General features: G+C 56.8%; 50 protein-coding genes, 1 tRNA gene and 2 rRNA genes. 37 read left to right on the forward strand and 16 right to left on the reverse strand.

The genetic code is table 11. The features are described from left to right. The 3 genes from SK58_RS00005 to SK58_RS00015 all read right to left on the reverse strand — a co-directional run. Nucleotides 1-2,796: ribosomal RNA gene (locus SK58_RS00005) — 23S ribosomal RNA — on the reverse strand; the annotation flags it as partial. Nucleotides 2,797-2,978: 182 nt separating this feature from the next. Beyond that, nucleotides 2,979-3,054: transfer RNA gene (locus tag SK58_RS00010), tRNA-Glu, on the reverse strand. 84 nt (nucleotides 3,055-3,138) lie between these two features. Then, nucleotides 3,139-4,680, reverse strand: a 16S ribosomal RNA gene (locus SK58_RS00015). A gap of 485 nt (nucleotides 4,681-5,165) precedes the next feature. On the opposite strand from SK58_RS00015, the gene SK58_RS00025 reads away from it, so the two are divergent. Next, nucleotides 5,166-6,119, forward strand: coding sequence for a nickel/cobalt transporter (locus SK58_RS00025; protein WP_032105089.1), 954 nt, complete (start codon nucleotides 5,166-5,168; stop codon nucleotides 6,117-6,119). A gap of 33 nt (nucleotides 6,120-6,152) precedes the next feature. Here SK58_RS00025 and proP read toward each other — a convergent pair whose 3' ends face one another. Then, nucleotides 6,153-7,655: a glycine betaine/L-proline transporter ProP gene (proP, locus tag SK58_RS00030; RefSeq protein WP_015570231.1), complete on the reverse strand. Its 1,503-nt coding sequence runs from the start codon at nucleotides 7,653-7,655 to the stop codon at nucleotides 6,153-6,155. Nucleotides 7,656-8,301: 646 nt separating this feature from the next. On the opposite strand from proP, the gene kdgT reads away from it, so the two are divergent. After that, on the forward strand, nucleotides 8,302-9,294 hold the full coding sequence (gene kdgT / locus SK58_RS00035; RefSeq protein ID WP_017382657.1) for a 2-keto-3-deoxygluconate transporter: 993 nt from the start codon (nucleotides 8,302-8,304) through the stop codon (nucleotides 9,292-9,294). Nucleotides 9,295-9,327: 33 nt separating this feature from the next. Here the strand turns inward: kdgT and SK58_RS00040 are convergent, their stop codons facing one another. Together SK58_RS00040 and crfC are read right to left on the reverse strand one after the other, a co-directional pair. Beyond that, nucleotides 9,328-10,206 carry a diguanylate cyclase regulator RdcB family protein gene (locus SK58_RS00040; RefSeq protein WP_023295782.1) on the reverse strand — a complete coding sequence of 293 codons (879 nt, stop codon included), beginning with the start codon at nucleotides 10,204-10,206 and terminating at the stop codon, nucleotides 9,328-9,330. Next, entirely contained in the window at nucleotides 10,203-12,557 is a 2,355-nt protein-coding gene (crfC, locus tag SK58_RS00045) for a clamp-binding protein CrfC (RefSeq protein ID WP_023302944.1), read from the reverse strand. The genes SK58_RS00040 and crfC overlap by 4 nt, the downstream gene beginning before the upstream one ends. A gap of 591 nt (nucleotides 12,558-13,148) precedes the next feature. Between crfC and SK58_RS00050 the strand changes: the two genes are divergently transcribed. The 16 genes from SK58_RS00050 to phnP all read left to right on the forward strand — a co-directional run bounded on the left by SK58_RS00050 (nucleotide 13,149) and on the right by phnP (nucleotide 25,103). Next, nucleotides 13,149-13,484 (forward strand): zinc ribbon domain-containing protein YjdM, encoded by a 336-nt coding sequence (locus tag SK58_RS00050; protein WP_003860206.1) that lies wholly within the window; start codon nucleotides 13,149-13,151, stop codon nucleotides 13,482-13,484. 80 nt (nucleotides 13,485-13,564) lie between these two features. Continuing rightward, on the forward strand, nucleotides 13,565-14,002 hold the full coding sequence (gene yjdN, locus SK58_RS00055) for a VOC family metalloprotein YjdN (protein WP_032104775.1): 438 nt from the start codon (nucleotides 13,565-13,567) through the stop codon (nucleotides 14,000-14,002). Nucleotides 14,003-14,138: 136 nt separating this feature from the next. Continuing rightward, nucleotides 14,139-14,927, forward strand: a complete 789-nt coding sequence (phnC, locus tag SK58_RS00060; RefSeq protein ID WP_048219178.1) for a phosphonate ABC transporter ATP-binding protein — start codon at nucleotides 14,139-14,141, stop codon at nucleotides 14,925-14,927. A gap of 23 nt (nucleotides 14,928-14,950) precedes the next feature. Beyond that, complete coding sequence (phnD, locus tag SK58_RS00065) at nucleotides 14,951-15,967, forward strand: phosphonate ABC transporter substrate-binding protein (RefSeq protein ID WP_032104778.1); 1,017 nt, start codon at nucleotides 14,951-14,953, stop codon at nucleotides 15,965-15,967. Between the two features lie 158 nt (nucleotides 15,968-16,125). After that, nucleotides 16,126-16,905, forward strand: a complete 780-nt coding sequence (gene phnE / locus SK58_RS00070; RefSeq protein WP_023302942.1) for a phosphonate ABC transporter, permease protein PhnE — start codon at nucleotides 16,126-16,128, stop codon at nucleotides 16,903-16,905. Between the two features lie 20 nt (nucleotides 16,906-16,925). After that, on the forward strand, nucleotides 16,926-17,651 hold the full coding sequence (phnF, locus tag SK58_RS00075; RefSeq protein WP_017694699.1) for a phosphonate metabolism transcriptional regulator PhnF: 726 nt from the start codon (nucleotides 16,926-16,928) through the stop codon (nucleotides 17,649-17,651). Next, nucleotides 17,652-18,104 (forward strand): phosphonate C-P lyase system protein PhnG, encoded by a 453-nt coding sequence (gene phnG / locus SK58_RS00080; RefSeq protein WP_017694700.1) that lies wholly within the window; start codon nucleotides 17,652-17,654, stop codon nucleotides 18,102-18,104. It abuts the gene before it with no gap. Further along, nucleotides 18,101-18,685, forward strand: coding sequence for a phosphonate C-P lyase system protein PhnH (phnH, locus tag SK58_RS00085; RefSeq protein ID WP_003860219.1), 585 nt, complete (start codon nucleotides 18,101-18,103; stop codon nucleotides 18,683-18,685). The genes phnG and phnH overlap by 4 nt, the downstream gene beginning before the upstream one ends. Then, a complete protein-coding gene (locus SK58_RS00090) occupies nucleotides 18,685-19,749 on the forward strand; it encodes a carbon-phosphorus lyase complex subunit (RefSeq protein WP_032104783.1) in 1,065 nt (354 codons plus the stop codon). The genes phnH and SK58_RS00090 overlap by 1 nt, the downstream gene beginning before the upstream one ends. Then, nucleotides 19,742-20,587: an alpha-D-ribose 1-methylphosphonate 5-phosphate C-P-lyase PhnJ gene (phnJ, locus tag SK58_RS00095; protein ID WP_006810438.1), complete on the forward strand. Its 846-nt coding sequence runs from the start codon at nucleotides 19,742-19,744 to the stop codon at nucleotides 20,585-20,587. The genes SK58_RS00090 and phnJ overlap by 8 nt, the downstream gene beginning before the upstream one ends. Next, a complete protein-coding gene (phnK, locus tag SK58_RS00100; protein ID WP_039271996.1) occupies nucleotides 20,584-21,339 on the forward strand; it encodes a phosphonate C-P lyase system protein PhnK in 756 nt (251 codons plus the stop codon). The genes phnJ and phnK overlap by 4 nt, the downstream gene beginning before the upstream one ends. Before the next feature lie 207 nt (nucleotides 21,340-21,546). Next, a complete protein-coding gene (gene phnL / locus SK58_RS00105) occupies nucleotides 21,547-22,227 on the forward strand; it encodes a phosphonate C-P lyase system protein PhnL (protein ID WP_045340458.1) in 681 nt (226 codons plus the stop codon). Next, a complete protein-coding gene (gene phnM / locus SK58_RS00110) occupies nucleotides 22,224-23,360 on the forward strand; it encodes an alpha-D-ribose 1-methylphosphonate 5-triphosphate diphosphatase (RefSeq protein WP_048219181.1) in 1,137 nt (378 codons plus the stop codon). The genes phnL and phnM overlap by 4 nt, the downstream gene beginning before the upstream one ends. Further along, nucleotides 23,357-23,908: a ribose 1,5-bisphosphokinase gene (gene phnN, locus SK58_RS00115; RefSeq protein ID WP_026080559.1), complete on the forward strand. Its 552-nt coding sequence runs from the start codon at nucleotides 23,357-23,359 to the stop codon at nucleotides 23,906-23,908. The genes phnM and phnN overlap by 4 nt, the downstream gene beginning before the upstream one ends. Then, complete coding sequence (gene phnO, locus SK58_RS00120; RefSeq protein ID WP_045141422.1) at nucleotides 23,901-24,335, forward strand: aminoalkylphosphonate N-acetyltransferase; 435 nt, start codon at nucleotides 23,901-23,903, stop codon at nucleotides 24,333-24,335. The genes phnN and phnO overlap by 8 nt, the downstream gene beginning before the upstream one ends. Nucleotides 24,336-24,344: 9 nt before the next feature. After that, nucleotides 24,345-25,103, forward strand: a complete 759-nt coding sequence (gene phnP, locus SK58_RS00125; RefSeq protein ID WP_015570216.1) for a phosphonate metabolism protein PhnP — start codon at nucleotides 24,345-24,347, stop codon at nucleotides 25,101-25,103. Between the two features lie 54 nt (nucleotides 25,104-25,157). On the opposite strand, the gene yjdP is transcribed toward phnP, so the two are convergent. Both yjdP and rpiB read right to left on the reverse strand, forming a co-directional pair. Beyond that, on the reverse strand, nucleotides 25,158-25,481 hold the full coding sequence (gene yjdP, locus SK58_RS00130) for a DDRRRQL repeat protein YjdP (RefSeq protein WP_017382647.1): 324 nt from the start codon (nucleotides 25,479-25,481) through the stop codon (nucleotides 25,158-25,160). 69 nt (nucleotides 25,482-25,550) lie between these two features. Continuing rightward, complete coding sequence (rpiB, locus tag SK58_RS00135; RefSeq protein WP_023295775.1) at nucleotides 25,551-26,000, reverse strand: bifunctional allose-6-phosphate isomerase/ribose-5-phosphate isomerase RpiB; 450 nt, start codon at nucleotides 25,998-26,000, stop codon at nucleotides 25,551-25,553. A gap of 351 nt (nucleotides 26,001-26,351) precedes the next feature. On the opposite strand from rpiB, the gene alsR reads away from it, so the two are divergent. From alsR to alsK, 6 genes are all read left to right on the forward strand, one after another. After that, the gene (gene alsR, locus SK58_RS00140) at nucleotides 26,352-27,242 is read left to right on the forward strand and encodes a MurR/RpiR family transcriptional regulator (protein WP_015570213.1); all 891 of its coding nucleotides are present in this window, start codon (nucleotides 26,352-26,354) and stop codon (nucleotides 27,240-27,242) included. A 64-nt stretch (nucleotides 27,243-27,306) separates the two neighbouring features. Next, nucleotides 27,307-28,242 carry a D-allose transporter substrate-binding protein gene (gene alsB, locus SK58_RS00145; protein WP_015570212.1) on the forward strand — a complete coding sequence of 312 codons (936 nt, stop codon included), beginning with the start codon at nucleotides 27,307-27,309 and terminating at the stop codon, nucleotides 28,240-28,242. A 76-nt stretch (nucleotides 28,243-28,318) separates the two neighbouring features. Further along, the gene (gene alsA / locus SK58_RS00150) at nucleotides 28,319-29,851 is read left to right on the forward strand and encodes a D-allose ABC transporter ATP-binding protein AlsA (RefSeq protein ID WP_017694707.1); all 1,533 of its coding nucleotides are present in this window, start codon (nucleotides 28,319-28,321) and stop codon (nucleotides 29,849-29,851) included. Beyond that, nucleotides 29,830-30,810, forward strand: a complete 981-nt coding sequence (gene alsC, locus SK58_RS00155; protein ID WP_017382644.1) for a D-allose ABC transporter permease — start codon at nucleotides 29,830-29,832, stop codon at nucleotides 30,808-30,810. The genes alsA and alsC overlap by 22 nt, the downstream gene beginning before the upstream one ends. A 10-nt stretch (nucleotides 30,811-30,820) precedes the next feature. Beyond that, a complete protein-coding gene (gene alsE, locus SK58_RS00160; protein WP_015570210.1) occupies nucleotides 30,821-31,516 on the forward strand; it encodes a D-allulose 6-phosphate 3-epimerase in 696 nt (231 codons plus the stop codon). Further along, nucleotides 31,500-32,444 (forward strand): allose kinase, encoded by a 945-nt coding sequence (gene alsK / locus SK58_RS00165; protein ID WP_048219182.1) that lies wholly within the window; start codon nucleotides 31,500-31,502, stop codon nucleotides 32,442-32,444. The genes alsE and alsK overlap by 17 nt, the downstream gene beginning before the upstream one ends. Here the strand turns inward: alsK and SK58_RS00170 are convergent. After that, nucleotides 32,377-34,674: a hybrid sensor histidine kinase/response regulator gene (locus tag SK58_RS00170; protein WP_048219183.1), complete on the reverse strand. Its 2,298-nt coding sequence runs from the start codon at nucleotides 34,672-34,674 to the stop codon at nucleotides 32,377-32,379. The genes alsK and SK58_RS00170 overlap by 68 nt on opposite strands. 181 nt (nucleotides 34,675-34,855) lie before the next feature. Between SK58_RS00170 and SK58_RS00175 the strand changes: the two genes are divergently transcribed. From SK58_RS00175 to SK58_RS00200, 6 genes are all read left to right on the forward strand, one after another. Next, on the forward strand, nucleotides 34,856-36,370 hold the full coding sequence (locus SK58_RS00175) for a sugar ABC transporter ATP-binding protein (RefSeq protein ID WP_048219184.1): 1,515 nt from the start codon (nucleotides 34,856-34,858) through the stop codon (nucleotides 36,368-36,370). Nucleotides 36,371-36,372: 2 nt separating this feature from the next. Then, complete coding sequence (locus SK58_RS00180; protein WP_003860239.1) at nucleotides 36,373-37,368, forward strand: ABC transporter permease subunit; 996 nt, start codon at nucleotides 36,373-36,375, stop codon at nucleotides 37,366-37,368. Nucleotides 37,369-37,396: 28 nt separating this feature from the next. Then, nucleotides 37,397-38,338 (forward strand): ABC transporter substrate-binding protein, encoded by a 942-nt coding sequence (locus tag SK58_RS00185; protein WP_003860240.1) that lies wholly within the window; start codon nucleotides 37,397-37,399, stop codon nucleotides 38,336-38,338. Nucleotides 38,339-38,436: 98 nt separating this feature from the next. Next, nucleotides 38,437-39,123, forward strand: coding sequence for a D-lyxose/D-mannose isomerase (locus SK58_RS00190; RefSeq protein ID WP_017382640.1), 687 nt, complete (start codon nucleotides 38,437-38,439; stop codon nucleotides 39,121-39,123). Between the two features lie 10 nt (nucleotides 39,124-39,133). Next, nucleotides 39,134-39,994: a ketose 1,6-bisphosphate aldolase gene (locus SK58_RS00195; protein ID WP_023295772.1), complete on the forward strand. Its 861-nt coding sequence runs from the start codon at nucleotides 39,134-39,136 to the stop codon at nucleotides 39,992-39,994. Next, nucleotides 39,994-41,013 (forward strand): carbohydrate kinase family protein, encoded by a 1,020-nt coding sequence (locus SK58_RS00200; RefSeq protein WP_023295771.1) that lies wholly within the window; start codon nucleotides 39,994-39,996, stop codon nucleotides 41,011-41,013. Before SK58_RS00195 ends, SK58_RS00200 begins: the two co-directional genes overlap by 1 nt. On the opposite strand, the gene SK58_RS00205 is transcribed toward SK58_RS00200, so the two are convergent. Beyond that, nucleotides 40,995-41,726, reverse strand: coding sequence for a response regulator (locus SK58_RS00205; RefSeq protein WP_032104458.1), 732 nt, complete (start codon nucleotides 41,724-41,726; stop codon nucleotides 40,995-40,997). The genes SK58_RS00200 and SK58_RS00205 overlap by 19 nt on opposite strands. Before the next feature lie 256 nt (nucleotides 41,727-41,982). Here SK58_RS00205 and fdhF point away from each other — a divergent pair, with 256 nt between their 5' ends. The 3 genes from fdhF to SK58_RS00225 all read left to right on the forward strand — a co-directional run bounded on the left by fdhF (nucleotide 41,983) and on the right by SK58_RS00225 (nucleotide 45,400). Then, nucleotides 41,983-44,130, forward strand: coding sequence for a formate dehydrogenase subunit alpha (fdhF, locus tag SK58_RS00215; protein WP_080024796.1), 2,148 nt, complete (start codon nucleotides 41,983-41,985; stop codon nucleotides 44,128-44,130). A 321-nt stretch (nucleotides 44,131-44,451) separates the two neighbouring features. Continuing rightward, a complete protein-coding gene (locus tag SK58_RS00220) occupies nucleotides 44,452-44,604 on the forward strand; it encodes a Hok/Gef family protein (RefSeq protein ID WP_023295770.1) in 153 nt (50 codons plus the stop codon). Nucleotides 44,605-44,725: 121 nt separating this feature from the next. Beyond that, nucleotides 44,726-45,400: a tetratricopeptide repeat protein gene (locus tag SK58_RS00225; protein ID WP_015570200.1), complete on the forward strand. Its 675-nt coding sequence runs from the start codon at nucleotides 44,726-44,728 to the stop codon at nucleotides 45,398-45,400. Nucleotides 45,401-45,480: 80 nt separating this feature from the next. Here SK58_RS00225 and gltP read toward each other — a convergent pair whose 3' ends face one another. Further along, nucleotides 45,481-46,794: a glutamate/aspartate:proton symporter GltP gene (gltP, locus tag SK58_RS00230; RefSeq protein WP_015570199.1), complete on the reverse strand. Its 1,314-nt coding sequence runs from the start codon at nucleotides 46,792-46,794 to the stop codon at nucleotides 45,481-45,483. A gap of 423 nt (nucleotides 46,795-47,217) precedes the next feature. On the opposite strand from gltP, the gene acs reads away from it, so the two are divergent. The 3 genes from acs to actP all read left to right on the forward strand — a co-directional run bounded on the left by acs (nucleotide 47,218) and on the right by actP (nucleotide 51,265). Beyond that, nucleotides 47,218-49,176 (forward strand): acetate--CoA ligase, encoded by a 1,959-nt coding sequence (gene acs, locus SK58_RS00235; RefSeq protein WP_040117094.1) that lies wholly within the window; start codon nucleotides 47,218-47,220, stop codon nucleotides 49,174-49,176. Nucleotides 49,177-49,304: 128 nt separating this feature from the next. After that, a complete protein-coding gene (locus tag SK58_RS00240; RefSeq protein WP_017382635.1) occupies nucleotides 49,305-49,619 on the forward strand; it encodes a DUF485 domain-containing protein in 315 nt (104 codons plus the stop codon). Then, on the forward strand, nucleotides 49,616-51,265 hold the full coding sequence (gene actP, locus SK58_RS00245; RefSeq protein WP_017382634.1) for a cation/acetate symporter ActP: 1,650 nt from the start codon (nucleotides 49,616-49,618) through the stop codon (nucleotides 51,263-51,265). The genes SK58_RS00240 and actP overlap by 4 nt, the downstream gene beginning before the upstream one ends. Before the next feature lie 33 nt (nucleotides 51,266-51,298). Here actP and SK58_RS00250 read toward each other — a convergent pair whose 3' ends face one another. Both SK58_RS00250 and SK58_RS00255 read right to left on the reverse strand, forming a co-directional pair. Then, nucleotides 51,299-51,988: an LrgB family protein gene (locus SK58_RS00250; protein WP_048219185.1), complete on the reverse strand. Its 690-nt coding sequence runs from the start codon at nucleotides 51,986-51,988 to the stop codon at nucleotides 51,299-51,301. Further along, complete coding sequence (locus tag SK58_RS00255) at nucleotides 51,981-52,391, reverse strand: CidA/LrgA family protein (RefSeq protein WP_032668810.1); 411 nt, start codon at nucleotides 52,389-52,391, stop codon at nucleotides 51,981-51,983. The genes SK58_RS00250 and SK58_RS00255 overlap by 8 nt, the downstream gene beginning before the upstream one ends. Before the next feature lie 102 nt (nucleotides 52,392-52,493). On the opposite strand from SK58_RS00255, the gene SK58_RS00260 reads away from it, so the two are divergent. Beyond that, nucleotides 52,494-53,408: a LysR family transcriptional regulator gene (locus tag SK58_RS00260; RefSeq protein WP_048219187.1), complete on the forward strand. Its 915-nt coding sequence runs from the start codon at nucleotides 52,494-52,496 to the stop codon at nucleotides 53,406-53,408. Nucleotides 53,409-53,444: 36 nt separating this feature from the next. Here SK58_RS00260 and SK58_RS00265 read toward each other — a convergent pair whose 3' ends face one another. The 3 genes from SK58_RS00265 to SK58_RS00275 all read right to left on the reverse strand — a co-directional run bounded on the left by SK58_RS00265 (nucleotide 53,445) and on the right by SK58_RS00275 (nucleotide 57,562). Further along, nucleotides 53,445-55,091, reverse strand: a complete 1,647-nt coding sequence (locus SK58_RS00265) for a Na+/H+ antiporter (protein WP_003860270.1) — start codon at nucleotides 55,089-55,091, stop codon at nucleotides 53,445-53,447. Between the two features lie 152 nt (nucleotides 55,092-55,243). Then, entirely contained in the window at nucleotides 55,244-56,593 is a 1,350-nt protein-coding gene (gene ghxP / locus SK58_RS00270) for a guanine/hypoxanthine transporter GhxP (RefSeq protein ID WP_023295766.1), read from the reverse strand. Nucleotides 56,594-56,890: 297 nt separating this feature from the next. Next, complete coding sequence (locus tag SK58_RS00275; RefSeq protein ID WP_017694715.1) at nucleotides 56,891-57,562, reverse strand: glutathione S-transferase family protein; 672 nt, start codon at nucleotides 57,560-57,562, stop codon at nucleotides 56,891-56,893. Between the last annotated feature and the right edge of the window lie 109 nt (nucleotides 57,563-57,671).

Raw genomic sequence — 57,671 nt, forward strand, 5'->3', positions numbered from 1 at the left:
GTCTCAGGGAGAACTCATCTCGGGGCAAGTTTCGTGCTTAGATGCTTTCAGCACTTATCTCTTCCGCATTTAGCTACCGGGCAGTGCCATTGGCATGACAACCCGAACACCAGTGATGCGTCCACTCCGGTCCTCTCGTACTAGGAGCAGCCCCCCTCAATTCTCCAGCGCCCACGGCAGATAGGGACCGAACTGTCTCACGACGTTCTAAACCCAGCTCGCGTACCACTTTAAATGGCGAACAGCCATACCCTTGGGACCTACTTCAGCCCCAGGATGTGATGAGCCGACATCGAGGTGCCAAACACCGCCGTCGATATGAACTCTTGGGCGGTATCAGCCTGTTATCCCCGGAGTACCTTTTATCCGTTGAGCGATGGCCCTTCCATTCAGAACCACCGGATCACTATGACCTGCTTTCGCACCTGCTCGCGCCGTCACGCTCGCAGTCAAGCTGGCTTATGCCATTGCACTAACCTCCTGATGTCCGACCAGGATTAGCCAACCTTCGTGCTCCTCCGTTACTCTTTGGGAGGAGACCGCCCCAGTCAAACTACCCACCAGACACTGTCCGCAACCCGGATAACGGGTCCACGTTAGAACACCAGCCATTAAAGGGTGGTATTTCAAGGTTGGCTCCACGCAGACTGGCGTCCACGCTTCAAAGCCTCCCACCTATCCTACACATCAAGGACCAGTGTTCAGTGTCAAGCTATAGTAAAGGTTCACGGGGTCTTTCCGTCTTGCCGCGGGTACACTGCATCTTCACAGCGAGTTCAATTTCACTGAGTCTCGGGTGGAGACAGCCTGGCCATCATTACGCCATTCGTGCAGGTCGGAACTTACCCGACAAGGAATTTCGCTACCTTAGGACCGTTATAGTTACGGCCGCCGTTTACCGGGGCTTCGATCAAGAGCTTCGCCTTACAGCTAACCCCATCAATTAACCTTCCGGCACCGGGCAGGCGTCACACCGTATACGTCCACTTTCGTGTTTGCACAGTGCTGTGTTTTTAATAAACAGTTGCAGCCAGCTGGTATCTTCGACTGATTTCAGCTCCGCCCGCAGGGGCTTCACCTACACATCAGCGTGCCTTCTCCCGAAGTTACGGCACCATTTTGCCTAGTTCCTTCACCCGAGTTCTCTCAAGCGCCTTGGTATTCTCTACCTGACCACCTGTGTCGGTTTGGGGTACGATTTCGTGTTACCTGATGCTTAGAGGCTTTTCCTGGAAGCAGGGCATTTATCACTTCAGCACCGTAGTGCCTCGTCATCACACCTCAGCGTTAATAAGGTACCGGATTTACCTGGAACCTCCGCCTACATGCTTAAACCGGGACAACCGTCGCCCGGCTGACATAGCCTTCTCCGTCCCCCCTTCGCAGTAACACCAAGTACAGGAATATTAACCTGTTTCCCATCGACTACGCCTTTCGGCCTCGCCTTAGGGGTCGACTCACCCTGCCCCGATTAACGTTGGACAGGAACCCTTGGTCTTCCGGCGAGCGGGCTTTTCACCCGCTTTATCGTTACTTATGTCAGCATTCGCACTTCTGATACCTCCAGCATGCCTCACAGCACACCTTCAACGGCTTACAGAACGCTCCCCTACCCAACAACACATAGTGTCGCTGCCGCAGCTTCGGTGCATGGTTTAGCCCCGTTACATCTTCCGCGCAGGCCGACTCGACCAGTGAGCTATTACGCTTTCTTTAAATGATGGCTGCTTCTAAGCCAACATCCTGGCTGTCTGTGCCTTCCCACATCGTTTCCCACTTAACCATGACTTTGGGACCTTAGCTGGCGGTCTGGGTTGTTTCCCTCTTCACGACGGACGTTAGCACCCGCCGTGTGTCTCCCGTGATAACATTCTTCGGTATTCGTAGTTTGCATCGGGTTGGTAAGCCGGGATGGCCCCCTAGCCGAAACAGTGCTCTACCCCCGAAGATGAGTTCACGAGGCGCTACCTAAATAGCTTTCGGGGAGAACCAGCTATCTCCCGGTTTGATTGGCCTTTCACCCCCAGCCACAGGTCATCCGCTAATTTTTCAACATTAGTCGGTTCGGTCCTCCAGTTAGTGTTACCCAACCTTCAACCTGCCCATGGCTAGATCACCGGGTTTCGGGTCTATACCCTGCAACTTAACGCCCAGTTAAGACTCGGTTTCCCTTCGGCTCCCCTATACGGTTAACCTTGCTACAGAATATAAGTCGCTGACCCATTATACAAAAGGTACGCAGTCACCCCATAAAGAGGCTCCCACTGCTTGTACGTACACGGTTTCAGGTTCTTTTTCACTCCCCTCGCCGGGGTTCTTTTCGCCTTTCCCTCACGGTACTGGTTCACTATCGGTCAGTCAGGAGTATTTAGCCTTGGAGGATGGTCCCCCCATATTCAGACAGGATACCACGTGTCCCGCCCTACTCTTCGAGTTCACAGCATGTGTGCTTTCGTGTACGGGACTATCACCCTGTACCGTCGGACTTTCCAGACCGTTCCACTAACACACAAGCTGATTCAGACTCCGGGCTGCTCCCCGTTCGCTCGCCGCTACTGGGGGAATCTCGGTTGATTTCTTTTCCTCGGGGTACTTAGATGTTTCAGTTCCCCCGGTTCGCCTCGTTAACCTATGTATTCAGTTAACGATAGTGTGACGAATCACACTGGGTTTCCCCATTCGGACATCGCCGGGTCAAGGGTTCATATCACCTCGCCGGCGCTTTTCGCAGATTAGCACGTCCTTCATCGCCTCTGACTGCCAGGGCATCCACCGTGTACGCTTAGTCGCTTAACCTCACAACCCGAAGATGTTTCACTTCTGATTGCGAAAATTTGAGAGACTCGAACACACATGAGCTGTGTGTCGTTTCAATTTTCAGCTTGATCCAGATTTTTAAAGAGCAAATATCTCAAACATGACTCGCAAGTCAGTTTTGAGATATGACGGCAGGTGACTTTCACTCACGAACCAGCAAGTGGCGTCCCCTAGGGGATTCGAACCCCTGTTACCGCCGTGAAAGGGCGGTGTCCTGGGCCTCTAGACGAAGGGGACGTACAGTCTCAATCGCAAGACGCCTTGCTATTTACTTTTCATCAGACAATCTGTGTGAGCACTGCAAAGGCAGGTTCTTTAAGGTAAGGAGGTGATCCAACCGCAGGTTCCCCTACGGTTACCTTGTTACGACTTCACCCCAGTCATGAATCACAAAGTGGTAAGCGCCCTCCCGAAGGTTAAGCTACCTACTTCTTTTGCAACCCACTCCCATGGTGTGACGGGCGGTGTGTACAAGGCCCGGGAACGTATTCACCGTGGCATTCTGATCCACGATTACTAGCGATTCCGACTTCATGGAGTCGAGTTGCAGACTCCAATCCGGACTACGACGCACTTTATGAGGTCCGCTTGCTCTCGCGAGGTCGCTTCTCTTTGTATGCGCCATTGTAGCACGTGTGTAGCCCTACTCGTAAGGGCCATGATGACTTGACGTCATCCCCACCTTCCTCCAGTTTATCACTGGCAGTCTCCTTTGAGTTCCCGGCCGGACCGCTGGCAACAAAGGATAAGGGTTGCGCTCGTTGCGGGACTTAACCCAACATTTCACAACACGAGCTGACGACAGCCATGCAGCACCTGTCTCAGAGTTCCCGAAGGCACCAATCCATCTCTGGAAAGTTCTCTGGATGTCAAGAGTAGGTAAGGTTCTTCGCGTTGCATCGAATTAAACCACATGCTCCACCGCTTGTGCGGGCCCCCGTCAATTCATTTGAGTTTTAACCTTGCGGCCGTACTCCCCAGGCGGTCGACTTAACGCGTTAGCTCCGGAAGCCACGCCTCAAGGGCACAACCTCCAAGTCGACATCGTTTACGGCGTGGACTACCAGGGTATCTAATCCTGTTTGCTCCCCACGCTTTCGCACCTGAGCGTCAGTCTTTGTCCAGGGGGCCGCCTTCGCCACCGGTATTCCTCCAGATCTCTACGCATTTCACCGCTACACCTGGAATTCTACCCCCCTCTACAAGACTCTAGCCTGCCAGTTTCGAATGCAGTTCCCAGGTTGAGCCCGGGGATTTCACATCCGACTTGACAGACCGCCTGCGTGCGCTTTACGCCCAGTAATTCCGATTAACGCTTGCACCCTCCGTATTACCGCGGCTGCTGGCACGGAGTTAGCCGGTGCTTCTTCTGCGGGTAACGTCAATCGACAAGGTTATTAACCTTATCGCCTTCCTCCCCGCTGAAAGTACTTTACAACCCGAAGGCCTTCTTCATACACGCGGCATGGCTGCATCAGGCTTGCGCCCATTGTGCAATATTCCCCACTGCTGCCTCCCGTAGGAGTCTGGACCGTGTCTCAGTTCCAGTGTGGCTGGTCATCCTCTCAGACCAGCTAGGGATCGTCGCCTAGGTGAGCCGTTACCCCACCTACTAGCTAATCCCATCTGGGCACATCCGATGGCAAGAGGCCCGAAGGTCCCCCTCTTTGGTCTTGCGACGTTATGCGGTATTAGCTACCGTTTCCAGTAGTTATCCCCCTCCATCAGGCAGTTTCCCAGACATTACTCACCCGTCCGCCACTCGTCAGCGAAGCAGCAAGCTGCTTCCTGTTACCGTTCGACTTGCATGTGTTAGGCCTGCCGCCAGCGTTCAATCTGAGCCATGATCAAACTCTTCAATTTAAAAGTTTGATGCTCAATGAATTAAACTTCGTAATGAATTACGTGTTCACTCGTTGAGACTTGGTATTCATTTAGTGTCCGAGGACATTAAGAATCCATGTCACTTTGAGTGCCCACACAGATTGTCTGATAAATTGTTAAAGAGCAGTTGCGACGCGCTTCAGCGCTCTGTCGCGAGGTGGCGTATATTACGCTTTCCTCTTTCAGAGTCAACCCTGATTTTCAGGATTTTTTCTCTTCAACCGACCGGGTTATCTGTGAAGTGATTCACATCCGCCGTGTCGATGGAGGCGCATTATAGGGAGTTCTCCGCAGGCCGCAACCGCTAAATGACAGAAAAATGACTGACTGCTGCATTCCACAGCAAAACCCCGCCTTATACCTTTTTACACACAGACTTATCCACAATCTATTGACGATCCCGGTGTGATCCAGCGATTTGAACACTATACTAGCGGCAAATATTTCTCTCGCGGGCCAACCTCATGACGACACAACGACTTCAACGTGACTGGCGTATCCCAACCGCCGGGCTCGCCGTGCTGGTGTTACTTATGGCAGGTTTTGCACTGCATACGCACTGGAATGCTTTTATTCAGTGGTGCCTCGCCACCCAGATCACCCTGCACCGATATCTGGTGATGTATCTGCTGCAACTTAATAATCATCAGTACAGCGGTGGGCTATGGTTGTTAACCGGTGCGTTTCTTTATGGTGTACTCCATGCCGTTGGACCTGGGCACGGCAAATTTATCGTCACCACGTATCTCACCACCAATAAAGAGAGCCAGCTCGCGGCGCGCGTCGTACCGTTTATCGGTAGCATGATGCAGGGCGTCAGCGCGATCGTCTTTGTCTTTATCCTGGCGGTTGGATTGAACCTCGCGTCAGGAGATATCAGCACCAGCCGTTGGTACGTCGAGAAAATCAGCGCCGTGCTGATTGCCGTCTTCGGTGCGTTTATCATTTATCAGGCGCTCAGCAGCCTGCGTCCGCGCAAAATGGCGATTAGCGCCATCAAGCCGCTTCACCAGCATAATGAACGCTGTGGCTGCGGCCGTCACGGCGTAGGGGTGGATCTGACTAAAAGCGACTGGAAAACCCGTCTGGGCGTGGTGCTGGCCATTGGCGCACGCCCGTGCAGCGGGGCAATTATGATCCTGATGTTCTCGAATGCGCTCGGTATTATTAGCTGGGGGATTGCTGCTGTGATGACAATGTCGCTGGGCACGGCGCTGTCGATTATGGGGCTGTCGCTGGCAGTACGTTACGCGCGTGAACGCACAGTAACCTGGTTTGGCGGCGGCACGTCCCTGAACTGGGTAATGCCGATGGTCAAAATTGCCGGAGGGGTTGTTCTGATACTGTTCGCGATGATCCTGTTCCTGACGGTGATCCCCGTCAGCGCCGGCGGCGACTATATTGCCGCAGGATGCTAATAAAAGAAAACCCGCCAGCGGCGGGTTTTTTTATCACTCGTTAATTCGCGGATGCTGATCGACAAGGCGAGAGCGTTTTGTCTGGAGCGCCTCAATCTCTGCGTCAATATCTTCAATCTTCTGCTCTACATTATCGTAGTGCTCACGCAGGATCTCTTTCGCTTCCTGAATATCAGACGCCGCAGGCGTTGCCCCTTTCAACGGACGATTCGCCGTCTCCTTCATGGTAATACCGGTAATCAGGCCGATCACCGCAATGACCATCAGATAGTAAGCAGGCATCATCAGGTTCTGCGTGCTCTCCACCAGTGAAGCAGCAAGCGTCGGCGTCAGGCCCGCAATCAGAACGGAGATATTAAAGGCTGCCGCCAGCGCACTGTAGCGAATATGCGTCGGGAACATTGCCGGCAGCGTAGAAGCCATCACCCCGATGAAGCAGTTGAGGATCACCGCCAGCATCAGCAGACCGGCGAAAATCAGCCCCAGCACATTGCTATTAATCAGAATAAAGGCCGGGATTGCCAGTGCGAACAGGGCGACGCTGCCGAGAATAATGAATGGCTTACGGCCAAAGCGGTCGCTCAGCAGACCCATAATCGGCTGCACAAACAGCATACCCACCATGATGGCGATAATAATCAGCACACCGTGGTCTTCCGAGTAGTGCAGATTATGCGACAGGTAGCTCGGCATGTAGGTCAACAGCATGTAATAGGTCACGTTGGTGGAAATCACCAGACCAATACAGGTCAGCAGGCTGCGCCAGTGTTTGGTCGCAATCTCCTTGAACGACACTTTCGGGCCATCCTGTAATCCTTCACGGTCACCCTGCTCCAGCTTTTCAACGTGCTGCTGGAACGCAGGCGTCTCTTCCAGGGCGTGACGCAGATAAAGCCCAATGATGCCCAGCGGCAGCGCCAGGAAGAACGGAATACGCCAGCCCCAGTCAAGGAAGTTCTCTTCACCCACTACGGTTGAGATCAGAACCACAACCCCCGCGCCCATGACAAAACCGGCAATCGAACCAAAGTCCAGCCAGCTGCCCATAAAGCCACGTTTACGGTCCGGAGAATATTCAGCGACAAAAATCGATGCGCCGGTATATTCGCCACCAACGGAGAAGCCCTGCGCCATCTTACAGATCAACAGCAGAATCGGCGCCCATATACCAATAGTTGCATACGACGGAATAAGGCCGATACAGAATGTACTTATCGACATGATGACAATGGTAATAGCCAGGATCTTCTGGCGACCATATTTATCACCCAGCATGCCGAAGAAAAGGCCACCGAGAGGACGAATCAGGAAGGGAACGGAGAACGTACCCAGCGCAGCAATCATCTGCAAGCTGGGATCGGCACCAGGGAAGAACACTTTACCAAGTGCATAGGCCACAAAGCCGTAAACACCAAAATCGAACCACTCCATCGCATTACCGAGCGAGGCCGCTGTAATCGCTTTGCGCAGTTTCGCGTCATCAATAATGGTGACATCGCGCAGCGTGATGGGTTTTACTTTTTTCCTTCTAAGCATAGCTTTCCTCGTAGACTCAGCCCCGTCCGTTTCACAGCGCATTTTGCAAGCTGTGAACCAGAGATCCGCTCCATGCGAATCTCCTTATTCAAGCGTAGCAGGTTTACTTACATTGACGTTTTACCTCAATACAACCGAACCTGTTGACGCCTGTCTGGGCAGTTAAAGACCTTTTTACCCTACCAGCGTTTATATATGTGATCAACTTCACACTTATTTTTCCTGTTCGTAAGTTGCCTTCAGCTTTTGTCAATTCACGATAAATAAGGTCATTCTAAACCCCCTTATCAAACAGATCTTAACGCCCGTTATTATTCCTCCCCAAACAAAATGCAAGCACATTTTTTCACAGCGAATTTACACAAAATTCAATTATTAACAGTGGGCAATCCTGTTTACATTCAATATGTGACGAAGATAACTAAAACAGCGTTTTATTTTCGTTGAATCACAATTCCAAAGATCGCATGATAAATCCGAACACGATATCCCAGCAGCTTTCAAATGAAGGAATGCTGAACACCTGAATTTCGCTCTACAGCATAAATAACGAATCGATTGGTCCCAAAAAAGGCAATCGTTTGAATTTGTTGATCTATTTTTTGAGCTTTCCGCCAGCCATGCGGACGAGATGTGAGGGTTAATGATGAAGATTAAAGCAACAATAGAACGCATCCCGGGCGGGATGATGCTGGTCCCGCTGGTACTTGGCGCGATATTAAATACGCTAGCCCCGAATACCGGTGCTTATTTTGGCGGTTTTACAAAAGGTATGATTACCGGAACGGTACCGATTCTGGCAGTCTGGTTCTTTTGCATCGGCGCATCTATTAACTTGCGTGCAACAGGTACGGTATTACGTAAATCAGGGACGCTGGTCATTACTAAAATTGCGGTCGCCTGGGTTGTTGCCATGATCTGTGCGATGTTCATTCCGGAGAATGGAATTCAGACCGGCTTCTTCGCCGGATTATCTGTTCTGGCCATAGTCTCAGCAATGGATATGACCAACGGCGGTCTCTATGCCAGCCTGATGAATCAATATGGCACCAAAGAAGAATCGGGCGCGTTCGTGCTGATGTCCCTGGAGTCGGGTCCGCTGATGACGATGTTGATTCTGGGTTCTGCCGGCCTTGCCTCTTTTGAACCACACCATTTTGTCGGGGCGATCCTGCCGTTCCTGATTGGTTTTGCGCTGGGCAACCTCGATCACGATCTGCGTGATTTCTTCAGCAAAGCCACCCCGGTACTGATCCCGTTCTTCGGCTTCGCGTTGGGCAATACCATCAACCTGAACGTGATTCTGGAAACCGGCCTGCTGGGCATTGTGCTGGGTGTTGCCGTCATCGTCATCACGGGTATTCCACTGATTATTGCAGACCGCGTCATCGGGGGCGGCAACGGAACCGCGGGCGTGGCCGCCTCTTCGGCCGCAGGCGCTGCGGTAGCCAACCCGGTAATTATTGCCCAGATTAACCCGGCCTTTGAACCCGTGGCCGCTTCCGCCACGGCTCTGGTTGCCGCCAGCGTGATTGTGACGGCAATTCTGGTCCCTGTCATCACGGCACTGTACGCCAGACGCTTTGGGCATGTGCCTGAGTCCCGGACAGAACCTGAAGCGGTAGAAATGCACCACTAACCCTTTCGCCCCCTCCTTAAAAAGAGGGGGCAATCACGTACCAAATATCTCTTCCACCATGCCATCCACCAGCCGTTTTGCCGAACAGAGTCTCGGCATCCCCAGCGCGACCGTTTGCCAGCTCTGCGTCACTGACCAGCTCACCGGATGTTTATCCGCCTGACACCAGTCCCCCAGCCAGCCCAGCATATCTTTATAATCAATCAGACCGGGAGAAGCGGGCGTCGTCAGCCACTGATGGTAAAAATGCCGGGTGGTGGGAGAAGCATTAATTCCCTGTGCCAGATAGTTTGCGGCCATGCTGCGCAGATTATCTTTCAGCATGGCCGCCACATCGCTATTCGCCAGACGACAGGCATCGCCAAACGCCCCCCAGCGCAACTCTTCCAGCACGATAAAGCAGCGGCCAGCCAGCGACCAGCCGTCATACTGCCCGGCTCGCCAGCGGGTAAAAATTTGCTCGCTGTGCTCACCCGCCTGAACCGTAAGGCCGCGCTGCGCGAGCGCTTTCTCTTTATAGGCGGCACGCTGGTTGAAATGTGCGGAGAGCTCCTCGTACTGTTGCAACAATCCGGGCGGTTGAGGGAGGCGTGGATTCACCTGCTGGCGCAGGGCTACCAGCCTGTCGGACATACGGGTCAGCGCAAGGTGTCCGGGGTCGAGCATACCGGCCAGTTTCTCCGCCAGACCCAGCCGCAGCGCTGCATTTTCGTTGAGCATTCCCGCCATTGCCCACGGCCGCAGCCGGGTCTGCGTAATGATCTCCTGCGTCAAACGCTCACGAAATTGCAGTTGCTGTGGCCCCAGGAGGGAGTGACGTGCAGCATCCGCCCCCTGGACCAAATCGACCATAAATTTTGGATGAATACACTCCAGCGTCCGCCCGGGACCGTCCAGTAGCTGTGTTGTCATGGTTGCTCTGCCGCGAATAAGGTTTGAATATCATCGCGTAACAGTCGGGTATCTTCCTGAATCCACGCCGCAGTAGTCATACTTTGCTTCAACAACTGGCTAAGCGCCCGGGTTGAATGTTCATTCTGCTGCCGCACGGCAAGGCTATCACGCAAGCTTTCCTGTAACCCGGTCAGGCACAACGAAAACTCTGCAAAGAACGTTGCCATACCTGCCGTAACAGAGACATCGACCTGCGCGGCCAAAGCTTTACGTATTTGATCGCAAAACTGATCGATATGTTGCGTAAATTTGCCATGAAGCTGAACGATGTCGATGACATAGCGTGTGCGCGTCACGACATACTCTTCCCAGCCCCAGCCGGGATTATTGAGCCAGCGCGAGACGGTATTACGTACGCTGCCTGCCCCGGCTGGCTGACTGGCGGGAGGGGTGTCCTGCACAATGGCATCATTAAATAAGCCGCGCGTATTGAAATTAAGCTGGTTTGCCTGAAACGCCGGGAAGCTAATCCGCGCCCGAAATCCGGCATGACTGAGCTGTTCCTTGATTCGCGTCTCGATAGGGCGCATCGCCTCATTCAACGATCGGGCAAGCGTAGACTCCAGCTGATCGAAGCGTAACGCCAGCTCCCGGCCAATTCTGCTCTGCGCATTCAGCATAATCTGCTCGCATGACGATCGAATCTTGCTCAGGACAATCTGCGCCTGCCCTTCATCGTCAAGCACCAGCTGCTGGATCGCATCCGCGTCGTCTGCACGCAAACTGGATGGCTCGCGCCCTGCTAAATCAAGAATAGACGGGCGGCTAAAAATGTCGCCCAGCGCCTGGTGAAGTTCACCTTTCTGGCGAAGCAGGAATGCATCCGTTGCGTTAAGCGCCTCTTCAACTTCATGCTGGACCTCATCGCTCACCACGCTCTGCCGCTGACGCAGCATCGTCATATCCTCTTCCAGGCGCGCAATATTCAGCTCCAGCTCATCAAAAGCGACCGTCAGTCCCTGATGGCGAAAATCCAGGTATTCTCTGGCATTTTGCGCATAGTTCAGCAGCTTATGCGATGCCGACCGCAAAGCGAACAGCGAGGCGTTGGCGTAAGCCGCGTAAATCAGTTTGCGGATGGGCTGTTCGAACAGCGAATCCTCCCACAGCAGATCCGCCGCATGGCGAATATGGTCAATATCGTCCAGGTCGGCCGTTCGCCAGCGGCGGCCCAGCGCGGCCTCGGCAAAATCCTGTACCCAACGCTGATCCTGATGATCGGGAAGGCGCCCATGAACGTTCATCTCATAGCGGGCGCGGTTTGCCAGATAGGCCCACATAGAAGAGACCGGATAAATTTGCCCCGGAGAAATATTTCCTTTCATCAGCGTGCCGGAAATCATCGCCCGCACCTGCTCTTCATCGTCGCTGTTACGATCTTTCTGATCGAATTTGTTGACCAGGGCGTAAAGCGGTACGGATTTCCCGGCAGCCGAAATTGCCTGACGAACCTCCGCATCAGAAATAGATTTAAGCTGTGTATAGTCCATCACCGCCAGCACGGCGGAGGCGCGCGCCAGCTGCTCGCTGAGCATTTTTTGCAGGTGCGGCTGACCGGCCTCGTTCGGCCCCGGCGTGTCGAGCAGCGTCAGTTGCCCCAGGTGCGCATCCAGACCGGCGAGATGCACAAACTCCACCTCAATCACCGGAATATGTTCTATCGCGGCATACTCAGAGAACGGAAACTCCACGCCCAGCGCCTGAGACAGCCGCACCAGATCGTTCAGGCTTTTCAGACAATGAAAGATGGGCTCCGCGCCCAGGTGATGTTTTTCAAACGCCTCACCTCTTTCTATGCGCTCCAGCAGCGTATTCATGTCCTTGTCGATTTCCAGACGCCGCGCCAGCTTGCCGCGATCTTTATCACACAGTTTTTTCTGCAACTGGGTAATCAGGGTATCGATGGGCGAAACGTGCAAAAAATGCAGCACCGGCTCCTTCTGGCCCGGCGTATGGCGGATCAGCGTGGGAAGTGCCGTCATCGGACGATTGCGGTTCGGCAGCACTTCCGTGCCCACAATCGCATTAATGGTGGTCGATTTTCCCGCTTTCATGGTACCCACAATCGCCAGCACCATTTCGAGGCGGGTTATTTTGCGTAATTCGTTATTCAGCATCGCCTGCTGAGCGTCGACACCCCGTGCGCTAAAATGTAACGGCAAAACGTTGTTATTAACGCCGCTCATCGCAGCGGCTGTGCTATCCAGCTTTGCAATCGGCATAGATTTTAATGAATCAAGATTGTTCAGAGCGAGCTGTAACAATCGTTCAGCTTCCTGGCTTAATTCAAATATGGTCTGTGTGTGCATGATAAAAGCCTTCCCTTAACGCAAATTTATTACTTTTATTAAGCCACGATGTTTTAATTATACTTTTCAGGCTTATATGATCACGTATGGAAAACATGTTCATTTAATACAACTAACTGAAGATAATGAGAATTTAAAAACCACCCTCGTAATACGTGTAAAACATCCCCTGGCCAGAAAGCCAAAAGTGAATAGACAAAACGCATTTTCAGGAAACATCAGGATATATCATCGTTATTTACCCACCAAAAAAGAGAGGTATTCCCTGGCGCCAAAAGATGTATGGCGTCAGAAAAGGATAGATAAATAACGGCTTGTTCCTTCACCTTATCCGAAATGGCACAACGTAGCAATTTGCTGTAATAAAATATTCGATACATTTAGCATGATTACGATCTCTGCCGTTCAGGGCTTAAGCTTCCCTTAATTCACTGACAGTTCGTGTCATCGCTTGCGCATTTATGCGCTATTTTTATAAAACAATATCACCGACAAAAGTGGGGATTTGCGTTATACTCGCTGCCTTTTTCGGCACACTGCCGTCATTTAGCTGGCGTTTTCCAGCGTGTTAACACTTTTGAGGATACCAACATGCAACTTCCACACTGCCCGAAATGCAATTCTGAATACACCTATGAAGACAATGGCATGTTCGTTTGCCCGGAATGCGCCCATGAATGGAACGATGCGGAGCCTGCGCAGGACAGCGATGCGCTGATCGTGAAAGACGCGAACGGCAACCTGCTGGCAGACGGCGACAGCGTTACCGTTGTGAAAGATCTGAAGGTAAAAGGCAGTTCCTCCATGCTGAAGATCGGCACTAAAGTCAAAAATATCCGTCTGGTTGAAGGCGATCATAATATCGACTGCAAAATTGACGGCTTCGGTCCGATGAAACTGAAATCTGAGTTCGTGAAAAAGAACTGATTGTCCCGCCCGGTGACGCTTCGCTTACCGGGCGTTCGGGAACTACACTTAACGGGCTTTTCTTACGTGAGGTAAAGATTATGCCGTTAAGTCCCTACATCTCTTTCGCCGGCAACTGTGCGGAGGCGACCGCCTTCTATCAGCAGGCCGTCGGCGCAGAGCTCCTCTACAAAATCACCTTCGGCGAAATGCCCAAAGACGAAAACAGTGAAGAAGGCTGTCCGTCAGGCATGAACTTCCCGGATACCGCCATCGCCCACTCTAACGTCCGCATTGCCGGCAGCGATATCATGATGAGCGATGGTCTGCCACCCGGCAGCAGCGCGCAGTACGCCGGATTTACGCTGGTGCTCGACACGCAGGACGTGGATGAAGGCAAACGCTGGTTCGACAACCTCTCTGATGGCGGCAATGTCGAAATGGCCTGGCAGGAGACTTTCTGGGCGCACGGATTCGGGAAAGTCACCGACAAATACGGCGTGCCGTGGATGATTAACGTCGTTAAGCAGCAGCACTAATTTTCGGGCGGTGGGCAGTCTGCCTCCGCCTGTCATCAAACTCCCCTCAACTCTTCAAATTCCCGCAACCGAGACTTAACCCAAATGTCATATTGATGCGCCAGCATGAGGCCACATTTATCGTGAGGCCCGGCACATGCAAACTGTCATTCGCGTCGAGAAACTGAGCAAAACCTTCCATCACAACAAGGCGCTGCATGCCGTTGATCTGACCGTCCAGCAGGACGAAATGGTGGCGCTGTTGGGACCGTCTGGTTCAGGTAAATCCACCCTTCTTCGTCACTTGAGCGGCCTGATTACCTGTGACAAAACGCCGGAAAGCCGCGTCGAACTGCTGGGGAACACCGTGCAACATGCGGGGCGTCTGGCGAGCGATATTCGCAAAAACCGCGCTCAGACGGGCTATATCTTTCAGCAGTTCAACCTGGTGAACCGCCTGACCGTGCTCGAGAACGTGCTGATTGGCGCGCTCGGCAGCACCCCGTTCTGGCGCACCTGCCTGCGCTGGTTCTCCCCATCCCAGAAGCAAGAAGCCTTACAGGCGCTGACCCGCGTCGGCATGGCGCATTTCGCCCACCAGCGCGTCTCCACGCTCTCCGGCGGACAGCAGCAGCGCGTCGCCATCGCCCGCGCCCTGATGCAGAAAGCCAAAATCATTCTGGCCGATGAACCTATCGCCTCGCTGGACCCGGAATCGGCCCGCATCGTGATGGAAACCCTGCGCGACATCAATCAGAACGACGGTATCACCGTGGTGGTGACGCTGCACCAGGTGGATTACGCCCTGCGCTACTGCGAGCGCATCGTCGCCCTGCGTCAGGGCAATGTGTTCTTCGATGGCGCAAGCCACCAGTTTGATAACGAACGTTTCGATCATCTCTACCGCAGCGTAAACCGCGTCGAAGAGCGCGCGCAGGCTGCTTAACGTCCCCATAACGAGGAATGGACATGAACTACAAAGCCGTTGCCGCGCTGGCCTTCACCAGCATGTTCAGCATCAGCACCCTGCTAAGCCCTGCTTACGCTGAGGAACAGGAAAAAGCGCTGAACTTTGGCATCATTTCAACGGAATCACAGCAAAACCTGAAGCCGCAGTGGGAACCGTTCCTGAAAGATATGGAAACCAAACTGGGGATCAAAGTAAACGCCTTCTTCGCCCCGGACTACGCGGGCATCATTCAGGGAATGCGCTTCAACAAAGTCGACATCGCCTGGTATGGCAACCTCTCTGCTATGGAAGCGGTAGATCGCGCGAACGGCCAGGTCTTCGCCCAGACCGTTGCGGCAGACGGCTCCCCGGGCTACTGGAGCGTGCTGATCGTGAACAAAGACAGCCCGATCAACAACCTCAACGACATGCTCGCCAAACGCAAAGAGCTGACGTTTGGTAACGGCGACCCGAACTCCACTTCCGGCTTCCTCGTCCCTGGCTACTACGTCTTCGCGAAAAACAACGTCTCCGCCAGCGACTTTAAGCGCACGGTCAACGCCAGCCACGAAACCAACGCCCTGGCCGTGGCGAATAAGCAGGTTGACGTCGCCACCAACAACACTGAAAACCTCGACAAGCTGAAGACCTCCGCGCCGGACAAGCTGAAGGAAATCAAGGTTATCTGGAAATCACCGCTGATCCCGGGCGACCCGATCGTGTGGCGCAAAAACCTCTCTGAGAACACCAAGGACAAGGTCTACGACTTCTTTATGAACTACGGCAAAACGCCGGAAGAGAAAGCGGTTCTGGCACGTCTGGGCTGGGCGCCGTTCCGCGCGTCCAGCGATTTGCAACTGGTGCCGATTCGCCAGCTGGCGCTGTTCAAGCAGATGCAGGGCGTGAAGGACAACAAAGGTCTGAAGGAAGAAGAGAAGACCAGCAAAGTGTCGGAAATTCAGGCGCAGCTGGACGATCTCGACCGCCTGACCGCCGCGCTCGGCGCCATGACCAGCGTGAATAAAGCGGTGCAGTAACTTACGTCCCCTCTCCCTTGAGGGAGAGGGTTAGGGTGAGGGGGAAATGAGCACGCTGATGCCCTCACCCCGGCCCTCTCCCACAGGGAGAGGGAGAACAGATCGTAGGCCGGATAAGCGTAGCGCCATCCGGCACACAAAGAGCCACGGAGTAAAACATGCAAACCATCACCCTCCCGCCGCCAAAGCGCAGCTGGTTCTCGCTCATAAGCTGGGCCGTTCTGCTGGCGGTGCTCGTTATCTCCTGGAAGGGCGCGGAGATGGATCCGCTGCTGCTCTTCAGGGACTCCGGCAACATGGCGACCTTCGCCGCCGACTTCTTCCCGCCGGACTTCAGCCAGTGGCAGGACTACCTCGGTGAAATGGCGATCACCCTGCAAATTGCCGTCTGGGGCACCGCCCTCGCCGTGATCCTCTCCATTCCGTTTGGCCTGATGAGCGCCGAAAACATCGTGCCGTGGTGGGTTTACCAGCCGATGCGTCGCCTGATGGACGCCTGTCGCGCCATCAACGAAATGGTCTTTGCGATGCTGTTCGTGGTCGCCGTCGGCCTGGGTCCGTTCGCGGGCGTGATGGCGCTGTTCATCCACACCACCGGCGTGCTCTCCAAGCTGCTCTCCGAAGCGGTTGAAGCCATCGAGCCCGGCCCGGTGGAAGGCATCCGCGCAACCGGAGCGAACAAAATCGAAGAGATCCTGTACGGCGTCCTGCCGCAGGTGATGCCGCTGCTCATCTCCTACTCCCTGTACCGCTTCGAGTCCAACGTTCGCTCCGCCACCGTGGTCGGCATGGTGGGCGCAGGCGGCATTGGCGTCACCCTGTGGGAAGCCATTCGTGGTTTCCAGTTCCAGCAAACCTGCGCCCTGATGGTGCTCATCATCGTCACCGTCAGCCTGCTGGATTTCCTCTCTCAACGTTTGCGTAAGCACTTCATCTGAGAAGCGAGGCTTTGATTTGTATGCACTTATCCAGACATCCGACCAGTTACCCCACCCGCTGGCAAGAGATTGCGGCCAAGCTCGAAGTGGAGCTGCGCACGCACTACCGCTGCGGAGACTACCTGCCCGCCGAGCAGCAGCTTGCCGACCGCTACGAAGTGAATCGCCACACCCTGCGTCGCGCCATCGATCAACTGGTGGAGCGCGGCTGGGTCCAGCGCCGTCAGGGCGTCGGCGTGCTGGTGCTGATGCGTCCGTTCGACTACCCGCTCAATGCCCAGGCGCGTTTTAGCCAGAACCTGCTCGATCAGGGCAGCCACCCCACCAGCGAAAAGCTGCTGTCAGTCCTGCGCCCCGCCTCCCGCCACGTGGCGGACGCGCTGGGGATTCAGGAGGGCGACAACGTCGTTTACCTGCGCACGTTGCGCCGGGTGAACGGCGTGGCGGTCTGTCAGATCGACCACTACTTCGCGGACCTCACCCTCTGGCCCGTGCTGCAACATTTCGCCAGCGGTTCCCTGCATGATTTTCTTCAGGACGCGACGGGTATCGCGCTCAAACGCACCCAGACGCGCATCAGCGCCCGCCGCGCGCAGGCGAAAGAGAGCAAGGTGCTGGAGATCCCCAACATGGCCCCGCTGCTCTGCGTGCGCACCCTCAACCACCGTGACGGCGACGTCAACGCAACGGAATACTCCGTCAGCCTGACCCGCGCCGACATGATTGAATTTACCATGGAGCACTGAATGCACTTCGACACCTCCACTCGTCAGCGCTGGATGCGCGTGCTGGCCCACAGCCAGCCTGATGCGCTGGCTGCCCGCATGAGCGCGCTCGGCCTGACGCCGGACTACGACACGATCCGCGCGCCGGAGATCGGCCTGGTGCAGATCCAGGCACGCATGGGCGGCACCGGCGAGCGCTTCTTCGCCGGCGATGCCACCCTCACCCGCGCGGTGATCCGCCTGAAAAGCGGCACGCTGGGCTACGGCTACGTACTTGGGCGCGACAAAACGCACGCCGAGCGCTGCGCAGCGATCGACGCGCTTTTACAGGAACAGCCGCATTTTCAGACGTTAATGGAAACCCTTATTGCCCCGCTGGAAGCCGACCGCGCCGCACGCCTTGCCGCGCGTCAGGCCGAAGTGAATACCAGCCGGGTCGACTTCTTTACGCTCGTTCGCGGAGACAACGCATGACGCTTCAACCTGCTTTTACCCTGGCCGTCCAGGATGCCCAACAGAGTTTCCGTCGCCTGCTGAAAGCCATGAGCGAGCCGGGCGTCATTGTCTCGCTGCACCAGCTCTCCCAGGGCTGGCTGCCGCTGAACCTCGCCTCGACCAGCGTGCTGCTGACGCTGGCGGACAACGACACCCCGGTATGGCTGTCAGGCGCATTGCTGAACGATATCGCCAGCCAGAACCTGCGCTTTCACACCAACGCGCCGCTGGTCGAGCAGCCCCAGCAGGCGGTCTTCGCCGTGGCCGACGAGCAAATCAGCCACGAACAGCTTAACGCCCTGAGCGAAGGCAGCGCCGTCGCACCAGAAACCAGCGCTACGCTGATTTTGCAGGTCTCCAGCCTGAGCGGTGGCCGCATGCTGCGCCTGACGGGTGCAGGGATCGCCGACGAGCGGATGGTCGCCCCCCAGCTGCCGGAGTGCATCATTCATGAGCTGACCGAGCGCCCGCATCCGTTCCCGCTCGGTATCGACCTGATCCTGACCTGCGGCGAGCGCCTGCTGGCGATCCCGAGAACCACTCACGTGGAGGTGTGCTGATGTACGTTGCCGTCAAAGGGGGCGAGAAGGCGATCGCCGCCGCCCATGCCTTGCAGGCGCACAGACGCCGGGGGGATGACGCCCTTCCCGAGCTGAGCGTCGCCCAGATTGAACAGCAGTTAAACCTGGCCGTCGACCGCGTGATGACCGAAGGCGGCATCGCGGACCGCGAACTGGCGGCGCTGGCGCTGAAACAGGCCAGCGGCGATAACGTGGAAGCCATCTTCCTGCTGCGCGCTTACCGCACTACGCTTGCGAAGCTGGCGGTTAGCGAGCCGGTGAATACGGCGGAAATGCGATTAGAGCGCCGTATTTCTGCGGTGTACAAAGATATTCCTGGCGGCCAGCTGCTTGGTCCGACCTACGACTACACCCATCGCCTGCTGGACTTCACTCTGCTGGCGAACGGTGAAACACCGCAGCTCAGCGTCTCTGACGCTGAACAAGACGCCTCCCCTCACGTCTTTAGCCTGCTGGCAAACCAGGGGCTGGCGAAGGCGGAAGAGGACACCGGCAGCACACCGGATGACATCACCCGCACGCCGCCGGTCTATCCCTGTTCGCGCTCGTCCCGCCTGCAACAGCTGATGCGCGGCGATGAAGGGTATCTGCTGGCGCTGGCCTACTCCACGCAGCGCGGCTATGGGCGCAACCACCCCTTCGCGGCAGAGATCCGCAGCGGTTATATCGACATTGAAATCGTGCCGGAAGAGCTGGGTTTTGCGGTGAACATCGGCGAAATGCTGATGACCGAGTGCGAAATGGTCAACGGTTTTGTCGCGCCAGAGAATGAAGATCCGCACTTTACCCGCGGCTACGGGCTGGTGTATGGCCTGAGCGAGCGCAAGGCGATGGCGATGGCGCTGGTTGACCGTGCACTCCAGGCGCCGGACTACGGCGAGCATATTGCAGGCCCGGCACAGGACGAAGAGTTCGTGCTGGCCCACGCGGATAACGTTGAGGCCGCCGGCTTTGTCTCGCACCTCAAGCTGCCGCACTACGTCGATTTCCAGGCCGAACTGGAACTGCTGAAACGCCTGCAACGGGAGCGCGCCAATGGCTAACTTAAGCGGCTACAACTTTGCCTATCTGGACGAACAAACTAAACGCATGATCCGCCGCGCCATCCTGAAGGCAGTGGCGATCCCCGGCTACCAGGTGCCGTTCGGCGGCCGCGAAATGCCAATGCCCTACGGCTGGGGCACCGGCGGTATACAGATCACCGCCAGCGTGATTGGCGAAGCGGACGTGCTGAAGGTCATCGACCAGGGGGCAGACGACACCACCAACGCCGTGTCGATCCGCAACTTCTTTAAGCGCGTAACAGGCGTCAACACCACCGAAAAAACCGAAGACGCGACGCTGATCCAGACCCGTCACCGCATTCCGGAGACCCCGCTGACTGAAGATCAGATTTTGATTTTCCAGGTGCCGATCCCGGAGCCGCTGCGCTTTATCGAGCCGCGGGAAACCGAAACCCGCACCATGCACGCTCTGGAAGAGTACGGGATCATGCAGGTCAAACTGTATGAGGACATCGCCCGCTTCGGCCATATCGCCACCACCTACGCCTACCCGGTGAAGGTGAACGGCCGCTACGTGATGGACCCGTCGCCGATCCCGAAATTCGATAACCCGAAGATGGACATGATGCCCGCCCTGCAACTTTTTGGCGCCGGACGGGAAAAACGCATCTACGCCGTACCGCCGTACACCCGTGTGGAGAGTCTGGATTTTGACGATCACCCGTTTACGGTGCAGGAGTGGGACGAGCCGTGCGCCATCTGCGGTTCGAAGCATAGCTATCTGGATGAAGTGGTGCTGGACGACACGGGCAAACGGATGTTTGTCTGCTCCGACACCGATTACTGCCGCCAACAGAGCGAGGCGAACAGCCAATGAAACCGCTGCTTTCGGTTAATAACCTGACTCACCTTTATGCGCCGGGCAAAGGCTTTAACGACGTGTCGTTTGAGCTGTGGCCGGGCGAAGTGCTGGGCATTGTCGGCGAGTCCGGCTCCGGTAAAACCACCCTGCTGAAGTCCATCTCCGCGCGCCTGACGCCGCAGAATGGCGACATTTTGTATGAAGGCATGTCGCTGTATGGCATGAGCGAAGCCGATCGCCGCCGCCTGCTGCGCACCGAGTGGGGCGTGGTGCACCAGCACCCGATGGATGGCCTGCGCCGCCAGGTCTCGGCGGGGGGCAACATCGGCGAACGGCTGATGGCCACCGGCGCGCGCCACTACGGCAACATCCGCGCCACGGCGCAGCACTGGCTGGAAGAGGTTGAAATTCCCGCCTCGCGCATCGACGACCTGCCGACCACCTTCTCCGGCGGCATGCAGCAGCGTTTACAGATTGCCCGCAATCTCGTCACCCATCCGAAGCTGGTGTTTATGGATGAACCGACCGGCGGGCTGGACGTCTCTGTACAGGCTCGCCTGCTCGACCTGCTGCGCGGCCTGGTGGTGGAGCTAAACCTGGCGGTGGTGATTGTCACCCACGATTTAGGCGTCGCGCGCCTGCTGGCAGACCGCTTGCTGGTGATGAAGCAGGGTCAGGTGGTGGAAAGTGGGTTAACCGACCGCGTGCTCGACGATCCCCATCATCCGTATACCCAGCTGCTGGTGTCGTCCGTATTGCAGAACTGAGGGCGCGGTTGCCGGGTGGCGCTGCGCTTACCCGGCCTACGAACACCGCACCTTGTAGGCCGGGTAAGGCGAAGCCGCCACCCGGCAAAACGAACACCGCACCCGTAGGCCGGGTAAGGCGAAGCCGCCACCCGGCAAAACGAACACCGCACCCGTAGGCCGGGTAAGGCGAAGCCGCCACCCGGCAAAACGAATCGCGAGGCCAAAATGATCCACGTTGAAAATGTCAGTAAAACCTTTGTGCTCCACCAGCAAAACGGCGTCCGCCTGCCGGTACTGCAAAATGCCTCGTTAGAGGTCAGCAACGGCGAATGCGTGGTGCTGCATGGCCATTCCGGCAGCGGAAAATCCACCCTGCTGCGCTCCCTGTATGCCAACTACCTGCCGGACGAAGGCCATATTCATATTCGCCATAACAATGAATGGGTCGATCTGGTTCAGGCTCCCGCGCGCAAAGTGCTGGAAGTGCGCCGCTCGACGATCGGCTGGGTCAGCCAGTTCCTGCGGGTGATCCCGCGGATCTCCGCCCTGGACGTGGTCATGCAACCCCTGCTGGATCTCGGCGTGCCGCGCGAAACCTGCGCCGCTAAAGCCGCCAGCCTGCTGACGCGCCTCAACGTACCGGAGCGTCTGTGGCACCTCGCCCCGTCGACCTTTTCCGGCGGCGAGCAGCAGCGCGTCAACATCGCCCGCGGCTTTATCGTCGATTACCCGATTTTACTCCTGGATGAACCCACCGCCTCGCTCGACAGTAAGAACAGCGCAGCGGTGATGGAACTGATCGAACAGGCCAAAGCGCGCGGCGCGGCGATCGTCGGGATCTTCCACGACGAAACCGTACGCAGCCGCGTGGCAGACAGACTGCACCCGATGGGGACACACGTATGATTATCAATAACGTCAGGCTGGTGCTGGAAAACGAGGTGGTTGGCGGCTCAATCGAGATCCAGGACGGCGTCATCCGCGCCTTTGCCGAAACCCGGAGCCGCTCACCGGAAGCGATGGACGGCGAAGGCGGCTGGCTGCTGCCGGGGCTGATTGAGCTGCATACCGATAACCTCGATAAATTCTTCACCCCGCGCCCGAAGGTCGACTGGCCTGCTCATTCAGCGATGAGCAGCCACGACGCGCTGATGGTCGCCAGCGGCATCACCACGGTGCTGGACGCGGTAGCGATTGGCGACGTGCGCGACGGCGGCGATCGCCTGGAGAACCTGGAGAAGATGATCAACGCCGTGGAGGAGACGCAAAAGCGCGGCCTCAACCGCGCCGAGCACCGCCTGCACCTGCGCTGCGAGCTGCCACACCACACCACCCTGCCGCTGTTTGAGAAGCTGGTGGGCCGCGAGCCGGTCTCGCTGGTTTCCCTGATGGATCACTCGCCGGGGCAGCGCCAGTTCGCCAACATTGAAAAGTATCGCGAATACTATCAGGGCAAATATTCGCTCAACGACGCGGAGATGGCGCGCTACGAAGAAGAGCAGCTCCAGCTGGCGGCCCAGTGGTCGCAGCCGAATCGCCTCTCCATTGCCGCGATGTGCCGGGACCGTAATATTGCCCTGGCCAGCCATGACGACGCCACGCACGATCACGTGCGCGAATCCCACCAGCTTGGCAGCGTGATAGCTGAATTTCCCACCACGTTTGAAGCGGCAGAGGCATCGCGTAAGCACGGCATGAACGTCCTGATGGGCGCGCCAAATATCGTGCGCGGCGGATCGCACTCCGGCAACGTGGCGGCAAGCAGGCTCGCCTCGCTCGGCCTGCTGGATATCCTCTCCTCTGACTATTACCCCGCCAGCCTGCTGGACGCGGCCTTCCGCGTCGCGGACGACGAGAACAACAGCTTCACGCTGCCACAGGCGATTCGCCTGGTGACGAAAAACCCGGCCAGCGCGCTTAATCTTCACAATCGCGGTGAAATTGCCGAGGGGAAACGGGCCGATCTGGTGCTCGCCCACCGTAAGGGCGAGCACATTCATATCGACCACGTCTGGCGTCAGGGAAAGAGGGTGTTCTGATGGGAAGACTCATCTGGTTAATGGGCCCGTCCGGCTCCGGGAAGGACAGCCTGCTGTCGGCGTTACGGCAGCGGGAACATTCACAGCTGCTGGTCGCGCACCGCTATATCACGCGCGATGCCAACGCCGGAAGCGAGAACCATATCGCCCTGAGCGAGCAGGAGTTTTTTACCCGCGCCGGACAAAACCTGCTGGCGCTGAGCTGGCATGCCAACGGTTACTACTATGGCGTCGGTATTGAGATTGACCTCTGGCTGCATGCGGGGTTCGACGTACTGGTTAACGGCTCGCGGGCGCATCTCCCGCAGGCTCGCGCCCGGTACGAAGCGGCGCTGCTCCCGGTCTGTTTGCAGGTTTCCCCGGACGTTCTCCGTAGCCGGCTGCAAAAGCGGGGGCGCGAAAACGCGCGCGAGATCGACCAGCGGCTGGAACGGGCGGCACGCTACACCCCGTCGGGTTGCCATCTCCTCAATAACGACGGAAGTTTGCTACAGTCAGTCGAGACCTTTCTATCGCTTATTCGCCAGAAGGAGAAACAGCATGCCTGACTGCCAGCTTCGCCCCGCCACCGCCGACGATGCGCCGATCGTTTACGCGCTGGTCTGCGAACTTAAGCAGGCCGAGTTCGATCATCAGGCGTTTCACGCCGGGTATCTGGCCAACTTGCAGGATCACAATATGCGCTACCAGCTGGCCGAGCTGGACGGGCAGATCATCGGTATGATCGGCCTGCATATGCAGTTTCACCTGCATCACGCCCGCTGGATCGGCGAGATCCAGGAGCTGGTGGTGATGCCGCAGGCGCGCGGATTAAAAGTGGGCAGCCAGCTGCTGGCCTGGGCAGAGGACGTCGCGCGACAGGCAGGCGCCGAGCTGACCGAGCTTTCCACCAGCGTGAAGCGCGTGGACGCGCACCGTTTTTATGTTCGTGAAGGATATACGCAAAGCCATTTCCGCTTCACCAAACCGCTGTAGAGGTGCGTTATGAGTCTGACGATCACGCTGACAGGAACCGGAGGGGCGCAGCTGGTGCCGGTGTTTGGCTGCGACTGCGCGGCGTGCCGACGGGCGCGTTTACAGGAAAATTATCGCCGTCGCCCCTGTAGCGCGGCGGTGAAATTCAACGATTCGGTCACCTTGCTGGACGCGGGTATTCCACACCTGATGGACGACTGGCCCGCGGGGAGTTTCAGGCAGATTTTGCTTACCCATTATCATATGGATCACGTTCAGGGGCTTTTTCCTCTGCGCTGGGGCGTGGGAGCGACCATTCCGGTTTACGGTCCGCCGGACGACGCAGGCTGTGACGACCTGTTCAGGCATCCGGGCCTTCTCGATTTCAGCCACACGGTGGAGCCGTTTGTGATGTTTGAACTTCAGGGCTTGCGGGTCACGCCGCTGCCGCTCAACCATTCAAAACTCACGTTTGGCTATCTGCTGGAGTCCGCCCACAGCCGCGTGGCGTGGCTTTCTGATACCGCCGGGCTACCGGATAAAACGGTGACGTTTCTGCTAAACAATCAGCCGCAGGCGATGATTATCGACTGTAGCCATGAACCGCGCCCGGAGACGCCGCGCAACCATTGTGACTTGAATACGGTGATTGCGCTGAACGAGGTGATTGGCTGTCCGCAGGTGATCCTGACGCATATCAGCCATCAGTTTGACGTGTGGATGATGGATAACCCGCTGCCGTCCGGCATTGAAGCGGGGTATGACGGGATGATGCTGGTACTGGATTAGGTTTTGCCGGGTGGCGGCTGCGCCTTACCCGGCCTGTGCGTTGCAATACCGGGGTTACCACCGATCGTAATCATCCTCCAACCGGCGCTCATCCTCTTCTAACCGACGCCGATCGTCATCCAGCTGCCGCTGACGCTCGTCTAAACGCTGGCGTCGATCTTCTAACTGTCGACGACGATCGTCGTACTGGCGGCTGTCGGTTTGACGGCTGCGATCGTAACGATCGTCGTCGTCATCATTACGGCTGCTGCCGGGGTTATAGGCGTCGTTGATCGCCTGCTGAATATTGCCAATGGCATCATCAATCACATCGGCATGCGCCAGTTGGCTGGTTAAAGTCAGCAGACCCAATAACAGAGCGGTAGAGTAACGTTTCATAAGGCCAGACTCGCAGGTGAACTGGCCTTACGGTAATGAATGGCAGGGAACCGGGGTAGCGGAGGAATCTCAATTCCTGGCCTGTTCAATCGCCCCTATCGCATCGACTCGCGCCTGATGTCGTCCCCCTTCAAACGGTGCATTTAGCCAGGCATCGACGATCATTTTTGCCAGCTCCAGTCCGACCACGCGCGAACCAAATGCCAGCACATTCGTGTTGTTATGCTGCCTTGAAAGCTGAGCTGAATAAGGTTCGCTACAGACCACTGCGCGGATGCCCGGGAACTTATTGGCCGTAATGGAGATCCCTACCCCCGTTCCGCAGATCAGGATGCCGCCATCCACCTCCTTATCGATAATAGCCTGTGCAACCGCGCTGGCATAATACGGGTAGTCAGTACGCTCCGGGGAACAGGTGCCTTTATCCACCACGTCGATGCCACGCGCGCGCAGATGGGCCAGAATATCCTCTTTCAGCATAAAACCTACGTGATCGCAGCCAAATGCAATCTTTTTCATAATAAACCTCATCGTGGGTTAACTTTACGAACTCGATGGAGTTGTGATTTAAGACCGGTCAGTTGTGCAATAAAACCTCAAAACCATCGAGTTCTGCGCGTGTTCTACACCCCTGACTTTGACATTTCAACTCTCTCATGACGGTATATTTCTTACGGCATGCATTAAAATCCGTTAACGTGTCATAATTATATTATTGATTTTTAAGGTCATCCTAAAGCAACCGCCCATCAAAACTTCACAGACAATAAAACTTTATGAATTTTCAAACATTGTGAAGTTGCCAGCATATTTTCATGCCAGAGTGTGGTGATATAGTGTCGTCTTCATTTTTAAGGACAAAAGAGAGCGATGAGTCAGTCAGAATTTAAAAAAGAGCTGCCTAACGGCATTGGCCTTGCACCGTACCTGCGCATGAAGCAGGAAGGCATGACCGACAACGAAAGCCGTATCGTCGACTGGCTGCTCCAGCCGGGTAACCTGAGCGGCGCGCCTGCGATTAAAGACGTTGCCGAAACGCTGATGGTGTCGGAAGCGATGATCGTGAAAGTGGCCAAACTGCTCGGCTTTAGCGGTTTCCGTAACCTGCGTGCGGCGCTGGTCGACTACTTCTCGCAATCCGAACAAGTATTACCTGCGGAACTCGCTTTTGATGAAGCACCACAGGATGTGGTTAACAAAGTGTTCAATATTACGCTGCGCACCATTATGGAAGGCCAGTCGATAGTGAACGTGGATGAAATTCACCGCGCGGCACGTTTCTTCGCCCAGGCCAACCAGCGCGATCTGTACGGTGTGGGTGGTTCTAACGCTATTTGCGCCGACATCCAGCATAAGTTTCTACGCATCGGCGTGCGCTGCCAGTCGTATCAGGACGCGCACATTATGATGATGTCGGCATCGCTGCTGAAGGAAGGGGATGTGGTACTGGTGGTCTCCCATTCCGGCCGCACCAGTGATGTGAAAGCAGCAGTTGAGTTAGCAAAAAAGAACGGCGCCAAAATTATCTGTATTACCCATAGCTACCATTCGCCGATTGCTAAACTTGCTGATTATATTATTTGTTCGCCAGCACCAGAGACCCCGTTATTAGGGCGCAACGCCTCCGCGCGTATATTACAGCTTACATTATTAGATGCGTTATTTGTTTCCGTTGCACAACAAAATATCGAACAGGCCACACTTAATATGCAAAAAACCGGCGCTATTGTGGATTTCTTCTCTCCTGGCGCACTGAAGTAAATTAAAAGGTTAATCCTGCTCAGGCGGGATTAACAACAACATACCCTACATTGAGAACACTGCTATGAATAAATATCTGAAATATTTCAGCGGCGCCGCTATGGGCTTAATGTTATCCACCAGCGCGTTTGCTGCTGCGGAATATGCGGTGGTATTAAAAACGCTCTCCAATCCATTCTGGGTGGATATGAAGAAAGGGATTGAAGATGAAGCCAAAACCCTGGGAGTAAGCGTTGATATTTTTGCCTCGCCGTCAGAAGGGGATTTTCAGTCCCAGCTACAGCTGTTCGAAGATCTGAGTAATAAAAAATACAAGGGTATCGCTTTTGCCCCACTCTCCTCCGTGAATCTGGTCATGCCCGTCGCGCGCGCCTGGCAGAAAGGTCTCTATCTGGTGAATCTCGATGAAAAAATCGATATGGATAACCTGAAAAAAGCAGGTGGCAATGTAGAGGGGTTTGTCACAACGGACAACGTGGCCGTCGGCGCAAAAGGGGCCGATTTTATTATCAATAAACTTGGTGCGGAGGGGGGCGAAGTCGCAATCATTGAGGGTAAAGCCGGTAACGCATCGGGCGAGGCGCGCCGCAATGGCGCAACAGAAGCCTTCAAAAAAGCAAACCAAATTAAGCTGGTTGCCAGCCAGCCCGCTGACTGGGATCGCATTAAAGCTCTGGATGTGGCAACCAACGTGCTGCAACGAAACCCGAATCTGAAAGCCTTCTACTGCGCGAACGATACCATGGCGATGGGCGTGGCACAGGCGGTGGCAAACGCCGGTAAAATCGGCAAAGTGCTGGTGGTCGGCACCGATGGTATCCCAGAGGCGCGTAAGATGGTCGAAGCCGGTCAGATGACGGCAACCGTCGCACAAAACCCGGCGGACATCGGGGCGACCGGCCTGAAATTAATGGTGGATGCCGCGAAAACCGGGAAAGTCATCCCGCTGGAAAAAACGCCTGAATTCAAGTTGGTGGATTCGATTCTGGTGACAAAATAACGCAGAACTGTGCGGCTTGATGCCCTCACTCCGGCCCTCTCCCACAGGGAGAGGGTGAACAGAGAAGGAAATAAACATGGTCACGCCATATATCTCGATGGCGGGGATCGGCAAATCCTTTGGTCCGGTTCACGCATTAAAATCGGTTGATTTAACTATATACCCTCATGAGATCCACGCGTTATTAGGGGAGAATGGTGCCGGTAAATCAACCTTAATGAAAGTATTGTCGGGAATTCATGAGCCGACCAAAGGCTCCATTATTATTAATGAAAAGAATTACGACAAATTGGATCATAAACTGGCAGCACAACTGGGCATCGGCATTATATATCAGGAACTCAGCGTTATTGATGAATTAACCGTGCTGGAAAATCTATATATAGGCCGTCACCTGACTAAAAAGGTTTGTGGCATCAGGATTATTGACTGGAAAGAGATGCGCATTCGCGGTGCGATGATGCTCTTACGCGTCGGATTAAAAGTCGATTTAGATGAAAAGGTAGCGAATTTATCCATCAGCCATAAACAGATGCTGGAAATCGCGAAAACCTTAATGCTCGATGCCAAAGTGATCATTATGGATGAACCCACATCTTCATTAACCAATAAAGAGGTGGATTATCTTTTCTTGATCATGAATCAGCTGCGTAAAGAAGGCACCGCCATTGTCTATATCTCGCATAAGCTCGCGGAAATCCGCCGCATCTGCGACCGCTACACGGTAATGAAAGACGGTTCCAGCGTATGCAGTGGCCTGGTGAGTGACGTTTCAAACGACGACATTGTGCGCCTGATGGTCGGCCGCGAACTGCAAAACCGCTTTAACGCCATGAAAGAGAGCACCGGCAACATCGAACGCGACACGGTGTTTGAGGTGAACAACGTCACCAGCCGGGACAAGAAAAAAGTGCGAGATATTTCGTTCAGCGTGAACCGCGGCGAAATACTGGGTTTTGCGGGTCTGGTCGGCTCGGGACGTACCGAACTGATGGACTGTCTCTTCGGCGTGGATAAACGCGCGAGCGGTGAAATTCGCCTCAACGGCAAAACCATCTCCCCGCGTTCGCCTCTGGATGCGTTGAAAAAAGGGATGGCCTACATCACCGAAAGCCGCCGCGAAAATGGCTTTTTCCCTAATTTCTCTATCGCCCAAAACATGGCCGTCAGCCAGAGCCTGAAAAACGGTGGCTATAAAGGGGCCATGGGGCTCTTTCGCGAGCATGAAGAACGCAAGACCGCCGAAGCACAGCGCCAGTTGCTGGCGTTGAAGTGCCATAGCGTAGAGCAAAACATCACCGAACTCTCCGGCGGCAATCAGCAAAAGGTGCTGATTTCTAAATGGCTGTGTTGCAACCCGGACGTCATCATTTTTGATGAACCCACGCGAGGCATCGACGTCGGCGCAAAGGCCGAAATCTACAAGGTGATGCGCCAGCTGGCTGACGAAGGCAAGGTCATCCTGATGGTGTCGTCTGAATTACCTGAAATTATCGCCGTCTGCGACCGCATCGCCGTGTTCTGCGAAGGGCGGCTGACGCAAATCCTGACCAATCGCGACGACATGAGCGAAGAGGAGATCATGGCATGGGCATTACCACAAGAGTGAAAGGCGATATGGCGGAGAAAAAGCCATTTAACTTCGCGCTGTTCTGGGACAAGTACGGTACCTTTTTTATCCTCGCGATTATAGTCGCCATCTTTGGCACGCTGTCATCGGAGTACTTCCTCACCACCAACAACATCACGCAGATTTTTGTCCAGAGCTCGGTAACGGTGCTGATCGGGATGGGCGAATTCTTTGCCATCCTTGTCGCGGGTATTGATCTGTCCGTCGGAGCCATTCTGGCACTCTCCGGCATGGTGACTGCCAAACTGATGCTGGCTGGTGTCGACCCGTTTTTTGCAGCACTGATTGGCGGCGTACTGGTCGGCGGCGCGCTGGGGGCGATCAATGGCTGTCTGGTCAACTGGACCGGGCTACATCCGTTCATTATCACTCTCGGTACTAACGCCATTTTTCGCGGCATCACGCTGGTGATTTCCGATGCTAACTCCGTCTATGGCTTCTCGTTCGATTTTGTAAACTTCTTCGCTGCCAGCGTCCTCGGGATACCCGTACCGGTCATCTTCTCGCTGATCGTCGCGGTGATCCTCTGGTTCCTCACCACCCGTATGCGGCTGGGGCGCAATATCTACGCCCTGGGCGGTAACAAAAACTCGGCGTTCTACTCCGGCATTGACGTGAAGTTTCATATTCTGGTGGTGTTCATTATTTCTGGCGTATGCGCCGGGCTGGCGGGCGTGGTGTCGACCGCGCGTCTGGGCGCAGCGGAGCCGCTGGCCGGGATGGGATTTGAAACATACGCCATCGCCAGCGCCATCATCGGCGGAACCAGCTTCTTCGGCGGTAAAGGCCGCATCTTCTCGGTCGTGATTGGTGGTCTCATCATCGGCACCATCAATAACGGACTCAATATCTTACAGGTACAAACCTACTACCAGCTGGTGGTAATGGGCGGGTTGATTATCGCCGCTGTTGCCCTCGACAGATTGATCAGTAAGTAAGGAAATCACTATGAAAATTTCACCCTCCCTGATGTGTATGGATCTGCTGAAATTCAAAGAACAGATCGAATTTATTGACCAGCACGCGGACTACTTCCATATCGACATCATGGACGGCCACTTTGTGCCTAATCTGACGCTGTCTCCGTTCTTTGTCGGCCAGGTGAAGAAGCTCGCCACCAAACCACTGGACTGTCACCTGATGGTGACTCGCCCGCAGGACTACATAAGCCAGCTGGCGCAGGCCGGAGCAGACTTCATCACACTGCACCCGGAGACCATCAACGGTCAGGCTTTCCGCCTGATTGAAGAGATCCGTCGTCACGGTATGAAGGTGGGACTCATCCTCAACCCGGAAACCCCGGTTGAGGCGATGAAATACTATATTCATAAGGCGGACAAAATCACCGTGATGACCGTCGATCCAGGCTTTGCCGGGCAGCCGTTCATTCCGGAAATGCTGGAGAAAATTGCCGAGCTGAAAGCCTGGCGCGAACGCGAAGGGCTGAGCTATGAGATTGAGATCGATGGCTCATGCAATCAGGCCACCTATAAAAAACTGATGGCCGCCGGCGCAGATGTCTTTATCGTCGGAACGTCTGGTCTGTTCAACCATGCAGAGAATATCGGGGATGCATGGCAGCTTATGGCCGGGCAGATCCTGTCGGCACGAAACGAGGTTGTTCCTCATGCAAAAACAGCCTGATGTCGTCGCCGGAGTGGATATGGGGGCCACTCATATCCGTTTTTGCCTGCAAACGGCCGACGGTGCGGTGTTGCATTGTGAAAAACAGCGCACCGCGGAGGTTATCCGCTCTGGTGTGGTGTGCGGCGTGACGGAAATGATCGCGGCTCAGCTGCGTCATTTACAGGTTCACTGTCGCGGTCTGGTCATGGGCTTTCCGGCACTGGTCGGCAAAGACAAACGCACCATTATTTCGACGCCAAATCTGCCTTTGCAGGCGAATGAGCTCCGCGATCTGGCGGGAAAACTTGAAGATGCGCTAGGCTGCCCGGTCGAATTTTCCCGCGACGTTAACCTTCAGCTTTCGTTTGACGTGGCGCAAAACAATCTCCAGCAGCAAGAGGTTCTGGCGGCCTATCTTGGCACCGGCATGGGATTTGCCATCTGGCTAAACGGTGCTCCATGGACGGGCGCGCACGGCGTAGCGGGCGAGCTCGGGCATATTCCACAGGGGGATATGACGCGGCACTGTGGTTGTGGCAACCCGGGATGTCTGGAAACAGTTTGTTCCGGTATCGCATTGAAACAGTGGTACGAACAGCAGCCCCGCGAGTATGCGATGGGAGATATCTTTTCAGCCGTACCCGATGACCCCTTCGTACAACAACTCCTGAATCATGCAGCCCGCGCCATTGCCACCAGTGTAAATCTGTTCGATCCGGATGCGGTGATCCTCGGTGGCGGCGTAATGGATATGCCTGGCTTTCCGCGCGAAGCGCTGATTGTCGGGATAAAGCAGCATTTGCGCCGCCCGCTGCCGCATGAGTCCGTGAAATTTATCCCTGCCTCGTCGTCGTCTTTTAACGGCGCTCAGGGGGCCGCTACCCTGGCTCGCTGCCGGTTCCTGCCATCACCTTGCGCAGCGCCTGCGCCAGCTGTGCGCGGGTGAACGGTTTTCGCAGTAACTGAACGTCCGGCAGCTGCGGGTTATGCGCCGGGCGCAAATCCTGCCCGCTGATCAGCAGCACCGGCGACTGCGGATAGTGGCTGCGTACATGGCCGATCACCTCCGCGCCGCTCAGGCCGCCCGGCAACATCAGGTCGCTGATAAACATGCCGATATCCGGCGATGCGTCCAGCATGTTCAGCGCCTGCTCGCCGTTTTCGGCTTCAAGCGTCAGGTAGCCAAGCTGGTGCAGTTGCTCGCACAGTGTCTGCCGCACGCCCGCCTCATCTTCCAGGACCAGCACAAGCAGCTCACTCTCTGCCGGGGCCGTGGTCGCCAGCGCGGCATCATCGGAGAACGCGGGCAGCGTCGAGCGCGGCAGCTGGAGCCGCACGGTGGTTCCCTGCCCCGGCGCGCTTTCGATCTCAACGCGACCACCCGACTGGCGCACAAAGCCGTACACCATCGACAGCCCTAACCCGCTGCCGCTGCCGGTCTGTTTGGTGGTGAAGAACGGTTCAAAGACCTGCGATTTCACCTCCTGCGACATCCCGCAGCCGTGGTCAATCACCTCCAGCGCGACCATATCCTGCCTGCGCCCGTCGCTGCGGGTCACACGCTGGTTCCAGGTGCGGATTTTGATCACACCATTTTGCCCCTCCATTGCATCACGGGCGTTCATCACCAGGTTGATAATGGCGTTTTCCAGCTGGCTGACGTCAATCCATGCGGGCCAGGCCGGGGTTTGCGCTTCAATATCCAGCGTCAGCGTGGCGGGAAGCGAGTGCCGCATCAGCTCGCTCAGGTTCTCCAGCAGCGGCTTCATCTCTACCGCATGGGGTTGCAGGGATTGCTTGCGCGAGAAGGCCAGCAGACGCTGGGTGAGCATGGCCCCGCGTTCCGCGGCTTTGAGCGCACGAGTGATGCGCGGCGCGTCCGGTGACGCTGAATCGGTCAGCTCCAGACTGCCGATTATCACCGCCAGCAGGTTATTAAAATCATGCGCCAGCCCGCCCGTCAGTTGCCCAACCGCCTTCATTTTCTGGCTGTGCAGCAGCGCCTCCTCCAGCCCCTGACGTTCGATGCGGTCGACCTCCATCTGCGAGGTCTTCTCCTTCAGCAGCCGCGTGGTGTGCTCCAGCGAAGCGGTATTGCGGGCAAAAACGTTAAACGCGCGCGCCAGTTCCCCCAGCTCATCACGCCGCTGTAGCGCGGGCACCGACACATCCTGCTCGCCGTGAGCGAGGCGCGACATTGCCCTTGAGATAGCCGTCAGGTTGGAGCCCAGATTGCGGTAAATATACCAGCAGGCGCAGCCGGTGATGATCAGCGCCAGCACCGCGAAGACGCTGATAAACACGCTGATGGAGCGCAGCTCCTGGTGGCTTTGGGCGGTACGCAGCCGGGAGGCCTGCGCCACCTGTTCAACGTACTGATTGATGTCGCGGTTTAATATCGCCACCAGCGCCTTGATGTGGAACATGTACCAGCTGATGGACAGATCGCTCTCCTCCAGCTGCTTCGACAGTGGCGCGAGCTTGCGCAGCTCATCATTAAAATCCGGGAGCACCAGGTTGACCACCGGTTGCAGGGCGCTCGCGGGTAACATCGCGGTTACTGCATCCAGCTGCTGCACCGTGGCGCGCGGTGAAGGGGTATCAATGGCGGCAACGATCAGCCTGTCCATCTCTGCAAGCTGCCGGGCGTCTGGCACATTGCTCGCGTAACGGCGGTTGATATCCTGCAAATGACGCAGGTAGCTTTGGCTTTGATACAGCGCGCTGAGCAGCGCGTTACGCTCCAGATGCCGTTTTTGCCCGCGCTCCAGCATTCCCGTCACGCTCTGCTGTAACTCATTGCTCCTGCGAATAATACGCGCCACCAGCGCCGGCTCCTGCTGCGCCAGCGGCGCATCGGCAAGCTGCTCCAGCGAGTGGCGCAGCGCCATCTGCGTCTGTTTCAGCCGTTCAGCTTCGCCTTTGTATTCCAGCGCACCGACCACCTGCGACAGCCGCACCGCCGCCGTCGCCACATTCGCGGTATCACGCGCGAGGTTCATGCTGCCGGTCATGTCATCCAGCGTTTGCTGCTGCACCTGCTCCTGGATCTGGCTGGCATGACGAAAGCCGAGCACCGCCACGCCGCTTACCATCAGCGTTACCGCCACCACCAGCAGGTTAAATATCAGCAGGCGACCGCGGGCGCTGGTGAAGAACGGGGGGCGTGAAGACATGGGTTTGGGCTCCTCTGCGGTTTGGTGCCCTCACCCTGGCCCTCTCCCACAGGGAGAGGGAAAAGGAAAATGTGATGGCGATTAGCTATTCATAACTATGACAAATATGAACAGCTTCTGACATTTTGCATTTACGCACCTGTGATGAAGTGCAGATATCGACATTCACAGGAGATCCGCCATGAGCAGAACCCCGGTTTTAGAGATGCGCCACATTGCCAAGACGTTTGGCATTTTCCACGCGCTAAAGGGTGTGGATTTGACGGTTTTCCCCGGAGAGATCCACGCGCTGATGGGGGAAAACGGCGCCGGAAAAAGCACGCTGATGAAGATCCTCGCAGGCGCTTATACCGCCAGCAGCGGCGACATCCTCATCGACGGTCAGCCGTTTCACATCAAAGGTCCGAAGGATGCGCTGGCCGCAGGCATTACCCTGATTTATCAGGAGATGCAGCTTGCTCCTAACCTGACCGTGGCGGAAAACATTTTTCTCGGCAGCGAGCTGTCGCGCGGCGGGCTGGTCCAGCGCAAAGAGATGGCAGCCCAGGCGCAGGCGGTCATTGACCGTCTGGGCGCGCAGTTCAGTGCCACCGACCTGGTCATGAAGCTGACCATCGCCGAGCAACAGCAGGTGGAGATCGCCCGCGCGCTGCACCGCAACAGCCGCATTCTGGTGATGGATGAACCCACCGCCGCCCTCTCTTCGCGCGAAACGCACCGCCTGTTTGAACTGATTTTGCGCCTGCGCGATGAAGGGATGGCGATTATCTACATCAGCCACCGCATGGCGGAAGTGTATGAGCTTTCCGATCGCGTCAGCGTCCTGCGCGACGGGCAGTACGTCGGCAGCCTGACGCGCGACAAGCTGAATGCCTCTGAGTTGGTGCGCATGATGGTGGGCCGCCCGCTCAGCGATCTGTTTAACAAAGAGCGCGATATTCCGCTCGGCAGCCCGCGTCTGAACGTGCACCACCTGACAGATGGCAAAAAAGTGCTGCCGTGCAGTTTGCAGGTTCGCTCCGGTGAAATCGTCGGGCTGGCGGGGCTGGTCGGGGCCGGTCGCTCCGAGCTGGCGCAGCTGATCTTCGGCGTGCGCAAAGCCACCGGCGGCATGATCGAGGTCGACGGCGAACCGGTGGTGATCCACTCCCCGCGCGCGGCCATTGAAAACGGCATCGGTTTTCTTACCGAGAACCGCAAGGAGCAGGGGCTGTTTCTGGAGCTGGCGGCGCAGGAGAACATCACCATGGCGACGCTGGAGCGCGACGCCACCTTCGGCTGGCTGAACCGCAAAAAAGCGCAGTCTATTTCCGATGACGCCATCGCCCTGCTCAATATCCGCGTGCCGCATTCTCAGGTGCGCGCGGGCGGGCTCTCCGGCGGCAACCAGCAAAAGCTGCTGATCTCCCGCTGGGTGGCGATTGGCCCGCGCATTCTGATTCTGGACGAACCTACGCGCGGCGTGGACGTCGGCGCGAAAAGCGAGATCTACCGCATCATGAACCAGATGGCGCGCAAAGGGGTGGCGATTCTGATGATCTCCAGCGAGCTGCCGGAAGTGGTGGGCATGAGCGACCGGGTGTACGTGATGCGGGAAGGCAGCATCGCGGGTGAACTCCACGGACGCGACATCTCTCAGGAAAACATTATGACGCTGGCAACCGGCGTGAACGACACACATCATCAGGCGGTGTAATTATGACAACTCCAACCCATCCGCAGCAGGTGGCGAAATCCGCCTCCGCCAAAAAAATGCTGATGAGCGATCTGATGCAAACGATCGGCATTTTGCCAATTTTAATCCTGATTGTGGCGGTATTTGGCTTTATCGCCCCGAACTTTTTCACCGAGAGCAACCTGCTGAATATTACCCGGCAGGCGTCGATCAACATCGTGCTGGCGGCGGGGATGACCTTCATCATCCTGACCGGCGGGATTGACCTCTCTGTGGGCTCGATTCTGGGCACTACGGCGGTAGCGGCGATGGTGGTCTCGCTTATCCCGGAATTTGCGATGCTCTCCATTCCGGCGGCGCTGATGCTCGGTATGGTGCTGGGGCTGTTCAACGGCGCGCTGGTGGCCTTTGCCGGGCTGCCGCCGTTTATCGTCACCCTCGGCACCTATACGGCACTGCGCGGCGCGGCGTATCTGCTGGCGGACGGCACGACGGTCATTAACTCCAACATTAACTTCGAGTGGATCGGCAACAACTACCTCGGCCCGATTCCGTGGCTGGTGGTGATCGCCCTGGCGGTGATTGTGGTGTGCTGGTTTATTCTGCGTCGCACAACCCTCGGCGTTCACATCTATGCGGTCGGCGGCAATATGCAGGCGGCACGCTTAACCGGCATCAAGGTCTGGCTGGTGCTGCTGTTTGTCTACGGCATGAGCGGCCTGCTCTCGGGATTAGGCGGCGTGATGAGCGCCTCGCGCCTCTACAGCGCCAACGGCAACCTCGGCACGGGGTACGAGCTGGATGCGATTGCGGCGGTGATCCTCGGCGGAACCAGCTTCGTCGGCGGGATCGGCACGATCACCGGCACGCTGGTCGGTGCATTGATCATCGCCACCCTCAACAACGGCATGACGCTGATGGGCGTCTCCTACTTCTGGCAGCTGGTGATCAAAGGGGCGGTGATCATCATAGCGGTGCTGATCGACAAATACCGTACCCGACACCATCAAAGTGCATAACAACAATACCCTACGTGAGGAATACAGCATGAGATTGAAGCCCTTAGTGACCGCGCTCTGTGCTGGCGCGCTGCTGGCCGCAACCCCGTTTGCGCAGGCAAAAGATCTGAAGTCCATCGGCGTGACGGTGGGCGACCTGGCTAACCCGTTCTTCGTGCAGATCACCAAAGGCGCCGAGCTGGAAGCGCGCAAGCTGGCGGGAGATAACGTCAAGGTGACGCTGGTCTCCAGCGGGTACGATCTGGGCCAGCAGGTATCGCAGATCGATAACTTCATTGCGGCGAAAGTGGACATGATCATCCTCAACGCCGCGGATTCCAAAGGGATCGGCCCGGCGGTAAAACGCGCCAAAGAGGCAGGGATCGTGGTCGTGGCGGTTGACGTGGCGGCGGAAGGGGCTGATGCGACCATCACCTCCGATAACACCCAGGCGGGGGAGATGGCCTGTAAGTACATAACCGACCGCCTGAAAGGTAAAGGCAACGTGGTGATCATCAACGGGCCGCCGGTTTCTGCGGTACAAAACCGCGTGGAGGGCTGCCAGACCGAGTTCAGGCGCCACCCGGATATCAAAGTGCTCTCGGATAATCAGAACGCCAAAGGCAGCCGCGAAGGCGGACTGGAGGTCATGACCTCCCTGCTGGCGGCCAATCCGAAGATCGACGGCGTATTCGCAATTAACGATCCGACGGCGATCGGTGCCGATCTGGCGGCGAAACAGGCTCAACGTAATGAGTTCTTTATCGTTGGCGTGGATGGCAGCCCGGACGGTGAAGAAGCTCTGAAGCGCGAAAACTCCCTGTTTGTGGCGACGCCGGCGCAGGATCCGCAGGTGATGGCGGCGAAGGCGGTGGAGATCGGCTATGACATTCTTCAGGGCAAACCTGCGCCGAAAGAGCCTGTGCTGATCCCGGTGACGATGATCGATAAAAAGAACGTCGGCACGTATAAGGGGTGGACGGTTAAGTAACCCCGGTGCGGCCTGATGCCCTCACCCTAACCCTCTCCCCCTCTCCCTTGAGGGAGAGGGCCGGGGTGAGGGGGTGGCATAAAACGCAAGGAGTCCCCATGAAACGCTCCGACATCAATGAAATCCTCGGCCACACGCGGCAGTTCTTCTCCATGCACGACGTGCATCTCCCGCCGTTTGCCAGCTTTCCGCCAACAAAATGGCAGCAGCTTGACCAGGCCGCCTGGCAGGAGGTGTTCGACCTCAGGCTCGGCTGGGACGTGACGGCGTTTGGCGGCAACCACTTTGCCGCACAGGGGCTGACGCTGTTCACCCTGCGCAACGGCTCCCCCAACGGCGTGCCTTATGAGAAGTGCTATGCCGAAAAAATCATGCACGTGCGCGACGGCCAGGTGACGCCGATGCATTTCCACTGGCGCAAGCGGGAGGACATCATCAACCGCGGCGGCGGGAATCTGATTATTGAGTTATGGAATGCGGGCGCGCATGAGGAGACCGAAAACACCGACGTGATCGTCACGATAGACGGCTGTCGGCAGACGCACGCGCCCGGCAGCCAGCTGCGCCTCACGCCAGGGGAGAGCATCTGCCTGACGCCCGGCCTGTACCACAGTTTCTGGGGTGAACGCGGCTTTGGCGACGTGCTGGTGGGCGAAGTGTCGTCGGTCAATGACGATGAACACGACAACCACTTTTTACAGCCCATCGATCGCTACAACACCATCGAAGAAGACGAACCGGCGGTGCTGGTGCTGTGCAACGAGTACAACCTGTTTCGGATATAAGGAGTGAATGATGCCATTGATTTCTCTTGCCGACGGTCTGGCCCACGCCAGAGAACACCGCTACGCCCTGGGCGCGTTCAACGTTCTCGACTCCCATTTTCTGCGCGCGCTGTTTGCCGCCGCGAAGCAGGAACGCTCGCCGTTTATCATCAACATCGCGGAAGTGCATTTTAAGTACGTGTCTCTGGAGTCGCTTGTTGAAGCGGTGAAGTTCGAAGCCGCCCGTCACGATATTCCCGTGGTGCTTAACCTCGACCACGGGCTGCATTTTGAGGCCGTCGTGCGCGCCCTGCGCTTAGGGTTCAGCTCGGTGATGTTCGACGGCTCGACGCTGAGCTATGAGGAAAATATCCGCCAGACCCGGGAAGTGGTGAAGATGTGCCACGCGGTGGGCGTCTCGGTGGAGGCGGAGCTGGGCGCGGTCGGCGGAGATGAAGGCGGCGCGCTGTATGGGCATGCGGATGAAGCGTTCTTTACCGACCCACAGCTGGCGCGCGAGTTTGTCGATTTAACCGGTATCGACGCGCTGGCGGTCGCCATTGGCAACGCGCACGGCAAATACAAGGGCGAGCCGAAGCTTGATTTCCCGCGTCTGGACGCCATTCGCCAGCAGACGGGCCTGCCGCTGGTTTTACACGGCGGCTCCGGGATTAGCGATGCCGACTTCCGCCGCGCTATCGAGCTGGGCATTCATAAAATCAATTTTTATACCGGCATGTCGCAGGCCGCGCTCGCCGCCGTTGAGCAGCGCATGGCGAACCGCCAGCCGCTGTACGATGAGTTTGCCGAACTGCTGCTGGGCATTGAAGAGGCCATTACCGATACGGTCGCGGAGCAGATGCGCATCTTCGGCAGCGCGGGGCAGGCATAATGGAACGCAAAGGGATTATCGCCGCAGGCAACATGCTGGTGGATCACGTCCACCAGATCGTACAGTGGCCGGAGCGCGGCTGGCTGGCGGAAATCACCCACAGTGAGCGCTCAACCGGCGGTGCGCCGCTCAACGTTCTGCTGACGCTGGCGAAAATGCACGTCGGCCTGCCGTTACAGGCGGTGGGGCTGATTGGGGAAGACAGCGACGGAGACTATATTCTGGCGATGCTCGACCAGTATCACGTCAATCGCCAGCGCGTGCAGCGCACGACGTTCGCCCCAACGTCGATGTCGCAGGTAATGACCGACCCCAGCGGACAGCGCACCTTTTTTCACTCGCCGGGCGCCAACCGCCTGCTGGATCTTCCCGCCTTCGATCGTTTAGACGGATCGCTGAAGATCTTCCATCTCGGCTATCTGCTGCTGCTCGACAGCCTGGACATGCCGGACGAGGAGTTTGGCACCCGCAGCGCGCGGTTACTGGCACAGATGCGCGATCAGGGGTATGAAACCTCGCTCGATCTGGTCTCCCGCAAGGGCGATCCGCGCTATCAGCCGCTGGTGCTCCCTGCCCTGCGTCATCTTGATTATCTGGTGATTAACGAGCTGGAAGCCGGTGAGTTTAGCGGGCTTGAGATCCGCGACGGTCATGGTGCGCTGAACATGGTCCATATCGCCGACGCTGCCGCACAGCTGCTGGCGGCAGGCGTGCGGCAGCGGGTGGTGATCCACTGTCCGGAAGGGGCATGGGGTGAAGCGCCGGGTGAAAAAGGGCAATGGGTTCCGTCGTGGAAGCTGACGCAGGACGAGATTATCGGCAGCGTCGGTGCGGGCGACGCGTTTTGCGCAGGCTTTTTATACGGTTGCCATGAATCGCTGTCGCTTACCGAGAGTATTTATCTGGCGCATGCCTGCGCGCGGGCCAGCCTGCTGGCGGCCAATGCGATTGACGGCGCGAAAACGCTGGCCGAGCTTCAGGCGTTTATTCAGGAGAACGGTCAGGCGGCTTTCTCATGATGGGAAACGTCCGTGGCAAAAACATAGCCCAGACCGCGAATGGTTTTGATCAGCAAAGGCTGGTGCGGATTGACCTCAATTTTACGCCGTAGCCGCATGATCAACACGTCGATAGTGCGGTCAAAGACCTCGGCGCTTTCGCTGTGGGTCAGCTCCAGCAGCTGTTCACGGCTCAGTACCCGGCGGGCGTTTTGCGTTAATGCCAGCAGCAGGCCGTATTCGCCCTGGGTTAATGGCACGGTATTACGCTGCGGATCGCTCAGCTCGCAGCGGGTGGTGTCCAGCGTCCAGCCGTTAAAGGCAATACCTTCAACGCGCGGCGCGGCAGGCTCCGCGTCCAGCGCGCCGGTACGACGCAGCACCGCCTTAACGCGGGCGACCACCACGCGCGGATTGAACGGTTTTCCGATGTAATCATCGGCGCCCATTTCCAGCCCGACGACCACATCTGATTCACTTCCCAGCCCCGTCAGCATCACCACCGGTAGCGATGGTCGCTGCTTTTGCAGTTGCAGCAAAACCTGTAATCCGTTGATATCCGGCAGCATCATGTCCAGCAGAACCAGCGCAATGCCGGGATCCTGCTGGACACGGTTCACCGCGTCCTGACCGGTGTGACACGTCAGCACGGTAAAGACGTGCTCGCTGAGCACATCCTGTAGCAGTTCGCAGACTGCGACATCATCATCAACCACCAGAATCGCCGGTTTCATCGCATGCTTCCGTCAGGGAATTATGTTAAGTCTGAACCATTCTGCCGCCGGCTCCAGCCGAATTGTTTTTTACGTGACGGAAATTCAATCCATGTCACATCCCCTGCCCTTTCGACACGTCAATTTTGACGATTGGCTGTTTTTCGTCAGGGTTTTGCCCCGCAAAGGGCCGTAAAGTCAGGAAATACCCATAGTAAAAACATGGCATAGAAGCTGCATATTGGGCAGGTAAGAACTGTTTAACTGGAGCAAAGTGATGAAAAAAGTCGTCACGGTTTGCCCTTATTGTGCCTCAGGTTGCAAGATCCACCTGGTGGTCGATAACGGCAAAATCGTCCGGGCGGAAGCGGCGCAGGGTAAAACCAATCAGGGCACGCTGTGCCTGAAAGGGTACTACGGCTGGGATTTTATTAACGATACCCAAATCCTCACGCCGCGCCTGAAAACCCCTATGATCCGCCGCGAGCGCGGCGGCAAGCTGGAAGCCGTCTCCTGGAATGAAGCGCTGGATTACGTCGCCACGCGCCTCAGCGCCATCAAGGCCAAGTATGGCCCGGATGCGATTCAGACCACCGGCTCCTCACGCGGAACCGGGAATGAAACCAACTATGTGATGCAAAAATTCGCGCGCGCCGTTATTGGTACCAATAACGTCGACTGCTGCGCTCGCGTCTGACACGGCCCATCGGTTGCAGGTCTGCACCAGTCGGTCGGTAACGGCGCAATGAGTAATGCCATCAATGAGATAGATAACACCGATCTGGTGTTCATCTTCGGCTATAACCCGGCGGATTCTCACCCTATCGTCGCGAATCACGTTATTCGCGCCAAACAGAACGGGGCGAAAATCATCGTCTGCGATCCGCGTAAAATTGAAACCGCGCGCATTGCGGATATGCACATCGCACTGAAAAACGGCTCGAACATCGCGCTGTTGAATGCGATGGGGCATGTCATTATTGAGGAGAACCTCTACGACCAGGCGTTTGTCGCGAGCCGTACGGAAGGGTTTGAAGAGTATCGCAAGATTGTCGAAGGCTATACGCCGGAGTCAGTAGAGGCGATAACCGGCGTCAGCGCGCAGGAGATCCGCCAGGCGGCGCGGATGTACGCCGGAGCGAAAACCGCCGCCATTCTGTGGGGCATGGGCGTGACCCAGTTCTACCAGGGCGTGGAAACCGTGCGCTCGCTCACCAGCCTCGCCATGCTGACCGGCAATCTGGGTAAAGCGCATGTGGGCGTGAACCCGGTGCGTGGTCAGAATAACGTGCAGGGTGCGTGTGATATGGGCGCGCTGCCGGACACCTATCCGGGCTACCAGTACGTCAAATTCCCGGAAAACCGCGAGAAGTTTGCGAAGGCCTGGGGCGTGGAAAGTCTGCCGGCACACACCGGATACCGCATCAGCGAGCTGCCGCACCGCGCGGCGCACGGTGAAGTACGTGCGGCCTACATCATGGGTGAAGATCCGCTCCAGACCGACGCCGAACTGTCTGCGGTGCGCAAAGGCTTTGAGGATCTGGAGCTGGTGATTGTTCAGGATATCTTTATGACCAAAACCGCGGCGGCGGCGGATGTGATTCTGCCGTCGACCTCCTGGGGCGAGCATGAAGGTGTCTATACGGCGGCAGACCGCGGCTTCCAGCGCTTCTTCAAGGCCGTCGAGCCGAAGTGGGATCTGAAAACGGACTGGCAGATCATCAGCGAAATCGCCACCCGCATGGGCTACCCGATGCACTACAACAACACCCAGGAGATCTGGGACGAGTTGCGGCATCTGTGCCCGGACTTTTATGGGGCAACCTATGAAAAAATGGGTGAGCTGGGCTACATCCAGTGGCCGTGCCGGGATGAATCAGAATCCGATCAGGGGACGTCATACCTCTTTAAAGAGAAGTTCGACACCCCGAACGGGCTGGCGCAGTTCTTCACCTGCGACTGGGTCGCGCCGATCGATAAGCTCACCGACGAGTATCCGATGGTGCTCTCCACCGTGCGTGAAGTGGGCCACTACTCCTGCCGCTCCATGACCGGCAACTGCGCCGCGCTGGCGGCGCTGGCGGATGAACCGGGCTACGCGCAGATCAACACCGCCGATGCCGAACGGCTCGGTATTGAAGATGAAGCGCTGGTGTGGGTGAACTCGCGTAAGGGCCGCATCATTACCCGCGCGCAGGTCAGCGACCGTCCAAACAAAGGGGCAGTCTATATGACCTACCAGTGGTGGATTGGCGCCTGTAACGAGCTGGTGACGGAGAACTTAAGCCCGATAACCAAAACGCCGGAGTATAAATACTGCGCCGTAAACGTGGAGCCAATAGCGGATCAACACGCTGCGGAACAGTATGTGATCGACGAATATAACAAGCTGAAAGCCCGCCTGCGCGAAAGCGCAATGGGATGAAGCCGTTAATTAATCGCTGACTAAATGGGGTGAGATATTCACCCCATTATTATTTCTGGCATCGCTATTAATTACATCTATATATATTTCTGAAGATGTCTCGCAGAAAAAATGTAATTTGCACGAAAATTAATTACATCTTTGCATTTTAATTCAGCGAGATAAGATATGCGGCGGGTGCTTAAGACTTTCTGTCTTGAGCATTGTTGAGGGACAGAAAGTGGAAAGCCCCGGGAAATTTGCATTTACCCGAGGCTACCCCTCAACAACCAACAGGTTGAGAGTAGCCTCTTATTCTTTTTTTCACAAGGAGTAAAAGGCATGACGCCATTAAAAACTACGTTAGGCATCGTCTTTATTATTTGCCTGACGATAGTGATCTTTACCTTTATTACTCGCGATAAGTTATGTGAGTTTTCAATAAAGAGTGAACATCAGGAGGTGGCGGCGAAATTAGCCTGTAACGCAGGCTAACCTCTTCGGGCGGAACGCGTGTTCCGCCCGGCTTGTGGGATGCTGAGGTCTTAACGCACCCGTTTTTTTCTTCTGTCGCCGCGATTATACTGCGCGGCGTGTACCCAGATGATAAGAATCCATGAAAACCCTTTTTCTGATGTTGTTATTTTTAACCGCGTTTGCCCATGCCGATGAGATAGGCAGCCAGTATAAAAAGCAGGCTGAAGCGGGCGATGCGCGCGCGCAGTATTATCTTGCCGATACCTGGTTCAGTTCCGGTGACAGCGCGCAGGCGGCGCTGTGGGCGGAAAAAGCGGCAAAAGGCGGTGATGTCGACGCCATGGCGCTGCTGTCGCAAATCCACTTTTCGCAGGGTGACTATGCGCAGGCTAAAGCCCTGGCCCAGCAGGCAAACATTGCGGGCAGCAAACGCGGCGCGATCATGCTGGCGCGGGTGCTGGTGAACACGCAGGCGGGCAAAACCGACTACCCGCAGGCCATCGCACTGCTGCAATCGGCGACCGAAGACATCGATAGCGACTCGGCGGTAGACGCGCAACAGCTGCTGGGGCTGATCTATGCCAACGGCGTTGAAGTCCCTCAGGATGACGTGCAGGCCGCGTCGTGGTTCAAGCGGAGTTCGGCTCTGTCCCGGACGGGCTATGCGGAGTACTGGGCAGGAATGCTGTTCAGGCAGGGTGAGAAAGGCTTTATCACACCGAATAAACAGAAAGCGCTTTACTGGTTAAACCTGAGCTGTACCGAAGGGTTTGATACCGGGTGTGAAGAGTTTGATGCGTTAAGCGGGGAGTAACGTGCCGGGTGGCGGCTTCGCCTTACCCGGCCTACAAAACCCGTAGGCCCGGTAAGCGCAGCGCCACCGGGCTTAGGATGTTACTGGTCAGCCGTTTTATCAAAACGACCCAGCACCTCGCGTTCATACGCCAGCGCTTTTTTACGGTCGAACTTGTGTTCCCACTTGGAGATTACCAGCACTGCCAGCGCATTACCCACCACGTTCAGCGCGGTACGCGCCATGTCGAGGATACGGTCCACACCGGCAATAAATGCAAGACCTTCCAGCGGAATACCCACGCTGCCCAGCGTCGCCAGCAGCACCACGAAGGAGACGCCCGGCACGCCTGCGATGCCTTTGGACGTCACCATCAGCGTCAGAACCAGCACGATCTCCTGCCACAGCGACAGGTCAATGCCGTACAGCTGCGCGATAAAGATCGCCGCAATACTCTGATACAGCGTCGAACCATCTAGGTTAAAGGAGTAACCCGTTGGCACCACGAAGCTGGTAATGGACGCTGGCGCACCGTAGGCCTCCATCTTCTCAATGATACGCGGCAGTACGCTCTCGGAGCTTGCCGTGGAGTACGCCAGAATCAGCTCATCTTTCAGGATGCGGATCAGGATCCAGATGCTGAGCCCGCACAGGCGCGCCACAATGCCCAGCACCACCAGCGCGAAGAACAGAATCGCGAAGTGCACCAGAATCACCAGCTTCGCCAGCGGCCACAGGGAGGCAAAGCCGAAGTTCGCTACGGTCACCGCAATCAGCGCGAATACCCCGACCGGCGCATAGCGCATCACCATGTGGGTGACTTTGAACATGGTTTCGGAGACAGATCGGAACACGGTCACCAGCGGTTCACGGTGCGTCGCGGGCAGGGAAGAAAGCCCCAGACCAAACAGCACCGAGAAGAAGATGATCGGCAGCATCTCGCCCTTCGCCATGGACGCGATAATGTTGGTCGGCACCAGCGACAGGATAGTCCCCATCAGCCCATGCGAATGGCTCTGCACATCGGCGGTTGTGCTTTGGTATTTCGAAATATCCACCGTCGCCAGCTGCGACATATCGATCCCGGCACCAGGCTGGAACACGTTCGCCAGGGTGATGCCAAGTACGATGGCAACCGTGGTGATCACTTCGAAATAGAGAATGGTTTTAACGCCGATACGGCCTAACTGTTTCGCATCACCGACACCCGCGATACCGACCACCAGCGTCGAGATCACAATCGGCACAACAATCATCTTGATCAGATGAATAAAGATATCGCCCGCAGGCGAGAGAAGGTTCGCAATCAGCCACTCGCGGCTGTCGCTATGATAATGGAGGTAACTGCCCAGCAAGATGCCCAGCACAAGGGCCAGCAGGATCTGCCAGGCCAGGCTGACTTTCAAATTTTTCATAGAAACTGACTTCCTCAATGAAATCTCCGTACCATCAAAACTGCATGAATATGGAGACATACTGAAAGGGTATGAATTGTGTTGCGTTGGTTTATGGGATTTTTTAACGCGCCGTATGAGTATCATTTGCACGGCATGCTGCGCAAGCCTTAAAGAACAAGGCATTTCACTGCAAAAAGCGTCATTGACGGTAATTTATAGCAATTCGCATAAATAACCGTTTGTTATACAAAATATTTTCACTTCAAAAAAGTGAATAATTCTTCAGATGAATTATTTCCCTTCAAAGTTTCATTCGCTCAATTTTCATACTCTTCAGACATTGCGTGATCTGTCGCCCAAATACTAAACAAAGCTTGTAAAGCCCCTACTATTAACGTTTTTGCGACATATTATTAACATCTTACAAGGAGAAAAAAAGCCATGAGCCAAATACACAAACACGACATTCCCGCAAACATTGCGGACCGTTGCCTGATAAGCCCGGAGCAGTACCAGGAGAAATACCAGCAGTCCGTTTCCAGCCCTGACGCGTTCTGGGGTGAGCAGGGTCACATCCTCGACTGGATCAAACCTTATCAGAAGGTAAAGAACACCTCTTTCGCGCCGGGCAACGTCTCCATTAAATGGTATGAAGACGGCACGCTGAACCTGGCGGCAAACTGTCTGGACCGCCATCTTGCTGAACGAGGCAACGAAACGGCCATTATCTGGGAAGGCGACGATGCCTCCCAGAGCAAACACATCTCGTATAAAGAACTGCATCGCGACGTGTGCCGCTTTGCCAACGTGCTGCTGGCCCAGGGCATTAAAAAAGGCGATGTGGTGGCGATCTATATGCCAATGGTGCCGGAAGCCGCCGTGGCTATGCTGGCCTGCGCGCGCATCGGCGCGATCCACTCCGTTATCTTCGGCGGTTTCTCGCCGGAGGCGGTTGCCGGGCGTATTGTCGACTCAAATTCGAAGCTGGTGATCACCGCTGACGAGGGCGTGCGCGCCGGGCGCGGTATTCCGCTGAAGAAAAACGTTGATGAAGCGCTGAAAAACCCGAACGTAAAATCCATCAACAACGTCATTGTCCTCAAGCGCACGGGCGGCAAAATCGACTGGCACGAGGGGCGCGACCTGTGGTGGAGCGATCTGATTGAAAACGCGAGCGACCAGCATCAGCCGGAAGAGATGAACGCGGAAGATCCGCTGTTTATCCTGTATACCTCCGGCTCCACCGGTAAGCCGAAAGGCGTGCTGCATACCACCGGCGGTTATCTGGTCTATGCGGCCACCACCTTTAAATACGTTTTCGACTATCATCCGGGCGACATCTACTGGTGTACTGCCGACGTGGGCTGGGTCACCGGTCACAGCTACCTGCTGTACGGCCCGCTGGCCTGCGGCGCAACGACGCTGATGTTTGAAGGCGTACCGAACTGGCCGACCCCGGCGCGTATGTGCCAGGTGGTTGATAAGCATCAGGTCAACATTCTCTATACCGCGCCAACGGCGATCCGTGCGCTAATGGCGGAAGGCGATAAAGCCATCGAAGGGACCGACCGCTCTTCCCTGCGCATCCTCGGCTCCGTGGGCGAGCCGATCAACCCGGAAGCCTGGGAGTGGTACTGGAAGAAGATCGGCAACGAGAAGTGCCCGGTGATGGACACCTGGTGGCAGACCGAAACCGGCGGCTTCATGATCACCCCGATGCCGGGTGCCACGCAGCTGAAAGCCGGTTCGGCCACCCGTCCGTTCTTCGGCGTGCAGCCTGCGCTGGTGGACAACGAAGGCAATCCGCAGGAAGGCGCTACCGAGGGCAACCTGGTGATCGTCGATTCCTGGCCTGGCCAGGCGCGTACCCTGTTCGGCGACCATGAGCGCTTCGAGCAGACCTACTTCTCGACCTTCAAAAACATGTACTTCAGCGGCGACGGCGCGCGCCGGGATGAAGACGGTTATTACTGGATCACCGGACGCGTGGACGACGTGCTGAACGTCTCCGGCCACCGTCTGGGCACGGCGGAGATTGAGTCTGCGCTGGTGTCGCATCCGAAAATTGCCGAAGCGGCGGTTGTCGGCATTCCTCACAACATCAAAGGCCAGGCGATCTACGCCTACGTCACCCTGAACCACGGCGAAGAGCCGTCGCCAGAGCTGTATACCGAGGTGCGCAACTGGGTGCGTAAAGAGATCGGCCCGCTTGCCACGCCGGACGTGCTGCACTGGACCGACTCGCTGCCGAAAACCCGTTCCGGCAAGATTATGCGCCGTATCCTGCGCAAAATCGCGGCGGGCGACACCAGTAACCTCGGTGATACCTCAACGCTGGCCGATCCTGGCGTGGTGGACAAACTGCTCGAAGAGAAGCAGGCCATCGCAATGCCTTCCTAGTGTTTTCTCCCTCTCCCCGTGGGAGAGGGCCGGGGTGAGGGCATCAGACCGCACCTTCCTCCCCTCACCCTCTCCCCACAGGGGAGAGGGGATAAAAACAAACCAACCTTACTTCTGGAGACTCTGTGATGAATAACGATATTTGTCAGCAGATAGAGAATAGTGCGCACTACAGGGAGCTCGTCGAAAAACGGCAACGGTTTGCCTTCATCCTTTCCATCATCATGCTGATTATCTACGTCGGCTTTATTCTGCTGATCGCCTTTGCGCCGCACTGGCTGGGCACCCCGCTGCATGAGGGTACCAGCGTCACGCGCGGTATTCCGATTGGGATTGGCGTGATCATCATTTCGTTTGTGCTCACGGGTGTGTACGTCTGGCGTGCGAACGGTGAATTCGATCGTCTTAACAGAGAAGTTCTGCGCGAGGTAAAAGCATCATGAAGCGAGTCCTGACGGCGCTAGCCGCCACACTTCCCTTTGCTGCCCATGCGGCAGATGCCCTTACCGGCGAGGTTCAGCGCCAGCCAACCAACTGGCAGGCGATTATCATGTTCCTGATTTTCGTGGTGCTGACGCTGTACATCACCTACTGGGCGTCGAAACGCGTACGCTCCCGTAACGATTACTACACCGCGGGCGGCAACATTACCGGCTTCCAGAACGGGCTGGCGATAGCGGGGGACTTTATGTCCGCCGCCTCGTTCCTCGGGATCTCCGCGCTGGTGTACACCTCCGGGTATGACGGCCTGATCTACTCCCTCGGGTTCCTGGTGGGCTGGCCAATCATTCTGTTCCTGATTGCCGAGCGCCTGCGTAACCTGGGGCGCTATACCTTTGCTGACGTCGCCTCCTATCGCCTGAAGCAGGGGCCGATTCGTACCCTCTCCGCCTGCGGTTCGCTGGTGGTGGTGGCACTCTATCTGATCGCCCAGATGGTCGGCGCGGGCAAACTGATCGAGCTGCTGTTCGGCCTGAACTACCACGTCGCGGTGGTGCTGGTCGGCGTGCTGATGGTGATGTACGTCCTGTTCGGCGGCATGCTGGCCACCACCTGGGTACAGATCATCAAAGCGGTACTACTGCTGTTCGGCGCCAGCTTTATGGCCTTTATGGTGATGAAGCACGTCGGGTTCAGCTTCAATAATCTGTTTACCGAAGCGATGGCGGTCCACCCGAAAGGGGAAGCGATCATGAGCCCGGGCGGGCTGGTGAAAGATCCGATATCCGCGCTCTCGCTCGGTCTCGGCCTGATGTTCGGTACCGCTGGCCTGCCGCATATCCTGATGCGTTTCTTCACGGTGTCAGATGCGCGTGAAGCGCGTAAAAGCGTGTTCTACGCCACCGGGTTTATGGGCTACTTCTACATTCTGACCTTTATCATCGGCTTCGGCGCAATCATGCTGGTGGGGGCAAACCCGGCGTTTAAAGACGCGGCGGGCGCGCTTATCGGCGGTAACAACATGGCGGCGGTGCATCTGGCCGACGCGGTGGGCGGCAACCTGTTCCTCGGCTTTATCTCTGCCGTGGCCTTTGCCACCATCCTCGCGGTGGTTGCAGGGCTGACGCTGGCCGGCGCGTCGGCGGTTTCGCATGACCTCTACGCCAACGTCTTCCGCAAAGGCGCAAGCGAGCGCGATGAGCTGAAAGTCTCCAAAATCACCGTGCTGGTGCTGGGGGTCGTCGCCATCCTGCTGGGGATTTTGTTCGAGAAGCAGAACATCGCCTTTATGGTCGGGCTGGCCTTCTCGATTGCGGCAAGCTGTAACTTCCCGATCATTCTGCTCTCCATGTACTGGTCAAAACTGACCACCCGTGGGGCGATGATCGGCGGCTGGCTGGGCCTGCTGACGGCGGTGATTCTGATGATCCTCGGCCCGACCATCTGGGTGCAGATCCTCGGTCACGAAAGCGCTATCTTCCCGTATGAATACCCGGCGCTGTTCTCCATTGCCGTGGCGTTTATCGGGATCTGGATCTTCTCTGCCACCGATAATTCACCGGAGGGTAACCTGGAGCGTGAAAAATTCCGCGCCCAGTTTATCCGCTCGCAAACCGGCCTGGGCGTTGAGCAGGGCCGCGCGCACTAAGCCTTTTCTCCCCGGTCGCTCTGGCCGGGGAGCTTAAAACAACACCCACGCCACCAGCGGCGCAATCAGCACCATCGTGACGCCCGAAAGCATCATCACCAGGCTCGCGACAACGCCCTCCTGCTGTCCCAGCTCATACGAACGTGCCGTCCCCGCCCCGTGCGACGCCGCGCCAAACCCCGCGCCTTTCGCCATCCCTTCGCGAATGGAAAGCCGCAGAAACAGCACATCCCCCACTGCCATGCCGAACACGCCCGTCACCACCACAAACAGCGCCACCAGATCCGGCTGGCCACCGAGCGGTTTGGCGGCTGCCAGCGCAAACGGTGTGGTCACCGAACGCACCGCCAGGCTGCGCTGGATTTCATCCGACAGGGTAAACAGCCGCGCCAGCCAGACCGAGCTGCACACCGCCACCACCGTCGCGGTGACGACGCCCGCGCTGAGCGACATCCAGTGGCGTCGGATAATAGCGAGGTTGTCATAAACGGGTACGGCGAAGGCGATGGTCGCCGGGCCAAGCAGCCACAGCAGCCAGTGGGATTCGCCAATGTAGTTCTGCCAGGAGATATGGCCGAAGACCAGCATCAGCACCAGCAGGATCGGCGTAAAGACCAGCGGCATCAGCGGCAGCGCGCGAAAGCGGCGATACAGGCGCTTGTTGGCAAAGTAGATGACGACTGTCGCAATCAGGCACAGCACGCTTATCTGAAAGTTAGTCATGCGTCTGCCTGCTGATTTCAAAGCGATACACTTTATCCACCACCCAGGCAGTGGCGCCCAGCACCATCAGCGTGCTCAGGGCGATAACCGCAAAGATGCGCCAGCCGTCGACCATCAGCAGCTGGGCATAGTTCACCACCGCCACCACGGCCGGCACAAAGAACAGCAGCATCTCCGCCAGCAACCAGCGTGCGCCGGCCCGCACCCAGCTAAGGGGCAACGCGCGACAGAGGATCAGCGTCAGCAACAGCACCATCCCCACCAGGTTGGCGGGTAAAGGCAGATGCAGCCAGTCGACAAGATATTCCGCGAAAACAAACAGTCCCGCGTAAAGCAGTACCTGAACCGGTACCTGGAGTCGTTGAACAACGGCAGGCGTAACACGGCTTAACGCCACGGCCATGGGGGTTTTCCTCAGAAATGAGACGAGGCGCCAGTATAGTGAGCGTACGGTATCGACTGAAATGAATTAAAATCATCGAAGGTATAGTTTCGAGGAATAATCATGGACATAAGAACGCTGCGCTATTTTGTCGAGGTGGTTCGCCAGCAAAGTTTTACCCGCGCAGCGGAGAAGTTATTCGTAACCCAGCCAACCATCAGCAAGATGCTGAAAAACCTCGAAGATGAGCTGAACTGTACCCTGCTGATCCGCGACGGGCGCAAGCTGCTGCTGACCGATACCGGTCGCGTGGTGTTCGAGCGCGGGCTGGCAATTCTGGCGGAGTTCCGCCAGCTGGAGGCCGAGCTTGGGGACATCAACCATCTGACAAAAGGGCTGCTGCGGCTCGGTATTCCGCCGATGGTCGGCATGATGATGGCCGGTCCGATAAGCCTGTTTCGTCAGCGCTATCCCGGCGTTGAGCTAAAAATTTCTGAATTTGGCGGCCTGACCGTGCAGCAGGCGGTGATGAACGGTGAACTGGACGTGGCCATGACCGCCCTTCCCGTGGAGGAGGAAAGCGGCCTGGCGACGCTGCCTCTGTTCAGCCACCCGCTGTGCGTGCTGGTTCCGCGCTCCGGCGACTGGCTGAAGATTGAGTCAGTAAAACCCGAGCTGCTCGGCGAGCACCCTCTGCTTATTTACAACGAAGATTTTGCCTTAAGCCGCCAGCTGATGGCGCTGTTTAACCAGCATAACGTGAAGCCGCGCATTGCGGTGCGCAGCGGCCAGTGGGATTTTCTGGCGGCGATGGTACAGGCGGGCGTGGGGATTGCCATTCTGCCGCAGCCGATCTGCGAGCGGCTGGATAAAAATACGCTGCGCTGGATCCCGCTGGAGAGCGACCTGCACTGGCAGCTGGGGATGATCTGGCGTGAAGGGGTCTATCTGTCGCACAGCGCACAGGCGTGGTTGCAATGTTGTGAGGGGTTTTGGGTACCCTCTCTCACAGGGAGAGGGTACCGATCGAGCACGTAGGCCCGGTAAGCGCAGCGCCACCGGGCAATTACAGCGCTACTGATTCTCAATCAACAACGCTTCCAGCAGATCCAGATCGTGCAGCAGCTTTTGCAGCGTCTCGTTGCTGATCTGCCGCGTGGCGCGCAGGTGATACAGCTCGGCACGCTCGGAGCGCAGCGCCGCCAGGCGGAAACGGCGTTCGAGGTTCTCTTCCTGCAACGAACTTTCCACGTCGTTACGTCCGTCAGCACGGCGACGCAAATTACCGATCACGCGTGAACTGACTTCCTTCAGCAGCTGGTTATCAATGTTCTCTTCGGCATCGGCGGCCAGACGCTCCTCCATCTTCTCGATGGCGACAATCGCCACTTCCGCCGTCGCCGCACGGGCAATCCGCTCTTCTTTGTGCTGTTGCGAGGAGTCACCCGCGTCAATATGTTGCAGCAGAATCGGCAGCATAATCACGCCGACAAACAGGGAGAAGAGGATCACGCCCGCCGCCAGGAACACCAGCTCGTAGCGCGCCGGGAAGACGTCACCCGTCGGCAGCAGCAGAGGAATGGAGAGCACACCAGCAAGGGTGATCGCCCCGCGCACGCCCGCGAAAGAGGCAATCAGCAGCTCGCGCGTGGTCCACGAGCCGAACTCCATCGGCTTTTTGGTCAGGAAGCGAACGCTGAATTTCTTCATCGTCCACAGCCAGCCGAAACGCACCAGCATCAGCGCAAGGTAGATGAGCACGATATCGGTAAACAGCATCCAGACTTCAACGTTTGGATCCGCTTCGGCTGCAATCAGCGAGGATTCCATAATGCCCGGCAGTTGCAGACCCAACAGCAGGAACACCATGCCGTTAAACACAAACTCGAGCATGGCCCAGGTACTGTTCGCACGCAGGCGCATCGCCAGCGGCGCGCGGCGCATAACGCCGGAGCGGGTGATGGTCATCCCCGCGGCTACCGCCGCCAGAATACCCGACACGCCGATGTGTTCGGCAATCAGGTAAGAGGCAAACGGCAGCAGGAACAGCAGGACGATCTGCGTAGCGGGTTCGTCGCCACCCCAGCGGCTGAGGAAGCGCAGCGAGCGTCCGTACAGCCAGCTCACCACAAAGCCCGCGAGGATACCGCCAATCGCCACCTTGAAGAATTCCAGGGTCGCACCGCCGACGGTAAAGACCATGGTGCCCATGGCAACCGCCACGGCAAACTTCAGGGCGACCAGGCCAGAGGCGTCGTTCATCAGCGCCTCGCCCTGCAAAATGCCCATGATTTTCTTTGGAATGCGCCCTTCGCCCACAATGCCGGACAGCGCCACGGCGTCGGTAGGCGACAGCACGGCGGCCAGCGCAAAGGCGGGTATGAGCGGGATCCCCGGTACGGCCCAGTAGATCAGAAAACCAATCCCGACCACGGTGACCACCACCAGCGCCAGCGCCAGGCCGAAGATCTCTCGCCCGTGCTCCAGAAATTCGCGCGTCGGCGTTTTCCAGCCATCGGCAAACAGCAGCGGCGGGATAAACAGCACGAGGAACAGTTCCGGATCGAACTCCACGTGCAGACCGAACGTCGGCCACGCCAGCAGCGCACCGATAGCTATTTGCATTAAAGGCAGGGGGACCTGGAAGGGCAGTACGCGTGTAACCACCCCGGATAATGAGACCACAAGGGTCATGATGAGTATTGTGAAGAAAATTTCCATGCGTTCCCTGTTTGCTGTGTTTCTTATATGCCAAACCTGAGGCGTCGTGCCTCTTATTCTATCCTCTCCAGAGTAACGTAAAAGGCAACAGGATGAGTCCTGAAAATAAAAACGGGCGGCCTGAGCCACCCGTTTTCGCATAAAAAGTCAATTCAGATGGCCCAGCCGCCCGCGTAAAACGCCACCAGCGCAACGGCGATGACCACGGTACCGATGTTCAGCTTACGCCACTCACCGGAGACCAGACGCCCAATCACCAGCGAGGCGAAACCGATCATAATGCCGGTCACGATGTTACAGGTCAGCACGATGAATACCGCAGTGATCAGGCCGGACATGGCATCAACAAAATCCGCGAAGTCGATTTTCGCCACGTTGCTCAGCATCAGCAGGCCGACGTACATCAGCGCAGGTGCGGTCGCGTAAGCCGGCACCAGATAAGAGAGCGGAGAGAGGAACAGGATCAGCAGGAACAGCACGCCAACGGTGATGGCCGTCAGGCCGGTTTTACCGCCTGCCGCCGTACCCGCTGCGGACTCAATGTACACCGCCGCAGGCGCCGCACCCACCAGGCCAGAGAAAACGCTGCTCAGGGAGTCGGTGGTCAGCGCTTTGCCGCCGTCAATAATCTGTCCGTCTTTATCCAGCAGGTTAGCCTGACCGGCCACTGCGCGGATGGTGCCCGTGGCATCAAACACCGCGGTCATTACCAGCGCCAGCACGCTTGGCAAGATCACCGGGTTCAGCGCGCCCACAATATCCAGGCTGCCAATCAGGGAGTTACCGTTGTCATCGCTCAGCGACGGCATGGCGAAAATCCCGGAGAAATGAACGGTCGGGTCGAAGATCAGGCCGACGATGGACACGCCGATAATGGTCAGCAGAATGCCGCCCGGCACTTTCAGTTTTTCCAGGCCAATGATCACCGCCAGACCCACCAGCGACATGATCACCGGGAAGCTCGCGAAGTTACCCAGCGCAACCGGCAGGCCGTCCAGCGGGTTCTTGATGACCAGACCCACGCCGTTGGCAGCGATCAGCAGCAGGAACAGGCCAATACCGATGCCGGTGCCGTGCGCCACGCCCTGCGGCAGGTTGCGCAAAATCCAGCTACGAATGCCGGTTGCTGAAATTACGGTGAACAGCACGCCCATCAGGAACACGGCGCCGAGCGCTACCGGGACGCTGATATGCTGGCCCAGCACCAGGCTGAAGGCGGTAAACGCGGTCAGGGAGATGGCGCACCCGATCGCCAGCGGCAGGTTCGCCCACAGGCCCATCACAATCGAACCCACACCCGCAACCAGGCAGGTGGCAACGAAGACCGCCGCTGGCGGGAAGCCCGCTTTGCCGAGCATGCCTGGCACCACGATGACGGAGTACACCATCGCCAGAAACGTGGTCAGACCGGCAACAACTTCCTGGCGCACGGTGCTGCCGCGAGCAGAAATTTTAAACATGGCGTCAAGTGAACCGCCGGTACGCGCAGATGGCGTAGACATAGAAAACATCCCCTGAAAATTTTTATTGAAAGTCCGTAAGCGTGGTGGAGACTCCACTGCCAGCGAAACGTCAAATCCTTGTGCTGCGTTTGCGACGAAAGGGGCGTCACAAAAAAAGCAAACGTTTAGCTCCGCGCTTACAAAACGGGTGGTCAAATGTAGGCAAACGATTATCTAGCCTAATACCCGCCCTTTTCAACTGAACTTTCTCGTTTTTCGCTAAAATTGCCTCATGACGATGAAGAATTAAGCAGAGGATGCGCAAACGTTATCGTCCATGCGCAATTTCGTTACATTTCATCCCTCGCCGGGGATTGTCAGCGGGCCGCCTTTCGCAAGCGTTGTCTGCCAGCCCGGACGTGCCTCCACTCTCTGTTTCCACGCCGCTATGTGGTCGAGATTGTCAATGCCGCCTCTCGCCAGCAGGGCGAAGAGGGGAAAACTCATCTGGATATCAGCCATGGTCAGCGTGTCGCCGGCAAACCAGCTGTTTTCGGCAAGATGATCGTTAATAAAGCGCGCATGCGTTTCCAGCTGGCGGTTGAGATACGCTTTTTGCACCCCCTGCCCCAGCGCCTTACCCAGCGTGCGCAGGCCAAACGGGACGGGTGGTTTGCCGAGGCTGTTAAACACCAGCTTCATTAACAGTAGCGGCATCAAAGACCCTTCGGCGTAATGCAGCCAGAAGCGATACTGCACTTTATGGGCGGGATCTAACGGTTTGAATCGTGACGCCGAATCGTACGTTTCCTGAAGATATTCCAGAATCGCGCCTGATTCGGCCAGCACCAGTCCGTTATCTTCCAGTACCGGGGATTTCCCCAGCGGATGCACTTTTTTGAGCGAATCCGGTGCAAGCATGGATTTCTCGCGCTGGTAGCGCACAATCTCATACGTCAGACCCAGCTCTTCCAGCGCCCAGAGGACGCGATGTGAACGAGACTGATTAAGGTGGTGGACCGTTAGCATGATGTTCTCCGGTGATTCATACTTTTTAACTATAGAAAACTGAACAACTTCACGAAAAAAATTCGGCTAAAATCTCACCGTCTCCGGTGGCAAAAACGGCGGCCGGGCA

It is taken from the genome of Enterobacter sp. BIDMC93, assembly GCF_001037805.1.
GTDB lineage: Bacteria > Pseudomonadota > Gammaproteobacteria > Enterobacterales > Enterobacteriaceae > Enterobacter > Enterobacter hormaechei_C.

Excerpts from the sequence above, each read along its gene's own strand:
- SK58_RS00025 (WP_032105089.1), top strand. The coding sequence starts at position 5,166 with ATGACGACACAACGACTTCAACGTGACTGGCGTATCCCAACCGCCGGG.
- proP (WP_015570231.1), bottom strand. The coding sequence starts at position 7,655 with ATGCTTAGAAGGAAAAAAGTAAAACCCATCACGCTGCGCGATGTCACC.
- kdgT (WP_017382657.1), top strand. The coding sequence starts at position 8,302 with ATGAAGATTAAAGCAACAATAGAACGCATCCCGGGCGGGATGATGCTG.
- SK58_RS00040 (WP_023295782.1), bottom strand. The coding sequence starts at position 10,206 with ATGACAACACAGCTACTGGACGGTCCCGGGCGGACGCTGGAGTGTATT.
- crfC (WP_023302944.1), bottom strand. The coding sequence starts at position 12,557 with ATGCACACACAGACCATATTTGAATTAAGCCAGGAAGCTGAACGATTG.
- SK58_RS00050 (WP_003860206.1), top strand. The coding sequence starts at position 13,149 with ATGCAACTTCCACACTGCCCGAAATGCAATTCTGAATACACCTATGAA.
- yjdN (WP_032104775.1), top strand. The coding sequence starts at position 13,565 with ATGCCGTTAAGTCCCTACATCTCTTTCGCCGGCAACTGTGCGGAGGCG.
- phnC (WP_048219178.1), top strand. The coding sequence starts at position 14,139 with ATGCAAACTGTCATTCGCGTCGAGAAACTGAGCAAAACCTTCCATCAC.
- phnD (WP_032104778.1), top strand. The coding sequence starts at position 14,951 with ATGAACTACAAAGCCGTTGCCGCGCTGGCCTTCACCAGCATGTTCAGC.
- phnE (WP_023302942.1), top strand. The coding sequence starts at position 16,126 with ATGCAAACCATCACCCTCCCGCCGCCAAAGCGCAGCTGGTTCTCGCTC.
- phnF (WP_017694699.1), top strand. The coding sequence starts at position 16,926 with ATGCACTTATCCAGACATCCGACCAGTTACCCCACCCGCTGGCAAGAG.
- phnG (WP_017694700.1), top strand. The coding sequence starts at position 17,652 with ATGCACTTCGACACCTCCACTCGTCAGCGCTGGATGCGCGTGCTGGCC.
- phnH (WP_003860219.1), top strand. The coding sequence starts at position 18,101 with ATGACGCTTCAACCTGCTTTTACCCTGGCCGTCCAGGATGCCCAACAG.
- SK58_RS00090 (WP_032104783.1), top strand. The coding sequence starts at position 18,685 with ATGTACGTTGCCGTCAAAGGGGGCGAGAAGGCGATCGCCGCCGCCCAT.
- phnJ (WP_006810438.1), top strand. The coding sequence starts at position 19,742 with ATGGCTAACTTAAGCGGCTACAACTTTGCCTATCTGGACGAACAAACT.
- phnK (WP_039271996.1), top strand. The coding sequence starts at position 20,584 with ATGAAACCGCTGCTTTCGGTTAATAACCTGACTCACCTTTATGCGCCG.
- phnL (WP_045340458.1), top strand. The coding sequence starts at position 21,547 with ATGATCCACGTTGAAAATGTCAGTAAAACCTTTGTGCTCCACCAGCAA.
- phnM (WP_048219181.1), top strand. The coding sequence starts at position 22,224 with ATGATTATCAATAACGTCAGGCTGGTGCTGGAAAACGAGGTGGTTGGC.
- phnO (WP_045141422.1), top strand. The coding sequence starts at position 23,901 with ATGCCTGACTGCCAGCTTCGCCCCGCCACCGCCGACGATGCGCCGATC.
- phnP (WP_015570216.1), top strand. The coding sequence starts at position 24,345 with ATGAGTCTGACGATCACGCTGACAGGAACCGGAGGGGCGCAGCTGGTG.
- yjdP (WP_017382647.1), bottom strand. The coding sequence starts at position 25,481 with ATGAAACGTTACTCTACCGCTCTGTTATTGGGTCTGCTGACTTTAACC.
- rpiB (WP_023295775.1), bottom strand. The coding sequence starts at position 26,000 with ATGAAAAAGATTGCATTTGGCTGCGATCACGTAGGTTTTATGCTGAAA.
- alsR (WP_015570213.1), top strand. The coding sequence starts at position 26,352 with ATGAGTCAGTCAGAATTTAAAAAAGAGCTGCCTAACGGCATTGGCCTT.
- alsB (WP_015570212.1), top strand. The coding sequence starts at position 27,307 with ATGAATAAATATCTGAAATATTTCAGCGGCGCCGCTATGGGCTTAATG.
- alsA (WP_017694707.1), top strand. The coding sequence starts at position 28,319 with ATGGTCACGCCATATATCTCGATGGCGGGGATCGGCAAATCCTTTGGT.
- alsC (WP_017382644.1), top strand. The coding sequence starts at position 29,830 with ATGGGCATTACCACAAGAGTGAAAGGCGATATGGCGGAGAAAAAGCCA.
- alsE (WP_015570210.1), top strand. The coding sequence starts at position 30,821 with ATGAAAATTTCACCCTCCCTGATGTGTATGGATCTGCTGAAATTCAAA.
- alsK (WP_048219182.1), top strand. The coding sequence starts at position 31,500 with ATGCAAAAACAGCCTGATGTCGTCGCCGGAGTGGATATGGGGGCCACT.
- SK58_RS00170 (WP_048219183.1), bottom strand. The coding sequence starts at position 34,674 with ATGTCTTCACGCCCCCCGTTCTTCACCAGCGCCCGCGGTCGCCTGCTG.
- SK58_RS00175 (WP_048219184.1), top strand. The coding sequence starts at position 34,856 with ATGAGCAGAACCCCGGTTTTAGAGATGCGCCACATTGCCAAGACGTTT.
- SK58_RS00180 (WP_003860239.1), top strand. The coding sequence starts at position 36,373 with ATGACAACTCCAACCCATCCGCAGCAGGTGGCGAAATCCGCCTCCGCC.
- SK58_RS00185 (WP_003860240.1), top strand. The coding sequence starts at position 37,397 with ATGAGATTGAAGCCCTTAGTGACCGCGCTCTGTGCTGGCGCGCTGCTG.
- SK58_RS00190 (WP_017382640.1), top strand. The coding sequence starts at position 38,437 with ATGAAACGCTCCGACATCAATGAAATCCTCGGCCACACGCGGCAGTTC.
- SK58_RS00195 (WP_023295772.1), top strand. The coding sequence starts at position 39,134 with ATGCCATTGATTTCTCTTGCCGACGGTCTGGCCCACGCCAGAGAACAC.
- SK58_RS00200 (WP_023295771.1), top strand. The coding sequence starts at position 39,994 with ATGGAACGCAAAGGGATTATCGCCGCAGGCAACATGCTGGTGGATCAC.
- SK58_RS00205 (WP_032104458.1), bottom strand. The coding sequence starts at position 41,726 with ATGAAACCGGCGATTCTGGTGGTTGATGATGATGTCGCAGTCTGCGAA.
- SK58_RS00220 (WP_023295770.1), top strand. The coding sequence starts at position 44,452 with ATGACGCCATTAAAAACTACGTTAGGCATCGTCTTTATTATTTGCCTG.
- SK58_RS00225 (WP_015570200.1), top strand. The coding sequence starts at position 44,726 with ATGAAAACCCTTTTTCTGATGTTGTTATTTTTAACCGCGTTTGCCCAT.
- gltP (WP_015570199.1), bottom strand. The coding sequence starts at position 46,794 with ATGAAAAATTTGAAAGTCAGCCTGGCCTGGCAGATCCTGCTGGCCCTT.
- acs (WP_040117094.1), top strand. The coding sequence starts at position 47,218 with ATGAGCCAAATACACAAACACGACATTCCCGCAAACATTGCGGACCGT.
- SK58_RS00240 (WP_017382635.1), top strand. The coding sequence starts at position 49,305 with ATGAATAACGATATTTGTCAGCAGATAGAGAATAGTGCGCACTACAGG.
- actP (WP_017382634.1), top strand. The coding sequence starts at position 49,616 with ATGAAGCGAGTCCTGACGGCGCTAGCCGCCACACTTCCCTTTGCTGCC.
- SK58_RS00250 (WP_048219185.1), bottom strand. The coding sequence starts at position 51,988 with ATGACTAACTTTCAGATAAGCGTGCTGTGCCTGATTGCGACAGTCGTC.
- SK58_RS00255 (WP_032668810.1), bottom strand. The coding sequence starts at position 52,391 with ATGGCCGTGGCGTTAAGCCGTGTTACGCCTGCCGTTGTTCAACGACTC.
- SK58_RS00260 (WP_048219187.1), top strand. The coding sequence starts at position 52,494 with ATGGACATAAGAACGCTGCGCTATTTTGTCGAGGTGGTTCGCCAGCAA.
- SK58_RS00265 (WP_003860270.1), bottom strand. The coding sequence starts at position 55,091 with ATGGAAATTTTCTTCACAATACTCATCATGACCCTTGTGGTCTCATTA.
- ghxP (WP_023295766.1), bottom strand. The coding sequence starts at position 56,593 with ATGTCTACGCCATCTGCGCGTACCGGCGGTTCACTTGACGCCATGTTT.
- SK58_RS00275 (WP_017694715.1), bottom strand. The coding sequence starts at position 57,562 with ATGCTAACGGTCCACCACCTTAATCAGTCTCGTTCACATCGCGTCCTC.